General features: G+C 54.6%; 52 protein-coding genes, 3 tRNA genes, 1 pseudogene and 2 riboswitches (1 of these 58 running past the window's edge). Of the genes and pseudogenes, 48 read left to right on the forward strand and 8 right to left on the reverse strand.

The window, feature by feature from the left end; genetic code table 11:
- The first annotated feature begins 150 nt into the window (after window positions 1–150).
- The 24 genes from ACE99V_RS11820 (at window position 151) to ACE99V_RS11935 (ending at window position 26,147) form a co-directional block, all read left to right on the forward strand.
- Window positions 151–233 (forward strand) — tRNA-Leu (locus tag ACE99V_RS11820).
- A gap of 53 nt (window positions 234–286) precedes the next feature.
- Window positions 287–362 (forward strand) — tRNA-Gly (locus tag ACE99V_RS11825).
- A 166-nt stretch (window positions 363–528) separates the two neighbouring features.
- Window positions 529–605: transfer RNA gene (locus tag ACE99V_RS11830), tRNA-Arg, on the forward strand.
- A 198-nt stretch (window positions 606–803) separates the two neighbouring features.
- Window positions 804–1,757 carry an AAA family ATPase gene (locus tag ACE99V_RS11835; protein ID WP_400491294.1) on the forward strand — a complete coding sequence of 318 codons (954 nt, stop codon included), beginning with the start codon at window positions 804–806 and terminating at the stop codon, window positions 1,755–1,757.
- A gap of 15 nt (window positions 1,758–1,772) precedes the next feature.
- The gene (locus ACE99V_RS11840) at window positions 1,773–2,981 is read left to right on the forward strand and encodes a DUF58 domain-containing protein (RefSeq protein ID WP_400491295.1); all 1,209 of its coding nucleotides are present in this window, start codon (window positions 1,773–1,775) and stop codon (window positions 2,979–2,981) included.
- A gap of 13 nt (window positions 2,982–2,994) precedes the next feature.
- A complete protein-coding gene (locus tag ACE99V_RS11845) occupies window positions 2,995–5,223 on the forward strand; it encodes a DUF4129 domain-containing transglutaminase family protein (protein ID WP_400491296.1) in 2,229 nt (742 codons plus the stop codon).
- Window positions 5,224–5,244: 21 nt separating this feature from the next.
- A riboswitch (purine riboswitch) is annotated at window positions 5,245–5,346 on the forward strand.
- A 248-nt stretch (window positions 5,347–5,594) separates the two neighbouring features.
- Window positions 5,595–7,133 carry a glutamine-hydrolyzing GMP synthase gene (gene guaA, locus ACE99V_RS11850; protein WP_400491297.1) on the forward strand — a complete coding sequence of 513 codons (1,539 nt, stop codon included), beginning with the start codon at window positions 5,595–5,597 and terminating at the stop codon, window positions 7,131–7,133.
- Window positions 7,134–7,229: 96 nt separating this feature from the next.
- Window positions 7,230–7,331, forward strand: a riboswitch (purine riboswitch).
- A gap of 116 nt (window positions 7,332–7,447) precedes the next feature.
- Window positions 7,448–8,818 (forward strand): NCS2 family permease, encoded by a 1,371-nt coding sequence (locus ACE99V_RS11855; protein ID WP_400491298.1) that lies wholly within the window; start codon window positions 7,448–7,450, stop codon window positions 8,816–8,818.
- A gap of 117 nt (window positions 8,819–8,935) precedes the next feature.
- Window positions 8,936–10,444 (forward strand): M1 family metallopeptidase, encoded by a 1,509-nt coding sequence (locus ACE99V_RS11860; RefSeq protein WP_400491299.1) that lies wholly within the window; start codon window positions 8,936–8,938, stop codon window positions 10,442–10,444.
- A 21-nt stretch (window positions 10,445–10,465) separates the two neighbouring features.
- Window positions 10,466–12,013, forward strand: coding sequence for a M1 family metallopeptidase (locus ACE99V_RS11865; RefSeq protein ID WP_400491300.1), 1,548 nt, complete (start codon window positions 10,466–10,468; stop codon window positions 12,011–12,013).
- Between the two features lie 182 nt (window positions 12,014–12,195).
- Window positions 12,196–12,684, forward strand: coding sequence for a 5-(carboxyamino)imidazole ribonucleotide mutase (purE, locus tag ACE99V_RS11870; RefSeq protein ID WP_400491301.1), 489 nt, complete (start codon window positions 12,196–12,198; stop codon window positions 12,682–12,684).
- Window positions 12,681–13,835: a 5-(carboxyamino)imidazole ribonucleotide synthase gene (purK, locus tag ACE99V_RS11875; RefSeq protein WP_400491302.1), complete on the forward strand. Its 1,155-nt coding sequence runs from the start codon at window positions 12,681–12,683 to the stop codon at window positions 13,833–13,835. Before purE ends, purK begins: the two co-directional genes overlap by 4 nt.
- 2 nt (window positions 13,836–13,837) lie before the next feature.
- The gene (purB, locus tag ACE99V_RS11880; protein ID WP_400491303.1) at window positions 13,838–15,136 is read left to right on the forward strand and encodes an adenylosuccinate lyase; all 1,299 of its coding nucleotides are present in this window, start codon (window positions 13,838–13,840) and stop codon (window positions 15,134–15,136) included.
- Between the two features lie 320 nt (window positions 15,137–15,456).
- Window positions 15,457–15,933, forward strand: coding sequence for an Lrp/AsnC family transcriptional regulator (locus tag ACE99V_RS11885; RefSeq protein WP_400491304.1), 477 nt, complete (start codon window positions 15,457–15,459; stop codon window positions 15,931–15,933).
- 41 nt (window positions 15,934–15,974) lie between these two features.
- Window positions 15,975–17,519: an ABC transporter substrate-binding protein gene (locus tag ACE99V_RS11890; protein ID WP_400491305.1), complete on the forward strand. Its 1,545-nt coding sequence runs from the start codon at window positions 15,975–15,977 to the stop codon at window positions 17,517–17,519.
- Between the two features lie 38 nt (window positions 17,520–17,557).
- Window positions 17,558–18,514: an ABC transporter permease gene (locus tag ACE99V_RS11895; RefSeq protein WP_400491306.1), complete on the forward strand. Its 957-nt coding sequence runs from the start codon at window positions 17,558–17,560 to the stop codon at window positions 18,512–18,514.
- Entirely contained in the window at window positions 18,514–19,344 is an 831-nt protein-coding gene (locus ACE99V_RS11900; RefSeq protein WP_400491307.1) for an ABC transporter permease, read from the forward strand. The genes ACE99V_RS11895 and ACE99V_RS11900 overlap by 1 nt, the downstream gene beginning before the upstream one ends.
- 16 nt (window positions 19,345–19,360) lie before the next feature.
- Window positions 19,361–20,338 carry an ABC transporter ATP-binding protein gene (locus ACE99V_RS11905; RefSeq protein ID WP_400491308.1) on the forward strand — a complete coding sequence of 326 codons (978 nt, stop codon included), beginning with the start codon at window positions 19,361–19,363 and terminating at the stop codon, window positions 20,336–20,338.
- On the forward strand, window positions 20,335–21,309 hold the full coding sequence (locus ACE99V_RS11910) for an ABC transporter ATP-binding protein (RefSeq protein ID WP_400491309.1): 975 nt from the start codon (window positions 20,335–20,337) through the stop codon (window positions 21,307–21,309). The genes ACE99V_RS11905 and ACE99V_RS11910 overlap by 4 nt, the downstream gene beginning before the upstream one ends.
- A gap of 33 nt (window positions 21,310–21,342) precedes the next feature.
- Window positions 21,343–21,924 (forward strand): chromate transporter, encoded by a 582-nt coding sequence (locus tag ACE99V_RS11915; RefSeq protein WP_400491310.1) that lies wholly within the window; start codon window positions 21,343–21,345, stop codon window positions 21,922–21,924.
- Window positions 21,921–22,451: a chromate transporter gene (locus ACE99V_RS11920; protein ID WP_400491311.1), complete on the forward strand. Its 531-nt coding sequence runs from the start codon at window positions 21,921–21,923 to the stop codon at window positions 22,449–22,451. Before ACE99V_RS11915 ends, ACE99V_RS11920 begins: the two co-directional genes overlap by 4 nt.
- A gap of 31 nt (window positions 22,452–22,482) precedes the next feature.
- Window positions 22,483–24,093, forward strand: coding sequence for a gamma-glutamyltransferase family protein (locus ACE99V_RS11925; protein ID WP_400491312.1), 1,611 nt, complete (start codon window positions 22,483–22,485; stop codon window positions 24,091–24,093).
- A gap of 74 nt (window positions 24,094–24,167) precedes the next feature.
- Window positions 24,168–25,283 (forward strand): RCC1 domain-containing protein, encoded by a 1,116-nt coding sequence (locus ACE99V_RS11930; protein ID WP_400491313.1) that lies wholly within the window; start codon window positions 24,168–24,170, stop codon window positions 25,281–25,283.
- A 78-nt stretch (window positions 25,284–25,361) separates the two neighbouring features.
- Window positions 25,362–26,147 carry a DUF169 domain-containing protein gene (locus tag ACE99V_RS11935; protein WP_400491314.1) on the forward strand — a complete coding sequence of 262 codons (786 nt, stop codon included), beginning with the start codon at window positions 25,362–25,364 and terminating at the stop codon, window positions 26,145–26,147.
- Window positions 26,148–26,223: 76 nt separating this feature from the next.
- Here the strand turns inward: ACE99V_RS11935 and ACE99V_RS11940 are convergent, their stop codons facing one another.
- The 3 genes from ACE99V_RS11940 to ACE99V_RS11950 all read right to left on the reverse strand — a co-directional run bounded on the left by ACE99V_RS11940 (window position 26,224) and on the right by ACE99V_RS11950 (window position 29,757).
- On the reverse strand, window positions 26,224–27,339 hold the full coding sequence (locus tag ACE99V_RS11940; protein ID WP_400491315.1) for an aminopeptidase: 1,116 nt from the start codon (window positions 27,337–27,339) through the stop codon (window positions 26,224–26,226).
- Between the two features lie 47 nt (window positions 27,340–27,386).
- Window positions 27,387–28,586: an iron-containing alcohol dehydrogenase gene (locus tag ACE99V_RS11945; RefSeq protein ID WP_400491316.1), complete on the reverse strand. Its 1,200-nt coding sequence runs from the start codon at window positions 28,584–28,586 to the stop codon at window positions 27,387–27,389.
- 76 nt (window positions 28,587–28,662) lie between these two features.
- Complete coding sequence (locus ACE99V_RS11950) at window positions 28,663–29,757, reverse strand: methyl-accepting chemotaxis protein (protein WP_400491317.1); 1,095 nt, start codon at window positions 29,755–29,757, stop codon at window positions 28,663–28,665.
- A gap of 256 nt (window positions 29,758–30,013) precedes the next feature.
- On the opposite strand from ACE99V_RS11950, the gene purC reads away from it, so the two are divergent.
- The 7 genes from purC to purN are packed head-to-tail and all read left to right on the forward strand — an operon-like array spanning window position 30,014 to window position 36,969.
- A complete protein-coding gene (gene purC, locus ACE99V_RS11955) occupies window positions 30,014–30,724 on the forward strand; it encodes a phosphoribosylaminoimidazolesuccinocarboxamide synthase (RefSeq protein ID WP_400491318.1) in 711 nt (236 codons plus the stop codon).
- 3 nt (window positions 30,725–30,727) lie between these two features.
- Window positions 30,728–30,976, forward strand: a complete 249-nt coding sequence (gene purS, locus ACE99V_RS11960) for a phosphoribosylformylglycinamidine synthase subunit PurS (protein ID WP_400491319.1) — start codon at window positions 30,728–30,730, stop codon at window positions 30,974–30,976.
- A gap of 2 nt (window positions 30,977–30,978) precedes the next feature.
- Window positions 30,979–31,671: a phosphoribosylformylglycinamidine synthase subunit PurQ gene (gene purQ / locus ACE99V_RS11965; RefSeq protein ID WP_400491320.1), complete on the forward strand. Its 693-nt coding sequence runs from the start codon at window positions 30,979–30,981 to the stop codon at window positions 31,669–31,671.
- The gene (gene purL / locus ACE99V_RS11970) at window positions 31,652–33,895 is read left to right on the forward strand and encodes a phosphoribosylformylglycinamidine synthase subunit PurL (RefSeq protein WP_400491321.1); all 2,244 of its coding nucleotides are present in this window, start codon (window positions 31,652–31,654) and stop codon (window positions 33,893–33,895) included. The genes purQ and purL overlap by 20 nt, the downstream gene beginning before the upstream one ends.
- The gene (purF, locus tag ACE99V_RS11975) at window positions 33,880–35,301 is read left to right on the forward strand and encodes an amidophosphoribosyltransferase (protein ID WP_400491322.1); all 1,422 of its coding nucleotides are present in this window, start codon (window positions 33,880–33,882) and stop codon (window positions 35,299–35,301) included. The genes purL and purF overlap by 16 nt, the downstream gene beginning before the upstream one ends.
- A 13-nt stretch (window positions 35,302–35,314) precedes the next feature.
- Entirely contained in the window at window positions 35,315–36,352 is a 1,038-nt protein-coding gene (gene purM / locus ACE99V_RS11980; protein WP_400491323.1) for a phosphoribosylformylglycinamidine cyclo-ligase, read from the forward strand.
- Window positions 36,352–36,969 carry a phosphoribosylglycinamide formyltransferase gene (gene purN, locus ACE99V_RS11985; RefSeq protein ID WP_400491350.1) on the forward strand — a complete coding sequence of 206 codons (618 nt, stop codon included), beginning with the start codon at window positions 36,352–36,354 and terminating at the stop codon, window positions 36,967–36,969. The genes purM and purN overlap by 1 nt, the downstream gene beginning before the upstream one ends.
- Window positions 36,970–37,047: 78 nt before the next feature.
- Here the strand turns inward: purN and ACE99V_RS11990 are convergent, their stop codons facing one another.
- Window positions 37,048–37,659 carry an SIMPL domain-containing protein gene (locus tag ACE99V_RS11990; RefSeq protein WP_400491324.1) on the reverse strand — a complete coding sequence of 204 codons (612 nt, stop codon included), beginning with the start codon at window positions 37,657–37,659 and terminating at the stop codon, window positions 37,048–37,050.
- A gap of 214 nt (window positions 37,660–37,873) precedes the next feature.
- On the opposite strand from ACE99V_RS11990, the gene ACE99V_RS11995 reads away from it, so the two are divergent.
- From ACE99V_RS11995 to purD, 3 genes are all read left to right on the forward strand, one after another.
- Window positions 37,874–38,242, forward strand: a complete 369-nt coding sequence (locus ACE99V_RS11995; RefSeq protein ID WP_400491325.1) for a hypothetical protein — start codon at window positions 37,874–37,876, stop codon at window positions 38,240–38,242.
- A gap of 146 nt (window positions 38,243–38,388) precedes the next feature.
- The gene (purH, locus tag ACE99V_RS12000; RefSeq protein ID WP_400491326.1) at window positions 38,389–39,936 is read left to right on the forward strand and encodes a bifunctional phosphoribosylaminoimidazolecarboxamide formyltransferase/IMP cyclohydrolase; all 1,548 of its coding nucleotides are present in this window, start codon (window positions 38,389–38,391) and stop codon (window positions 39,934–39,936) included.
- Window positions 39,937–40,010: 74 nt separating this feature from the next.
- Window positions 40,011–41,282 (forward strand): phosphoribosylamine--glycine ligase, encoded by a 1,272-nt coding sequence (gene purD, locus ACE99V_RS12005; protein ID WP_400491327.1) that lies wholly within the window; start codon window positions 40,011–40,013, stop codon window positions 41,280–41,282.
- A 43-nt stretch (window positions 41,283–41,325) separates the two neighbouring features.
- Here purD and ACE99V_RS12010 read toward each other — a convergent pair whose 3' ends face one another.
- Window positions 41,326–41,460: an EYxxD motif small membrane protein gene (locus ACE99V_RS12010; RefSeq protein ID WP_400491328.1), complete on the reverse strand. Its 135-nt coding sequence runs from the start codon at window positions 41,458–41,460 to the stop codon at window positions 41,326–41,328.
- Between the two features lie 11 nt (window positions 41,461–41,471).
- Window positions 41,472–41,843, reverse strand: a complete 372-nt coding sequence (locus ACE99V_RS12015; protein WP_400491329.1) for a YgaP family membrane protein — start codon at window positions 41,841–41,843, stop codon at window positions 41,472–41,474.
- Window positions 41,844–42,027: 184 nt separating this feature from the next.
- Between ACE99V_RS12015 and ACE99V_RS12020 the strand changes: the two genes are divergently transcribed.
- The 6 genes from ACE99V_RS12020 to ACE99V_RS12045 all read left to right on the forward strand — a co-directional run bounded on the left by ACE99V_RS12020 (window position 42,028) and on the right by ACE99V_RS12045 (window position 49,206).
- The gene (locus ACE99V_RS12020; protein WP_400491330.1) at window positions 42,028–43,800 is read left to right on the forward strand and encodes an adenine deaminase C-terminal domain-containing protein; all 1,773 of its coding nucleotides are present in this window, start codon (window positions 42,028–42,030) and stop codon (window positions 43,798–43,800) included.
- 273 nt (window positions 43,801–44,073) lie between these two features.
- Entirely contained in the window at window positions 44,074–45,315 is a 1,242-nt protein-coding gene (locus ACE99V_RS12025; protein ID WP_400491331.1) for a branched-chain amino acid ABC transporter substrate-binding protein, read from the forward strand.
- A 132-nt stretch (window positions 45,316–45,447) separates the two neighbouring features.
- Window positions 45,448–46,401 carry a branched-chain amino acid ABC transporter permease gene (locus tag ACE99V_RS12030; protein WP_400491351.1) on the forward strand — a complete coding sequence of 318 codons (954 nt, stop codon included), beginning with the start codon at window positions 45,448–45,450 and terminating at the stop codon, window positions 46,399–46,401.
- Window positions 46,402–46,411: 10 nt separating this feature from the next.
- Complete coding sequence (locus tag ACE99V_RS12035) at window positions 46,412–47,686, forward strand: branched-chain amino acid ABC transporter permease (protein WP_400491332.1); 1,275 nt, start codon at window positions 46,412–46,414, stop codon at window positions 47,684–47,686.
- Window positions 47,687–47,705: 19 nt separating this feature from the next.
- Window positions 47,706–48,482 (forward strand): ABC transporter ATP-binding protein, encoded by a 777-nt coding sequence (locus tag ACE99V_RS12040; protein ID WP_400491333.1) that lies wholly within the window; start codon window positions 47,706–47,708, stop codon window positions 48,480–48,482.
- Between the two features lie 16 nt (window positions 48,483–48,498).
- Window positions 48,499–49,206, forward strand: a complete 708-nt coding sequence (locus ACE99V_RS12045; RefSeq protein ID WP_400491334.1) for an ABC transporter ATP-binding protein — start codon at window positions 48,499–48,501, stop codon at window positions 49,204–49,206.
- 65 nt (window positions 49,207–49,271) lie between these two features.
- Here the strand turns inward: ACE99V_RS12045 and ACE99V_RS12050 are convergent.
- A pseudogene (locus tag ACE99V_RS12050) lies at window positions 49,272–49,520 on the reverse strand (amino acid permease); the annotation flags it as partial.
- A gap of 107 nt (window positions 49,521–49,627) precedes the next feature.
- Here ACE99V_RS12050 and pdxR point away from each other — a divergent pair.
- The 3 genes from pdxR to ACE99V_RS12065 are packed head-to-tail and all read left to right on the forward strand — an operon-like array spanning window position 49,628 to window position 52,060.
- On the forward strand, window positions 49,628–51,061 hold the full coding sequence (pdxR, locus tag ACE99V_RS12055) for a MocR-like pyridoxine biosynthesis transcription factor PdxR (RefSeq protein ID WP_400491335.1): 1,434 nt from the start codon (window positions 49,628–49,630) through the stop codon (window positions 51,059–51,061).
- Between the two features lie 11 nt (window positions 51,062–51,072).
- A complete protein-coding gene (locus tag ACE99V_RS12060) occupies window positions 51,073–51,756 on the forward strand; it encodes an AzlC family ABC transporter permease (RefSeq protein WP_400491336.1) in 684 nt (227 codons plus the stop codon).
- Complete coding sequence (locus tag ACE99V_RS12065) at window positions 51,746–52,060, forward strand: AzlD domain-containing protein (protein WP_400491337.1); 315 nt, start codon at window positions 51,746–51,748, stop codon at window positions 52,058–52,060. Before ACE99V_RS12060 ends, ACE99V_RS12065 begins: the two co-directional genes overlap by 11 nt.
- 52 nt (window positions 52,061–52,112) lie before the next feature.
- Here the strand turns inward: ACE99V_RS12065 and ACE99V_RS12070 are convergent, their stop codons facing one another.
- Window positions 52,113–52,871 (reverse strand): IclR family transcriptional regulator, encoded by a 759-nt coding sequence (locus ACE99V_RS12070; RefSeq protein ID WP_400491338.1) that lies wholly within the window; start codon window positions 52,869–52,871, stop codon window positions 52,113–52,115.
- A gap of 183 nt (window positions 52,872–53,054) precedes the next feature.
- Between ACE99V_RS12070 and ACE99V_RS12075 the strand changes: the two genes are divergently transcribed.
- The 5 genes in view from ACE99V_RS12075 to ACE99V_RS12095 are tightly spaced (at most 21 nt apart) and all read left to right on the forward strand, a layout consistent with a single transcriptional unit that may run on beyond the window.
- Window positions 53,055–54,182: an ABC transporter substrate-binding protein gene (locus ACE99V_RS12075; RefSeq protein ID WP_400491339.1), complete on the forward strand. Its 1,128-nt coding sequence runs from the start codon at window positions 53,055–53,057 to the stop codon at window positions 54,180–54,182.
- Between the two features lie 9 nt (window positions 54,183–54,191).
- Entirely contained in the window at window positions 54,192–55,295 is a 1,104-nt protein-coding gene (locus ACE99V_RS12080; protein WP_400491340.1) for an ABC transporter ATP-binding protein, read from the forward strand.
- Window positions 55,292–56,137 carry an ABC transporter permease gene (locus tag ACE99V_RS12085; RefSeq protein WP_400491341.1) on the forward strand — a complete coding sequence of 282 codons (846 nt, stop codon included), beginning with the start codon at window positions 55,292–55,294 and terminating at the stop codon, window positions 56,135–56,137. The genes ACE99V_RS12080 and ACE99V_RS12085 overlap by 4 nt, the downstream gene beginning before the upstream one ends.
- Entirely contained in the window at window positions 56,134–56,934 is an 801-nt protein-coding gene (locus ACE99V_RS12090; RefSeq protein ID WP_400491342.1) for an ABC transporter permease, read from the forward strand. The genes ACE99V_RS12085 and ACE99V_RS12090 overlap by 4 nt, the downstream gene beginning before the upstream one ends.
- Before the next feature lie 21 nt (window positions 56,935–56,955).
- Window positions 56,956–57,671 carry the 5' portion of a M20 family metallopeptidase gene (locus ACE99V_RS12095; protein ID WP_400491343.1) on the forward strand. 415 nt of this gene lie beyond the right edge of the window, so the window shows 716 of its 1,131 coding nt (coding positions 1–716); the start codon lies at window positions 56,956–56,958; its stop codon lies beyond the right edge, outside the window.

Genomic DNA, 57,671 nt, shown 5'->3' on the forward strand with positions numbered 1-57,671 from the left:
AGCCATTAGCTCAGTTGGTAGAGCATCTGACTTTTAATCAGAGGGTCGAAGGTTCGAGTCCTTCATGGCTCACCAGTACTATACCCCAAAAAGTGACGAAACGCTTCGATGTTTATGCCGAGTACTTTTCGGGGAACCCAAATGAATCATGCGGGTGTGGCGGAATTGGCAGACGCACCAGATTTAGGTTCTGGCGGGCAACCGTGGGGGTTCAAGTCCCTCCACCCGCACCATAGCAGTACGCAAGGTTTGCGTAAACACGGCAAGCCTTTTGTCATGTGCAAATGCGGACGTAGCTCAATTGGTAGAGCGTCGCCTTGCCAAGGCGAAGGTCGCGGGTTCGAGACCCGTCGTCCGCTCCAGAATGACTTTTTCAGCCGGGTCTTTCACCCGTTCCGGGTTCACCCTCGCTGATGAATCAAGGGAGTAAAACTCGGGTACTGCAGATCTGGCTTCCCAAGCAGCAAATGCGAGGAGGTTGCGCCAGTGGAAGCGAGACCTGTCGTTCGCTGCATTTATTATGAATACGTGCCCTTAGCTCAGCCGGATAGAGCGTTTGACTACGAATCAAAAGGTCGGGAGTTCGAATCTCTCAGGGCACGCCATCATTTATATCGAACCGTAGAGTGGGAGCCGTCCTGCTCTTTTTTTATATGCAACTTGTTTTAATTTTACAAATATTAATTAATTTTTTCTTGTATCCGTCTTTTTGATACATTACCTTAGGAGTAGACTCATTTTTCCATACTTGTAAGAATTGAAGTGCCAGCATTGAAAATCGTTGGATTGGGAGTTGTATCGTCATGAGTTTGATTAAATTGGATCACCCTCATCAGGCCATTGAACGTTTGATTGGAAATATTGAGAAGGTCCTGATTGGTAAACGTAATATTATTGAATTAAGTGTCGTTTCCATACTCGCAAAAGGTCACGTCCTGCTTGAAGACGTTCCCGGCGTGGGAAAAACCATGCTTGTCCGGGCTTTGGCAAAATCCATCGGGGGAAACTTCAAGCGCATTCAATTCACCCCTGATCTGCTGCCGACCGATGTGACGGGGGTAGCGATTTTCAACCAAAAGTCACTGGAATTTGAATTTCGTCAGGGTCCTATTTTCGCCAATGTCATTTTGGCGGATGAGATTAACCGTACCTCTCCAAAAACACAGTCCGCGCTTTTGGAAGCGATGGAAGAGCATTCGGTAACGGTGGATGGGGTCACGTACCGTTTGGATGAACCGTTCTTCGTGATGGCGACGCAAAATCCGCTGGAGTACGAGGGGACGTTTCCGCTGCCGGAGGCGCAGCTGGACCGCTTCCTCCTGCAGCTTCATCTGGGATACCCGACATTGGAAGAAGAGGTATCCATCTTGTCCCGATTCTCCGGTGAACACCCGCTGGAGAGCCTGGAACCGGTTGTAACGGCGGAAGAGCTGAACCAGCTGCAGAAGCAAGCAGCGTCAGTAAAAGTAAGTGAAGGCATCAAGGAATACATCGTGCGACTTTGTCAAAAAACGCGCGATCACCACAATGTTTATCTGGGAGTAAGCCCACGTGGGTCGCTCGCCCTTTATCGCGCATCCCAGGCGCTGGCTTTTGTGCGCGGTAGAGATTTCGTCATTCCCGATGATGTGAAGGAACTGGTGCCGGTAACATTTTCTCACCGCATTATCTTGAAGCCGGAAGCGCGCTTGGAGGGTGCGACGATCGATCGCCTGATTGCGGGAATCTTGTCGGAGACGCGTGTACCGGTTAACTAAGGGCGGTGATCCTGCATGAAACAACAAAAATACGGCAAGTCCAAAATGGCGGTCTTGCTGATTGTCACCTATGTATTTGCAAAATTCCAGGGCGGGTTCGCCAGCTGGTTTCTGTTTTACAGCAGCCTCACCTTTTTCTTTTATGAGCTGCTCGCCTACTCTCTCATGTTTGCCACGCTGCAGGTATCCCGGGATATTGACCGGAACCGGTTGCAGGACGGGGAGGAGTTAGTCGTTACGGTCCGGCTGAAGCGCAGGTTTTGGTTTCCGCTGGGATGGAACATGGTTGTGGAGCCGCTGCCAGATCGCTTGGCCGGGTTGTACGAGCCGCATCGGCAGTTGATTTTTCCCTGGTTTAAGCGGGAAGTGGAATTCCGTTACGTCATTCCTGCCCTGCCGCGGGGGTATTATCAATTAAAAGAGTGCTTCGTCAGCGGTGGCGACTTTTTTGGCTTCATCGAGCGGACCAAGACGTTCGCTTTGCGCAATGATTTCCTCGTCTACCCTTCTGCCAAGCAAATTACGCATTGGCCGGCGGGTGACGGCAACTTTAGCGGAACCGTTCACGTGTCTCACCGGTATTCGGACGATGTAGCTGCCGTGCGGGGCGTGCGTGATTACCACCGCGGAGACAGGCTGAGCCAGATTCACTGGCGGGCCTCTGCGCGTGGGCTCGGGCTGAAAACCAAGGAGTTTGAACATCAAGCTGTCAATCAGGTGCTTTTTTTCCTGGACGTGGAGAAAGAACATTACGCGGGGGAGCATCCGCAGCTGTTTGAGATGGCGGTAAAGCTGACCGCGAGTCTGGTTACGTATACGAGCCGCAGCCATTACCATTACGGATTTGTTTGCAAACAGCAGGAGCGCATTTCCATTCCGCCTGCCCATTCCCAGTCCCACTTTTTCCGGGTGTTTGATCAGTTGGCCAGGGTTATGCCGGAGGGAAAAGATTCGTTTGCGCGCATCATTGGGCGGGAGGCGTTGGAATATCCGCAAGGTGTCACGTTGGCCGTCATTACGCCCAGTCTAAACAAAAAGGTCGTTGCCCAACTGGCGGATCTGGCGCAGAAAGGGAGAAATGTACACTTGTTCTGGGTTCATTCCGACCCGACGGTGAAGCAAGAGCAAAAGCAGGCACTTCAGCTGCTCGCAGCCAACAAAGTGGTGTGCCGAAGCATTCACCTGCGGGAATATGACGAACTTCAGCGGATTGGAGGTGCGTAAGGTGGGCGTTCACATGTGGAAATTACCAAAGGGATTGGAGTGGCTGGCGGCACTGTTCCTTTTTCTGATGCTGCGAGAATGGATGCTTCCGTTAAAGGAGTTGACCGATACCGGGAACCTGACCCATTTCTACTACATCGCCGCCGGCGTACTTCTGCTTGACCTGGTTGTCAGATGGCGGTGGCTGACGTTTCCGATCAAAGTGGCTGCTGTTCTCTGGCTCCTGTATTCCCAATTCTTTGTGACACCGTTTTTCGATACGGAGTGGATCAAAGAGATTTACTTGCGTATCATGCACGATTTCCCGTTGATTTTGCAGCAGAATTGGACAGAGATGTCACCCATCTCCCGCAACGGGCTGTTCTATCTGTTGCTGGTTACCCTGGTTTCCCTGCTTACTTACCTGGTGCTGGAGCAGCGGCAGGGATTGTGGTTTGTCTTTCTCACCGAGCTGTACCTGGCGATTCTGGACACCTTTATGCCGTATGAAGCAGACGGCGCCATTATCAGAACGTTGGCGATCGGCTTTCTTTTGCTGGCCGTGACCCATCTGAACGCGATGCAAAAAGTTGCGTCCGTTGCCGGCAAAGGGCAGTTAACCGTATGGAATTCCCTGATTGCCCCCATGCTCATCATTTCATTGACGGTGGGCATTGCCTACGCGGCGCCGAAAAAGGCAGCCAGTTGGCCTGATCCCATCGCCTTTCTAACCGGCAAGGAAACCGGCGCGGGGACCAGCTATATGAAAAAAGTGGGCTACGACAACAACGACGATCGTTTGGGCGGCCCTTTCATCCAGGACGATACGCTCGTGTTCATTGCTCTTACCAACGAGAAGACGTACTGGCGAGGAGATTCCAAGGATCTCTACACCGGTGTAGGCTGGCAAAAGGGCTCCCGGGAGTATGAACCGATTCTGGAACCAAACCAATATCAGTGGGGGAACATCCTGTACCGCAACATGGAGATGAAACAGGTGACAGCTTCCCTTGAATTTAAAGGGGGAGAGCCGTTTTCCACCATTTTTTATCCGGGGCAGATCAAAAAACTGACCCATTACACGCCGCAAAACGCGACACTCGTGTATGACAAACAAAATCAGCAGTTGGAGGTACGGGACGGAAAAATCAACCTGATTCAGTCTCAGGCCAATCAAAAGCAGACCATCACTGTTCCCAACACGATGCTGATGAAGCTGTACAACTACCGCCTCGAAGCGGAGGTGCCGGTCGTCAGCGAAAAGGCGTTGACCAATGCGGGAACAGAGTATCCGGAAGAGATTAAAAAGATGTATTTGCAGCTTCCAAAGAACTTGCCGCCGCGCGTGAGGGAGCTGGCCCAGTCCGTAACCAAAGACGCAGCGACGCCGTATCAAAAAGTGCGGGCGGTGGAAAACTTCCTGCGCAGCAGCGGTCAGTACAAGTACGAAACGAAAGACGTTCCGGTTCCCAAGCAGGGGCAGGACTTTGTCGACCATTTCCTGTTTGAAAGTTTCCGCGGCTATTGCGATCACTTCTCGTCGTCCATGGCAGTGATGCTTCGCAGCGTCGGTATTCCAACCAGATGGGTGAAAGGATTTGCTCCGGGAACGCGGACCGGCGATGACGGAAACGGCCGGGAAATCGTCGAGGTGCGCAACAAGGACGCCCACTCCTGGGTGGAAGTGTACTTCCCGGGATATGGCTGGATTCCGTTTGAAGCAACCAGCTCCTTTATTTCTCCTGTCCGTGTCAACTACGACTTAAACACGGTTGAGCAGCAGCAGCCGACGGCGGTTCCCAACCTCGGCCAGCAAAACTCGCCGGATCGCGGCGACGGCCGTTTGGACGAACTGGAGGGCGAAGATGGCAATACCAGCCGCGGCTTTGCCATTCCATGGGAAGTGTGGGCGATGATCCCCGTACTGTTGGCTGCCGGCTCGGCTATCGTTTGGAAACGCAGGCGATCGCTGACGGTGTGGTGGATTCACCGGCAGATGAGCACACAGCAAGACAGCCGCTATGCGGAGAAATACAAACTCCTTTTGCGCCTGTTTGAAAACGTATTTACAAACCGTCACCAAGGCGAAACACTGCGTGAGTACGTCAACCGGCTGACCATCTCTGGAGACAAACGGCAGGATCTGTGGTATCTGACACAGTTGTACGAGCGGGTGCACTACGGGTACAAGGACATGGAAGAAAAAGCGAAAACCATTGCCAATAAAATGATTGAACAGCTGTCTCAACAACTGAAACCTTGAACATTTATCCGCAGTCTGCTAGAATGTCAAATCAATGGGACTCGTATAATCTCAGGAATAAGGCCTGAAAGTTTCTACCGCTCGACCGTAAATTGGGCGACTACGAGGAGAGGACTTCGGATAACTGTACGATTGTACAAAACTGGGACTCTTCCTCCGATTACCACATCCGGAGGAGACGTTCCGGTTTTTTTTACAGTATCAGAAAGTGGAAACTTCAAGAGTCACTTCCTGATACTGCGAGAAAAGCATCCTCTAACGAAGAACCAGCTTCTTCGTAAGGACTTCGCTTGGGAGCTTTTCTGTTAGTCCGAGGCCTGGGTGGGAACTTCCGGTGAACAAACTAGCGTTCGTAACGCAAGGAGGATTACATGGACAAGCCAATGGAAATGGTCGTCGTACTTGACTTCGGCGGCCAATACAATCAGTTGATCGCACGCCGTGTCCGCGATTTGGGCGTGTACAGCGAACTGTTGCCGTACAACACACCGATCGAGACCATCAAGGCACTGCAGCCAAAAGGGATTATTTTCTCCGGCGGACCTGCCAGTGTGTATGAGGAAGGTGCACCGCACGTAGACCCGGCGATTTTTGATTTGAATGTGCCGATTCTTGGTATCTGCTACGGGATGCAGCTGATGACTCACCTCTTGTCCGGGAAAGTAGAGCGCGCAGGGGTCCGCGAATACGGAAAAGCGGAATTGCGTCTGCAGGAGCCACACAGTTTGTACGAGAAGTGGGGCAGCAACGAGGTTGTTTGGATGAGCCACTCCGACAAGGTGGTTGAATTGCCGGCCGGTTTCCGCGTCGATGCGGTCAGCGATGCCTGCCCGGTAGCGGCGATCAGCCATCCGGAACGCAACCTTTACGGTGTTCAGTTCCATCCGGAAGTGCGTCACACGGAAAAAGGAAACGAGTTCATCGCCAACTTTTTGTTCAATATCTGCGGTTGCTCGGGCAACTGGAGCATGACTTCATTCATCGAGGATGAGATTGTTCGCATTCGCGAAACCGTCGGTGACAAAAAAGTGCTGTGCGCCCTAAGCGGCGGCGTTGATTCTTCCGTCGTGGCGGCGCTGATTCACAAGGCGATTGGCGACCAGCTGACCTGCATGTTCGTGGATCACGGCCTGCTGCGCAAAGGGGAAGCAGAAAGCGTCATGGAGACCTTTGCAAACAAATTCTCCATGAAAGTGATCAAGATCGACGCTCGAGAACGTTTTCTGAACAAGCTGAAAGGCGTGACCGATCCGGAACAGAAGCGCAAAATCATCGGCAACGAGTTTATCTATGTGTTTGATGAAGAAGCGGCCAAACTGACCGATATGGATTTCCTGGCACAGGGGACGCTGTACACCGACATCGTGGAAAGCGGAACGGCAACTGCTCATACCATCAAATCCCACCACAACGTCGGCGGATTGCCAAAAGATATGAAATTCAAGCTGATTGAACCGCTGAAAACCCTGTTCAAGGACGAGGTTCGGAAACTAGGTTCGGAACTTGGCCTTCCTGACGAAATCGTATGGCGTCAACCATTCCCGGGACCAGGTCTGGGCATTCGGGTATTAGGAGAAGTAACCGAAGACAAACTGAAAATTGTTCGGGAATCGGACGCCATCCTGCGCGAAGAGATCGCCAAGGCCGGATTGGACCGTGAAATCTGGCAGTACTTTACGGCGTTGCCTGACATGAAGAGCGTCGGCGTCATGGGCGACGTGCGTACCTACTCCTATACCGTAGGCATCCGCGCGGTTACCTCCATTGACGGCATGACAGCCGACTGGGCGCGTATTCCGTGGGACGTGCTGGAAAAGATCTCGACGCGGATCGTCAACGAAGTGGAAAACGTAAACCGCGTCGTGTACGACATTACGTCAAAACCGCCGGCTACCATCGAGTGGGAGTAAATTCTCCTTTTCACGTATATTAATCGACAAAAAAACATTAATGTTCGTATTTTCCGTTGACATTCGACGTTTATCCTGTTACACTCTTCGATGTGAACAGGATAAATGAAAAGGGTTCGTATAATCCTGGGGATATGGCTCAGGAGTTTCTACAAGGTCACCGTAAACGACCTGGCTACGAACGAAACGCCAACGGGATGCGTAACATGCATTTATATTTTTTCCTGCCCGGATGTGTTTTGTTTGGAGTCGAGGTGTTTGCTGACCTCGACCTTTTTCTTTGTCCGCAAACATTTTCTGGGGGGAAACGTACGGTGCGTAATTATTTTGAGTTCGACAAACTTGGCACCAACTATCGCCGCGAGATCATCGCCGGCATCACCACATTTTTGGCCATGGCGTACATTCTGGCTGTCAATCCTTTCATGCTGAGCGGTGCCGATCTCCCGCCGGAAGTAAAAGCCAATTATCCGGAATTCGGAGCCGTTTTCACGGCAACTGCACTGGCTGCAGCCATCGGAACGCTCTTGATGGCTTTTATCGGTAAGCTGCCGATTGCGCAAGCGCCGGGCATGGGTCTTAATGCTTTCTTTACCTTTACCGTCGTATTGACCATGCAAATTCCCTGGCAGCAAGCGCTGGCCGGAGTCTTTATCTCCTGCACGATCTTCCTGCTGCTGTCGTTGACTGGCATTCGCGAAGCAATCGTCAACTCGATTCCGCAAGGTCTCAAATACGCCGTTTCGGCGGGGATTGGCCTGTTTATCGCCTTCATCGGTTTGAAAAACGCCGGCATTATCATTGCCAACCCGGCGACATTCGTCTCTCTCGGCCACCTTTCCTTCCACGAAGGTATGAAGCCGGAAGAGATTCTTGCTGCGAAAAACGCACTGCTCGCTGTTTTTGGTCTGGTTTTGACCGCTGCCTTGATGTCCCGCAAGATCAATGCGGCCATCTTCATCGGGATGGCGGCAACCGCTGTGGTCGGCATGATTTTTGGACTTGTTACCATGCCGGAAAAAATCGTTTCCGCACCGCCGAGCCTGGCTCCTACGTTTGGTGCAGCGTTCCAGTACCTGGGTGATTTCAACACGCTGTTCAGCATGAAAATGCTGATTGTCGTCTTTACGTTCCTGTTCGTCGACTTCTTTGACGCGACAGGCACCCTGCTGGGTGTGGCGAACCAAGCGGGCCTGCTGAAAGACGGGAAGCTGCCGCGTCCGGGACGCGCACTTGCTTCTGACGCGATTGCTGGTATGGCAGGTGCTGTACTGGGGACGTCCACAACCACGAGCTACATCGAGTCTGCAGCGGGTGTAGCGGCAGGCGGTCGAAGCGGTTTCGCCTCCGTCGTGACCGGCATTCTGTTTCTGCTGGCCCTGTTCTTCTCGCCGGTTCTGTCTGTGGTAACACCAGCTGTAACCGCTCCGGCACTGGTGATTGTAGGGGTGCTGATGGCGTCCCACATGGCACAGATCGCGTGGAGTGAGATTGATGAAGCGCTTCCGGCGTTTCTGACCGTATTGATGATGCCGCTCACCTTCAGCATTGCTTCTGGGATCGCTGCCGGCTTTATCGTGTACCCGATCACCAAGCTGTTAAAAGGCAAAGGTCGCGAAGTTCATCCGGTGATGTACGTACTCTTCTTCGTCTTCCTGGCGTACTTCACCTGGCTGCGCGAATAGAATAAACCTGAAAGCCGCTCTCTTGCTGACAAGAGGGCGGCTTTGTTTGTATGACCGGAAACTTTGGAGGAAAACATTAGCAAAAAGCTGTAAGATGAGAGAAAAGGGGGCGATGGGTTGAGGAACCGAATGATCATGCCGGCGCTGGTATTGGCTTTGATTGGCACAAGCACAGCCGGACTCGCGGAGGTACAGGCAGCTGAACCGGGCCCCAAAGCGGTTTACGCCGCAAACCTCACCATAGAGCCGTTGCAACACCACATCGCGGGCCATGTGCAGATTCAATTCTGGCCGAAAGTTCGGGATCGGGCGTACGTTCATCTGTACCCGTATGCGTTTGCCGAAGGGGAGGGCCAAAAAGGTATCGTCTGGGATGAACTTTTAGGCAAGAGAGCGACACCTGGCACGTATCATATTACCAAGCTGCTTGTACAGGGCAAACCCGTTGAGGGAAAACGGACGGGAACCGTGCTGGAAGTGCCGCTGGATACGGCGGACAAGCCGAAGGAGAGCGGCCCTGTCAGGCTGGACATGGAGTTTGAACAGGTGTTGCCCCGCAACCAGGCCAGAATGTCGTACGACGAGCACGCGATCTGGCTGGGCAACTGGCTGCCGGTTCTCGCGGTACACGACGAGGGAGGGTGGCACCTCGACCCGTACGTCCCGATGGGTGATCCGTTTTACAGCGAGACGGCTGATTACCGGCTCCAGGTTACGCTTCCGCCGGGTTATCAGCTGGCCAGCACCGGGATTGATCATCAAGCTTCCTCCACGCAAACGCCGGATGGCAAGCGGCGAAGCTTCTTTCTGCAGGCTGACAACGTCAGGGACTTTGCGCTTGTCGTCCTGGATGAAAGCTATCGTCTGATGGAGACGAAGAGCAACGAAACGGCGGTCAGAACCTGGTGGCGTTCCGGGGACAACTTGAATCAAGTCATGCAGCTGCATGACGCTGCCGTCCGGTCGCTCGACTATTTTCACCGGACGTATGGGGCGTACCCTTACTCCGAGTATGATGTCGTTCGCACGGGCGGCCGTTTTGACGGGATGGAGTATCCCGGTCTCGTGTTTGTAGACGGAAGCCACTTTGCTGCGGAAAATTCCGTTTCTACTGCGGTGGTTGTTCATGAGACAGCCCATCAGTGGTTTTACGGACTGGTGGGCAACGATCAAATCGGGGAAGCGTGGCTTGACGAGGGATTGACCGAATATGCGGCGCTCTCCTTTTTGCAAAAGGCCTATCCAAAGCTCGCGGAAGACCGCATCCAGCGGCGGCGGCTTCGGGGGATTGTCCCGGCTGACAGCTACGCGGTAGAAGGATTGCGGCCGTGGCAGCCCATCCAGTATTTCCCTGATTGGTTGAGCTACAGTGATCTGGTCTACTCCAGAGGCGTCAGCATGCTGTGGACACTGAGAGAGGCTTGGGGAGAAGCGCAGGTGGACCAGGTGCTGAAAAGCTACGTGGGCAAGCATCGGTTCGGGGTGGCGACCGCAAGTGAACTGATTGCGGCGTTTTCAGAGGTGGCAGGTGAAGACGCGACGCCGTACTTTGACTTCTGGATGAAGCTCGACAAGGCGCAAGAGGCAAAAGCAAAGGCGTGGCTTGCGCGGCGGGGAAAACGGTAAACCCGGAGTGGGGGGACGAGGATGAAGCGGTGGGGGTTGGCATTGGCTGCAGTGCTTGTGTTATCCGGGCTGTTGGTGTGGGGGCAGCCTTCGTGGACGGAGTCTCCGGGTTATTCCGTCTTTCCGGAAGAGATTCCCGCCCCGGTCACGTACCGGGCCGATGTTCACATCGAGCCGCAAAAGCGACTGGTAACGGGAACCTTCGTAGCCCGCTTCGTTCCACAAGATTCAAAAGCCTATTTTCATCTTTACCCGAACGTGTTTCGCCATTCCGATCAATTACGGGGCGAGAACTGGGAAGAGGTGCTGGGGACGCGGAGATTGCCCGGTGAAATACGCATCCGCGCCGTAAAGCTGGAGGGTCGGGATGTATCGGCAGCTCTGCACGGAGACAGCGGGACGATCCTGGAGGTACCGATACCTTCTATAGCTCGGCGCAAACAGGTCGAAACGGAAATCGAGTTTGACCTGCGAGTTCCCTACAACAGCGGGCGGCTGTCCTACAACGACAACGCCATCTGGCTGGGCAACTGGCTGCCGATCCTGGCTGTGAAAGAGCAGCAAGGATGGCGGCTGGATCCGTATACTCCCATGGGCGATCCGTTTTACAGTGAAATGGCCAACTACCACGTCAGGGTAAGTCTTCCAGAAGGGTACTATCTGGCGACGAGCGGAACGGAAAGCCAGGCCGTGGTAACTCAGACACGGCCGGCAAGGCAGACCTTTTATGAAATAGATGCGAGTAATGTTCGGGATTTTGCCATGGTCATCATGGACGACACCTATCGCAGTACACAGACTGAGGTAGGGAAGTCGGTTGTTCGCACCTGGTGGCAGGAAGGTGACGATCCTGAGGTTGTTGAGCGACTGCATGATGTGGCGGTTCAGTCGATCCGTTATTATGGCAAAGAGTTTGGCAAATATCCGTACCGGGAATACGATGTGGTCAAGACAGGCGGCTTTTTTGGCGGGATGGAGTATCCGAGTATCGTGTTCATCCAGGGAGATTTTTTTAACAGCCGGCCTGAAATCGGGGCAGCCGTCGTAGCGCATGAAACAGCCCATCAGTGGTTCTACGGGCTGGTCGGCAGCGACGAAGTGCGGGAAGCGTGGGTGGATGAGAGCTTGACCGACTATGCGACGATGGCGTTTTTGCAGCAGTACGATGGCCGGCTTGCACAGGGGTACATCGAGCGGAGGCTTACAGCAGGGAAAGCCGCAAAGAAATATGCAGGCCGCGGGATTGGGGCCTGGCAGCCGGTAACGAAATTCCCTGACTGGAGCAGCTACAGCGACCTCGTTTATTCCCGAGGGGCAGCGATGCTTTGGCAGCTGCGGGAGGCATGGGGAGAGAAACGCGTTCACCAGGCGCTGCGGCGGTATTTCAACGAAAACCAGTACGGTTTGGCAACCGGAGCGGATGTGGTCGAAGCATTTTCCCGGGAGGCCGGTGCCGATGCGGAACCGTACTTTGATTACTGGCTGCGATTGGAGCTGGAGAAGGAAAAGCAAGCCAGTCAATGGGTGGAAAAGGGTAAAAGGCGAATATTAATAATAAAACCAAAATAAATCGTTCGGATACGAGGTTGACAGGCAAACTTTTTCCTTGTTACACTAAACGTGCATAGATGATTGGGATGATTTCCGTATAGAACAAACCCAGGCGGCAGATTCGGCAACCCTTTGCAAGGTGCCGGAAACCGGTTGGGTTTTCTCATGGATTTTTTAACAGAGAGGGGCAGTTGCGTAATATGGTCGGACCCTTGGTAGGCGTCATTATGGGCAGCACATCCGATTGGGAGACGATGAAGGAAGCGTGTCAGATTCTGGATGAACTGCAGGTGCCGTACGAGAAAAAGGTCGTCTCTGCACACCGTACGCCTGATCTGATGTTCAGGTATGCCGAAAGCGCCAAAAGCAGAGGACTGGAAGTGATCATCGCCGGAGCGGGAGGAGCAGCCCACCTGCCTGGGATGGTGGCAGCCAAAACGGAACTGCCGGTTATCGGTGTACCGGTGAAATCGTCCAATCTGAACGGATTGGATTCGCTTCTGTCGATTGTGCAAATGCCGGGCGGAGTACCGGTCGCGACTGTGGCCATCGGCAAGGCCGGCGCCGTCAACGCAGGTCTCTTGGCCGCGCAAATTCTCGGCCTTAAATACCCGGACATTCAGGAGCGCTTTGTTGCCAGACGAGAAGCCATACGTCAAAAAGTGCTAAAGGACAGTGAACTCTCATGACGAGCATGAAGGACAAGCAGATCAGGCCGGGAGCGACGATCGGCATCCTCGGCGGCGGACAGTTGGGGCGGATGATCGCACTCGCTGGCCGGGCGATGGGTTATCGTTTCGTCACGATGGACCCCACAGAAGACGCACCGTGCGGTCAGGTGGCTGACCGGCAGATCGTCGCCCGTTACGAAGATGTGGACGCTGCCATACAGCTGGCCGAGGTCAGCGACGTGATCAGCTATGAATTTGAAAACGTGGACGCGCAGGTGGCGGAGGTGCTGGAAAGCCGTTCGTTTGTTCCGCAGGGCAGCCGATTGCTGCGGATTACACAGAACCGCATCTATGAAAAAACAGCGATCCGGGAGCTTGGGATACCGGTCGCTCCGTTCCGCGTCATTGGCAGTTTGGAGGAGCTGGAAGCAGCGGTCGATGAACTGGGTCTGCCCGCCGTGATGAAAACCGCCACTGGCGGGTACGACGGAAAGGGACAGTGGGTGCTGAGAAAAAGTGAGGAGCTCGGCGAAGCGTACGAGACGATGGTGAAGGCGGGTACTGAGCTGATCGTGGAAAAGTTTATTCCCTTCCAAACGGAGCTCTCCGTGATCGCCGCTCGCAGTCTCTCGGGCGAGCTGGTAACCTTTCCGGCTGCAGAGAACATCCACCGGGACAATATCCTGCACCTGTCCATTGTACCGGCGCGGGTATCGACCGACATCCAGCAGAAAGCAGAGCAGATTGCCCGTGAGATCGCAGAGAAACTGGACGTGGTCGGTTTGATCGCCGTCGAGATGTTTCTTGCCGCAAACGGGGAACTCTATGTAAACGAACTGGCTCCCCGTCCCCACAACTCGGGACACTACACCATGGACGCCTGCGTCACGTCCCAATTTGAACAGCACGTGCGGGCCGTCTGCAACCTGCCGTTGGGTTCGACCCAGCTGTTGACGCCTGTCGTAATGGTGAATATACTAGGTGAGCATCTGCAGCCCGTACTGAATCGTATCGACCGCCTGCCACGCACTGCGAAGCTGCATTTGTACGGCAAGCACGAAAGCAAGGAGAAGCGGAAAATGGGGCATTTGAACGTCGTCGCCCCATCGGTGGAAGAGGCGTTGGAGCAGATTGACCACCTGGAAATATGGAAAAAAGTGGAGGTTTGACCATGATTGAACGTTATTCCCGACCTGAAATGCGAGCCATTTGGACGGAAGAAAACAAATTCAAGGCGTGGCTGGAAGTAGAGATTCTCGCCTGTGAAGCCTGGTCCAAACTGGGTGTCATTCCGGAAGAAGACGTAAAAAAGCTGCGGGAAAACGCCAGCTTTGACATCAAGCGCATCTACGAAATCGAAGAAGAGACCCGCCACGACGTCGTTGCGTTTACCCGTGCCGTGTCGGAAACGCTGGGCGAAGAGAAGAAGTGGGTACACTACGGCCTGACGTCCACCGACGTGGTGGATACCGCCCTTTCCTACCTGTTGCTCCAGGCCAACGAAATTCTGGAAAAAGACATCGAGGATTTCATCGCCATCCTCGCCGACAAGGCGCGGGAACACAAAGATACCGTCTGCATGGGACGCACCCACGGCGTACACGCGGAGCCGACTACGTTCGGTCTGAAGCTGGCCCTCTGGCATGAAGAGATGAAACGCAACCTGGCCCGTTTCCGCGCAGCGAAACAGGAGGTGGCTGTGGGCAAAATCTCCGGGGCGGTCGGAACCTATGCCAATATCGATCCGTTTGTGGAGCAGTATGTATGCGAAAAGCTGGGATTGACCGCTGCGCCTATCTCCACGCAGACCCTGCAGCGTGACCGACATGCAGAGTACATGGCGACGCTTGCGCTCATCGCGACTTCGCTGGACAAGTTTGCAACAGAAATCCGCGCTCTGCAAAAGAGCGAAATACGCGAGGTGGAGGAGCCATTCGCCAAGGGGCAAAAAGGTTCGTCTGCCATGCCGCACAAACGCAATCCGATCGGCTGTGAAAACATCTCCGGCCTCTCCCGCGTGCTCCGCGGCCACATGCTGTCTGCGTATGAGAACGTACCGCTCTGGCACGAGCGCGACATTTCCCACTCCTCCGTGGAGCGGGTGATTCTGCCGGATGCGACCCAGCTGTTGAACTACATGCTGCGCCGCTTCATGAACATCGTGAAGAACCTCACCGTCTTCCCGGAAAACATGAAGCGCAACATGGACCGCACGTTTGGCCTGATCTATTCCCAGCAGGTCATGCTGAAGCTGATTGAAAAAGGCATGAGCCGCGAACAGGCCTACGATACGGTGCAACCCCGGGCGATGCAGGCGTGGGAAGAACAGCGTTCCTTCCGCTCCATTCTCGAGGAGGACAAAACGGTTGCTGCCACCCTCACCAAGGAAGAGCTGGATGACTGCTTCGATTACCGTTATCATCTGAAGCATGTCGATACCATCTTCCAGCGGTTAGGACTGCTCTCATAACCTAGACGCTTTCGTTCATTTAGAACGAAAGCGTTTTTCATTTGTGTATAAGAATTTATAAATTTGGACATTCCATACAGCCGCTAGAAAAGTGTTCGGGGCCCCGCCCGGCGAAGCGTTAGCTAATGCCGGTGGGTTTTCTTGTTCAAGGCTTTCAGCAAAAGATTCTTTACTAGTATAAACTTTAAGAATACTCTTGCGGATGGGCGAAATTCGTATTATATTATGAAAAAAGTATTCAAATTCGTCCTAATTTCCAAAAATAATACCGTATTAAGTTCTAAATTCCGAAATTTGGGACGAATGAAGGAAGGTGAATTATGGAGGACAAATTCCAGCGTTCACGTCATTACGAACTGGACGAACTTGATTACGGGATTGCCCGTGCGCTGCAGGACAACGCCCGGCTCCCGTTTACGCAAATCGCAAAGGACCTGGGTGTCACGGAAAAAACCGTCCGGATGCGGGTACAGCAGATGCAGGAATCAGGTGTCCTCAGTCTTGTCGCCATCGTCAACCCTGTGAAGGCGGGCTTGGCTGTTCAAACCAAAATTCAAATTGCGACGGAAGCGGCCAAGCTGGACGACGTCGTAGCCGATCTCATGAAGATCGAGGAAGTGCGGCTCATTGAGTTAACGACAGGCGACTATCAGTTGTTGATTCAGGTGTTTCATCGCAACTATGAAGAACTGTCGGAGTTTCTGATGCACAAGCTACATCGCATCAGAGGAATCAGTAAGGTAAACGTCATTCATGAGCTGAAAGTGTTGAAATCCCGTTTCAAATTTATCCGTTGAAACGTGATGCCATAAATTTTTTGAAGAGAGAAGGGGATGACATGATATCCAAGAAAATGCACAAGACCTTGATTGCCGCTTTGCTGGGAACCGTGTTGATGGCAGCCGGTTGCGGCGGGGGTGGCGGACAAGCAGGAACAGCACCGACAGGCACTGCGGCGAAGAGCGTGATCAACATCGGTCTGAAGGCAGATCCGCCCAGCCTGGATCCAAACCGCTCCACGGCGCTGGTTGATCGCATGGTTCACAACAGCATTTACGACAAGCTGTTCGACCTGGACGCAAGCGGCAAGATCGTGCCGATGCTGGCCACCTCGTACGAAGTGTCTGCTGACGGCAAGACCTACACGCTGAAACTGAGGGAAGGCGTCAAATTCCACGACGGAACGGACTTTAATGCGGAAGCGGTGAAGTTCAACTTTGAACGCAACGCGAAAGACGAAAAGTCGAAGCGAAGAGGGGAATTGAAGTACGTCGAGTCGGTTACCGTTGTCGACCCGACCACAGTGAAAATCCAGTTGAAGCAGCCATTTGCCCCGTTTATCTCCATCCTGACCGACCGTTCCGGCATGATGGTATCTCCGGCGGCTGTGAAACAGTATGGAGAAGATTATCTCAACCATCCTGTCGGCACGGGACCGTACGTGTTTGTTGAACACGTGAAGGGTGACCATGTCACGCTGAAGAAAAACGAAAACTACTGGAACGGGCCGGTAAAAACGGAGGAACTCAACTTCAAGGTATTTACCAACGGCACGGCCAAGGTACAGAACCTGCGCTCCGGCATGCTGGACATCATCGACGAAGTGCCGGTCAAAGAGATTCCCGCGATCCAAGGTGACTCCAACCTGACCCTGGTGGCAGAACCTGGCATGGGTTATCAAGGCATTTACCTTAACCACAGCAAGCCTCCGTTTGATAACCAGTATCTGCGTATGGCCGTTGACCGCGCGATTGACCGGGAAGCCGTCGTAAAAGTCCTGTTCAACGGTTACGCTTTGCCCGGCAACTCTCCGTTCGCTCCAGGCAGTCTTGCCTACGGCGATTCCGACAAACCGAAAAAACCGGATGCAGCCGAAATCAAGGAACTGTTGGCCAAAGGCGGAAAGCCGAACGGGTTCACTTTCAAGATGCAGATCAGCACATCGCCGGAAAACGAGCAGTTTGGCGCTGTGATCCAGAACATGCTGAAGCAGTACAACATCAATGTAGAGCTTGAAAAGCTGGAGTTCGGGACGATGATCGAAAACGGGGACAACGGCAATTTCGAAGCGCTGCAGCTCGGATGGTCCGGTCGTCCAGACCCCGACCAAAACTTCTATGATTTCGTCGTGACGGACATGCCGAACAACGACGGTCGTATCTCGATCCCGACGCTGGACGAGCTGGCTGCCAAAGCCCGTACGGAACTGGACGAAACGAAGCGCAAAGCCTACTATGACGAGGCGATGAAAATCATGCATGACCAGGCAGCGTACAGCTATATCTACCATCAGTACAACCTGTTTGCCATGAGCAAGAAAATCAGCGGCTTTACTTATGTGGCGGACGGAATTATCCGCACGGCGACACTGCAAAAACAGTAAAGCTCTGAAAATACGGAAAAGAATGAGGGGGATTTGTCATGATGTTCGTGGTAAGGCGCCTGTTACTGACAATTCCAATCCTCCTGCTGGTGTCGATTATGACATTCTCCTTGATTCACATGATCCCGGGCGATCCAGCCCGGGTCATTTTAGGACAGGAGGCGACACCGGAAGCGTACCAGGCGCTCAGGGAGGAGCTGGGTCTGAATAAGCCGATCGTCGTGCAGTACTTCAGCTGGCTGGGGAAAGTGCTGCAGGGCGATCTGGGATTGTCCATTACCGACCGGGTGCCGGTCAGCGACCTGATCCTTCAGAGGCTGCCCGCCACCGTGGAATTGACTGTCGGCACATTTCTTGTCGCCTTTTTGATCGCCTTTCCAGCCGGCATTTTGGCTGCGGTGAGGAGGGGAACCTGGATCGATTATGCCAGCACCTTCACAGCTCTGGGGGGCATGAGCATCCCTAGCTTCTGGCTTGCCATGATGATGATCATTTTCTTCGCGGTGGAGAATCAGTGGCTGCCTTCCTCCGGCTATGTACCGTTCAGTGAAAACCCGACGCAAAATATTCTGGCCATGATTCTGCCTTGTCTGGCGACGGGACTGCGTGAGTCGGCCGTGCTGATGCGCATGCTGCGCTCTTCCCTGTTGGAAGTGGTCAATATGGATTTCGTCCGTACCGCCAAGGCAAAAGGGCTCAACGAGGTGCGCACCATTCTCGGTCACGCGCTGCGCAACGCGTTAATACCGGTAGTGACCACCTCCGGCTTGATGATTGCCGGACTGTTGGGCGGTTTGGTCATTACGGAATCGATCTTTTCCATTCCCGGATTTGGCCGTTTGATTGTCGAGTCCGTCTTTAAGCGGGACTACGTTACTGTACAGGGGGCCATCCTGGTCTCGGCAGCACTCGTGGTCGTCGTCAATCTGATCGTGGACCTGCTGTACGCCGTCATCGACCCGCGAATTAAAGCGGGGAAGGGGGCTGAGGGATAATGAAAACCTTTCGAAAATTTTTACGCAACGGTCTCGGATTGCTTGGTGCGCTCATCATTGTTTCGTTGATTATCGTAGCCGTTTTTGCGGAGCAGATCGCTCCGTTTGATCCGAACGCGCAAAACTACGACAAGATCCTGATGAAGCCAAACAGCGAACACCTCTTCGGTACGGATGATCTGGGACGCGATATTTTTTCCAGGGTCGTGTACGGCGCAAGAATTTCCATTCAGGCGGCCCTGATTTCCGTCGGCATCGCGATGTTGATCGGTGTTCCCATCGGACTTTTTTCCGGCTACTACCGGGGTTTTTGGGACGAGTGGATCGTCATGCGCAGCGTTGACGCCATGCAGGCGTTTCCCTTCCTGATTCTCGCCTTGGCGATCTCGGCTGTGCTGGGCTCCGGATTCGGCAATGCCATGCTGGCCATCGGAATCGGCTTTTCTCCGGCATTTGTGCGCATCACGAGAGGACAGGTGCTGGCGCTTCGGAACATGGAGTACATCCATGCCGCCAAATCGGTTGGGGTAAAGGACATACGGATTATCTTCCGCCACATTTTGCCGAATGCCCTCAACCCGATTATCATCCAGGGGACGCTGGCGATGGCAGCCGGTATTCTGGCGGAAGCGTCGCTCTCCTATCTGGGATTGGGAGTGCAGCCGCCTACGCCGTCTTGGGGAAGCATGCTCAATCAGGCGCAGACGCTGATGTCCGTCGCACCATACGCTACGTTCTATCCCGGACTGGCGATCTTTTTGGTCGTACTCGGATTTAATTTGCTGGGAGACGGGCTTCAACAGGTTCTTGATCCGCGAGTACGCAAATAGATAAGGAGTGGAGAACATGACGACCATCTTGGAGATCGAACAGCTGCGAACGCGGTTTAAAACGGATCATGGCATCGTCAACGTCGTCGATGGCGTCGATTTTGTCATTCACGCGGGCGAGACGCTCGGGGTCGTAGGGGAGTCGGGATGCGGCAAGAGCGTCACCAGTCTCTCCATCATGAGGCTGCTCCCCCCGAACGGCTCCACCGAGGGCACGATCCGATTCAACGGAAAAAATCTCCTGGCTTTGTCGGAGAGTGAGATGCAGTCCGTACGGGGCAACGAAATCTCGATGATTTTTCAGGAGCCGATGACCTCTCTCAATCCGCTTCACACGGTCGGCAAACAGATTGAGGAAGCGATCATGCTGCATTGGGATGTGAGCAAGGCGGAGGCCAAAGAGCGGGCCATTGCGATGTTAAAGGCGGTGGGGATGCCGCGTGCGGAAGAGATTTACGGCGAGTATCCGCATCAGCTCTCAGGGGGAATGCGTCAGCGCGTGATGATTGCCATGGCGATGGCCTGTGATCCCAAGCTGATCATCGCCGATGAGCCGACGACGGCATTGGACGTGACGATCCAGGCGCAGATTCTCGACCTGATGCGGACGTTGAAGGAGAAGACGGGAACGGCGATCATGCTCATCACACACGATTTGGGCGTAGTTGCGGAGATGTGTGATCGCGTCATCGTGATGTACGCCGGCCAAGTGGTGGAAGAAACGGACGTGGAGACCTTGTTTGAGGAACCCAAACATCCGTACACGATCGGCTTGATGAATTCCATCCCTGATCTGGATGAAGAGCGGGAGTATCTGGAGACGATCCCCGGAGCGGTTCCGCTGCCTCACCAGATGCCCAAAGGTTGTCGATTTGCGCCGCGCTGTTCCCTGGCGAAGCCGATATGTCACGAGCAGCCGCCTGACCTGTTGAAACTTGATGACGGGCATAAATGCCGCTGCTGGCTGTATGCGGAAGGGGGCGAGAAAAGATGAAGCCGTTGTTGGAAATAAAGGGGCTGGAAAAGCACTTTCCCATCAAGTCGGGATTCTTCAAAAAGACAACAGGATACGTGAAAGCGGTGGACGGCATTGACTTGACGGTGTACCCCGGTGAGACGCTGGGAATCGTGGGTGAATCCGGCTGCGGCAAGTCTACCACCGGACGGACCATCCTTCGCCTGTTGGAGCCGACGGCCGGGGAGGTCTGGTTTGACGGCAAGGATTTGGCGAAGCTCTCCAACGAAGAGATGCGACGGATGCGCAAGGACGTGCAGATGATCTTTCAGGATCCGTACGCTTCGCTTAATCCGCGGATGACAATCAGGCAGATTCTGCTGGAGTCACTGGAAGTGCACGGCATCGGGACGGCTGAGGAGCGAAAGCGTACCGTGGAAGAGATCATCGAGGTGGTCGGACTGCGAAAAGAACATCTCGACCGTCATCCTCATGACTTCTCCGGCGGGCAGCGGCAGCGCATCGGAATTGCCCGCGCTCTGGTGCTGAAGCCAAAGCTGGTGATCGCCGACGAACCGGTGTCGGCGCTTGACGTGTCGATTCAGTCGCAGATATTGAATCTGTTGAAAGATTTGAAGAAAGAGTTTAACCTGACGCTGGTGTTCATCTCCCACGATCTGTCGGTTGTCAAGCATCTTTGTGACCGGGTGGCTGTGATGTATCTGGGCAGAGTGGTGGAGATTGCCGACAAAAAGACATTGTTTGAAAATCCAAGTCATCCATATACCCGGGCACTTCTGTCAGCTGTTCCGGTGGCCAAACCGAAGCAGAAGCGGGAGCGCGTCATCCTGCAGGGCGATTTGCCGAGTCCTGCCAATCCGCCCAGCGGCTGCACATTCCATCCCCGCTGCCCGCACGTTACCGATCTCTGTAAAACGCAATCACCTCGTCTTCAGGAGATCGGGGGAGGACAGGCTGTTTCCTGCCATCTTGTTCAGATGGGCGGGTAACGCAACCAATCACGGCGTATCGGAGGCTGCAGCATGATTTATTGGCAATTGTTTCTCGCATTTTTTCGCATCGGGATTTTTGGATACGGGGGCGGTCCTACGATGATCCCCCTGTTTTACACGGAATGCGTGAAGAAGTACAAGTGGGTGACGGAGGAGGAATTCACCGACAACCTGGCATTGGGCAATGCGCTTCCCGGTCCGATCGCCACCAAGATGGCAGCTTACGTGGGATACAGGGTAAAAGGCTGGAGCGGCGCTCTGGTTGCCAACTGCGCCGTTGTCCTGCCTGTCGTCCTGTTGATGATCGGCCTGCTTCAAGTCATCTATCAGTGGAAGGACGTGCCTGCTGTCCGAAGCATGATTCAGGCGATTCAGCCGGTGATTGCCGTCATGACGGCTGTGCTTACCTGGGAGTTTTTGCAAAAGGGCTGGAAGGACGCCAAGCGCAAAAATGGCGTCGTTGCCATGCTGGTCTTGTCGCTCGCAGCCTTGCTCCTGCTTGATCTGCATCCCGGCATCCTGGTTGGGATTGCGCTGGCGGCATCATTTGGATACGCCACCTGGATGGTAAAGAGACAAAAATCGAAAAACGACAAGGAGGGGGCAGCATGATCTACCTGCAGCTGTTCTGGGCGTTTTTCGTTTCCAACATTCTCGGGTACGGAGGCGGCCCCGCCAGCATTCCGCTCATTCAGAACGAAGTGGTGAATCACTACCAGTGGCTAACGGTAAACGAGTTTGGGGAAATCCTGGCGGTAGCTAATGCGCTGCCCAGTCCGATCGCGACCAAGCTGGCAGGTTATATCGGCTATGAGGTTGCAGGAGTGACAGGAGCGGCGGTTGGTCTTCTGGCAACAGTCGCGCCGACGGCCATCGCGATGATCGTGCTGATGAACTTTATGGGTCTGTTTAAGAGCGCCCCGCAGGTGAAGGCCATGACCCAATCCGTTCGTCCCATCGTCACCGTGCTGCTCGGCACCATGACCTTCGAATTCTTTCTCGGTGCAGTAGAAGGCATCGGCTGGATGCATACGGCGATCCTGGCTGCAGCCGCTTTCTTCCTGCTGGAAAAATGGAAAATCCACCCCGCTTTCGTCATCGCCGCTTCCATGGGATACGGCATCGTCTTCATTCGCTGATAAAAAACCATTTTGAAACGGAGGAACGGAAATGACACAGTTTGACGCAATGGAATACCCCTACGCATCCCGCCGCATGACGACGTTTGCCAAGAACGGCATGGTTGCAACCTCTCAGCCATTGGCGGCTCAGGCTGGCCTCGATATCCTGAAAAAGGGAGGAAACGCCATTGATGCCGCGATCGCTACCGCAGCCTGCCTGACGGTGGTGGAGCCAACCTCCAATGGCATTGGAGGAGATGCGTTTGCCCTGGTCTGGGCGAAGGGGAAGCTGCATGGTCTCAACGCCAGCGGACCTTCGCCGCAGAGCATCTCCATTGAGGCGGTAAAGGCAAAGGGATATGAGACCATGCCGAAGTACGGATGGATTCCCGTGACGGTGCCAGGAGTGCCGGCAGCATGGGCGGAGTTGTCCAGACGATTTGGCAAACTTCCGCTGACAGAAGTGTTGCAGCCTGCCATCGAGTATGCACAGAACGGTTACCCCGTTTCTCCGACTTTGGGATATTTTTGGGACATCGCCTACAAAAAGTTCAAACAGAACTGCACGTCGGAAGAGTTTGAGCATTGGTTCTCCACCTTTGCTCCCGATGGCCGGGCTCCCAAAGTGGGCGAGATCTGGAAATCGCCTGCACACGCTGAAACCTTGCGCAGCATAGCGGAGACGGAAGCGGAGAGCTTCTACCAAGGGGAGCTTGCAGACAAAATCGACGCCTTTTCCAGACAGTGCGGGGGTTTTCTGCGCAAGGAAGACCTGGCAGCCTACAAGCCGGAGTGGGTAGATCCAATCTCCGTCAATTACAGGGGATACGACGTATGGGAAATTCCGCCGAACGGGCAGGGCCTGGTAGCGCTGATGGCGCTGAATATCCTGAAAGGCTGCACCTTTGCCGCCAAGGATACGCTCGATACGTACCACAAGCAAATCGAAGCGATGAAGCTGGCGTTCGTGGACGGACTCAAGTACATCACCCAGCGGGACAAGATGAAGGTAACGGTGGAACAGCTTCTCTCCGAGGAGCATGCTCAAAAACGCCGCAGCCTGATCGGCGAGGAAGCGCTATTGCCTGAGCCGGTGGAGCTGGCGCGCAGCGGGACCGTCTATCTGGCAACGGCCGACAGCGAAGGAAACATGGTGTCGTTCATCCAGAGCAACTACATGGGCTTCGGCTCCGGCATCGTCGTCCCAGGCACAGGCATTGCCCTGCAAAACCGCGGAAACAACTTCTCGCTTGACCCGGCGCACGACAACCGGTTGGAGCCGGGCAAAAAGACGTACCACACGATTATTCCAGGATTTTTGACCAAGGACGGCCAGCCGGTTGGTCCGTTCGGCGTCATGGGCGGATTCATGCAGCCGCAGGGGCACGTGCAGGTGATTATGAACACGATTGATTTTCACCTGAACCCGCAGGCGGCGCTGGACGCCCCGCGCTGGCAGTGGACAGAAGGAAAAACGGTGGAAGTGGAAAGCCATTTTCCGGAACATCTCGCTCTGGCGCTGGAACGCAAGGGACATCAAATCAAGTGGGGGATGGGACCGGGCGGTTTCGGCCGCGGACAAATTATTTGGCGGGATGAACAAGGCGTACTGATCGGCGGTACGGACATGCGGACCGACGGCTGCGTGGCGGCCTGGTAACATTTGAAACAAAGGGAACTCCTTTCGCGTCTTTACATGTGCAAGGCAAGCAGACCGCGAAAGGAGTCCTTTTTATGTTCAAACAGACTGCAGCCTCCCTCCTGACTGGCCTGCTGTTGTTGACCGGGTGCATCGACACATCCGCAGCGCATGCGCCAGTCACTCTCCTGCAGAGCAAAAACGTCCTTGCCTCGCTACAAGCGATGGAAGTGTGGAAAGGGAAAACCTATTCATTGAAAAACGGGAAGGTTTACGCGAGGACATCGACCATTCCTCTGAGTATCCCGGCCAAGGTAACCCGCATGGCCGGCGGGGACGAGTTTATGGTTTTCCAAACGGAAGACAAGCGCGTGTTCTTCATGGGCGTCTTGTACGACAGCTACTTTGCGTATGCAGGACGGAAACCGAAGTTTTCCTCGATGAAGCCGACCGCTTTTCCGCTGAAAGGAATTGAAAAGATGTTTGTCGGCCGAAACGAGCTGTTTATGATTACCACCAACAAGGATCTGTACGTCATGGGTGCCAATGACCTCGGCCAACTGGGGTTATCGGATACGAGATTCGCAGCCAGGCCGACGAAGGTACTCGGCGGCGTGCGGGAGGCAGCCACCAACTCCAACGACAGTGTCGTCGTGGCCGAGGACGGTATCTATGTCACCGGGTCCAATGTAAATTTTGACGAGCCGGTGAGGGGCGTATTTCGCAAAGTCGGTCCTTCCGAGAAAGACCAACGGGTGTTCACGGTTGACTATTCCTTTTACCTGCCGACCGCAACAGGCGGCTCCATCATCGGATGGGGAGGGCCGGCAAACCTTCGCCCGTTGACCGATCCTGCCTATCACAATGCGGTTGCGTTTAAACACACGCCCTACACCGACTTTTTGATCAAGGCAAACGGCGAGGTGTGGGTGCGTTACGGCTACAAGGCAGTCGGGCAGTACGGAAACGATACGAAGGTGTGGCCGTGGGAAGGCTTGCTCTACAGCGGCTATGAATTGTTGGGGACAGGAGCGCACGACGCTTCGATCGCCGGAACGACGATGTACCTGTTTGGAGGGAAGGGCGCGACAGCCAAGCCGTATCCGTCCAGGCAAGCGCTGATTGACAAGGTAAAGCAGAACAACAAGCATATGAAGTCACTTGTGTTTGACGCGAAGCGGGGGATTTTTACCTTTCATGAGCTTCAATGATCCATTCTAAAAAAGGACTTTTCGGCAAAAGTGCAGAAAGATTCACACATTTCTTTTTGCACAAGGAGGGGGAAGTTCGTGAACGCCCAACAGCTCAACGAAGCGATTCAAAAGTTTGTCCGACCCGGTACCTTTCCCGTCGGCATCAAGATCGTGAAAGAGCTGGAGAAACTGCCGCCAAAGGCCAAACGGCCCAAACAGGATCTTCAGATTGAGATCACCATTTGTCAGGCAGTCGGTTTTTCCCGCCGGTACGGCTGGACCATCGCCATGAACGGCGAGGATCTCTCCTGTCCGATCGCGCAGGTGGCGTTTGGATATGAGCCGGAGCTGCCCTACTACACGGAGGGAAGTCTGGTTTGCGGCATGTACACGGAAACGATGGAAGCGGGCGTCAAAAGCGAACAGGACGTGCCCAAGCTCCCGCAGGAGGAAAGCGGCTACTACGTTTCGTTTCCCCTGGAGCGGGCTCCGTTTGATCCGGATGTCGTGGTGGTTTACGGCAATTCCGCACAGGTGATGAGGCTGACGGCAGGCATGCTGTACAAGCGGGGCGGTTCCATTCCGTCCACGTTTTCAAGCCGCGCCGATTGCGCTGACATCGCTATCAAACCGCTTTTAACCGGTGAACCGCAAGTGATCCTCCCCTGTTACGGCGACCGCCTGTTTGCCCAGACCCAGGACGATGAAATGGCATTCAGCTTTCATTTCTCAGACGCAAAGGAACTGGCGGAGGGGCTTATGGGGACGCAAAAAGGCGGGGTACGCTATCCCATCCCGACCTTCCTTCGGTATCAGGCGGAGTTTCCCCGGTCGTATCAAAAACTGACGGAGCTGTTTAAGAGCCCGGGCGACTTAAGCTAACGCTCGTGAGCGAAAAAAGCCGATTACACCGTTTGCGGGTGTGATCGGCTTTTGCTTTTAGGATGCGAGTGGATGTTTACATGAGGTTTTCCGGGTTCAGGCCATCCAGCTCCGGCAGAACGAAACGGCCGTCTTTGCGGATCAGTACGTCGTCGAACCAGATCTCGCCGCCGCCGTACTCCGGACGCTGGATTTGGACCATGTCCCAGTGAATGGAGGAGCGGTTGCCGTTGTCGGCGATGTCATACGCGTTGCCCGGCGTGAAGTGGAAGCTGCCGGCGATTTTCTCGTCGAACAGGATGTCCTGCATCGGATGCAGGATGTGCGGATTGAAGCCGATGGCAAATTCGCCGATGTAGCGGGCGCCTTCGTCCGTGTCGAGGATTTCGTTCAGCACTTTGGTGTTGCTGCTGGTTGCTTCCACAATTTTACCGTTTTTAAAGGTAAGCTGTACGTCGGTAAAAGACGTGCTGTGGTAGTTGGTCGGCGCGTTGAAGTAGATGGTGCCTTCTACGGAATCGCGTACCGGAGAGGTGTATACTTCGCCGTCAGGGATGTTGCGCTTGCCGTCGCACTTGATGGCCGGAATGCCCTTGATCGAGAAGGTAAGTTCTGTTTTTGGACCGATAATGCGCACACGGTCGGTACGCTCCATCAGCTCCTTCAATGGATCCATCGCTCTGGACATTTTTGCGTAGTCCAGATTGCAGACGGAGAAGTAGAAGTCCTCAAAGCCCTCCAGGCTCATGTTGGAGAGCTGAGCCATTGCCTTGTTCGGATAACGGAGAACCACCCAGCGCTTTTTCGGAATGCGCTCCCCGAAGTGGACAGTTTTGTAGAAGATGCGGGAGTAGAGTCCCATCTTTTCTTCCGGGATGTCGGAGTATTCGTTGATGTTTTCAAAAGCGCGTACGGCTATGTAGGCGTCGACGTCTTCCATTCGGGACAGCTCGTGCTTGGCCATCAATGCCATGTGCTCTTCACTGGTGCCTTGAATCAAGGCACGCATGATTTCCTGATCCTTGATCGTCACCAGCGGCAGTGCGCCGACAGCAAACGCTTCGCGAACAAGGGCACGAACCAGAGGTACCTGCATGCCGATGTTTTCGATCAGCACCTTTTCCCCTTTTTGCAGGTTAAGCGAGTAGCGTATCAGTTTGCTCGCCAGTTCGTTAATCCGTGGATCTGCCATGGTATGGAACCCTCCATAGATAAAAATTTTTTTACTTATCTCACAGTTTAATGGCAAGCTTCATAGATCGCAAGGATTTCGTTCTCATAGAGTGGACGGGAACTGGTCAGGCAGTCCGCGCCTCTGCCGCCGATGCGAATGGACTCGCGCGCCATCGGCAAGAGGCTGTCTCTCGTGATGCCAAAGTCCGAGAGGCGCTGCGTGATCCCCATGGAACGATACCAGTTCGAAACCGCCTCAATGGTTGCGCGGGCAGCTCCCAGGTCGTCCTCATCCGTTACGCCAAAACAGTTGCGTCCCATTCGGGCCAGCCGTTCCGGACGATCCTGCAAAATAATCTGCTCAAAGTAAGGAAGGGACAAGATGGCAAGGCCGCGGCCATGCGGAATATCGTACCAGCCGCTCAGCGTATGTTCCATCCCGTGCAGGGGGTAGCCGGCTCCCCGTCCTCCCAACGTAAACGGGCTGATTGCCAACGTGCTCGCCCACATCAGTGTGGAGCGGGCTTCTTCGTTTTCCGGTTCGTTGATGGCGATACGGGAAAACTGCGCGACCAATCGAATGAGGGTTTCCGTAAAACCGTCCTGCACATGTGTGCCCTCCGCGCTGATCAGGTATGCCTCAAACAGATGGGAGAAGATGTCGGCGCAAGCTTCCGCCGTCACGTGAGGCGGAACGGTGTATGTAAGTGACGGGTCAAGAACGGCAAGTTTGGGAATCAGGCCGGGCCCGTTGATTGACGATTTTTCGTGCGTCTCCCAGTGGGTAAGCACGCTGATGCCGTTCGCTTCCGAGCCGGTAGCGGCGACGGTGGGTACCGCGACGATCGGCAGTGCCTGCTGAACCGGAACCAGGTCTTTTCCCGTGCCGCTGGGATTGCCGCGCATGTAGTCGTAGATGGGACGGCCGGAGAGTGCAGCAGCAGCAATCGCTTTGGAAGCGTCCATCACGGAACCTCCGCCCAATGCGATGATGAAGTCGCAGCCATTTTCCCGGGCAAGGGCGGCGCCGGCATCCACGGTCGTAGTACGGGGATTTGGCTCCACCCTGTCAAACAGCACAAAAGGAACCTCTTCCCCGGCAAGCAGCGAGCAGACGCGATCCAGCAGCCCTGTCCGTTTGGCTGAAGACCCTCCGGTTACCAACAATGCTTTTGTGCCGATCGTTTTCGCTTCCCTGCCGATGCGGGCCAGTTCACCAACGCCGAACAAGACGCGGGTGGGAAACAGCACCTCAAAAGGAAACATTCGTGATCCCTGCCTTTTTCGTTAGTATAGGTACAACCATAGTGTAACACAAGAAAAGCTCCCCCCGGGGGAGCTTCTATGCCACTTGAAACTTGCTGCTCATTTCGCCCAGACGGGTAGAGAGTCGGAGCAGCTCATCCGCCAACTCCCGCGACCGTTCGATTGATTTCAGCTGATGCTTTGAGGTCTCCAACATTTCTTCCGTACTGCTCTGCGTCTCCTGGGAGACAGCCACGAACATTTCCAGGGTGGTGTCCACTTCGTCCAACCCGCTGGAAATATCGGACAGACCTGCGGAGACGATCTCCATTTCATCGTTCGTTTTTTCAATTGCCTGGCGAAGCTTGCAAAAGGCCTGTTCCGTTTCGGCTATTTTATCGAGGCTCTGTTGCAGCTGTCCGCTGGCCTGTTTCGACTCTGCGCTGACCGATTCTGTTTCCGTCTGTATGGATTCGATCAGCTTGGCAATTTCCACCGTGGCTGACTCCGATTCACCAGCCAGCTTGGCCACCTCGTCAGCGACGACGGCAAAGCCTCTGCCGTATTCTCCCGCCCGGGCTGCTTCAATAGAAGCGTTCAACGCCAGCAGCTTGGTTTGCTTGGCAATGTTTTTGATTACATCCACGACGACACTGATCGTTTGCGAATGACCTTTTAATTGGCTCATGCGCTCGTCGAGCTGTGTATAGGTTCCAGAAAAGCGGCGGATCATGGAGGTCAGCTCGTCAATTCGTTCCTGGCCATAATGCGCCACTTGTTCCATATTTTCGCTTGCCTGGGTGACGGAGGAGATGCGTGCGAAGAGCTCGTCCATCGCTTCCTTCATGCGTTGAAATGCGGCATTGGCCGTTTCTGTAGAGCAGGCGGTCTGCTCCACGCCTTTGTTTACGGTGTCGAGTCGAACGGCCAGCTGGGAGGTATGCTCGCCCGCCTGGTTGGATGCCAGCTGGATCTGGTGTCCGCTGCGGTTCAACTCGTCAATCATGTACTGGATTTCCCTGATCATCGTTGACATCTGCTCGATCATGAAGTTGAAGCTGTCGGAAATCGAACGGATTTCCGGCCCCTCATGCTGCAGGTCGGATCGCTCGGTAAGGTCACCGGAGCTTACCTTTTGCATGCCTTGAATCAGCTTGCGGAAGGGAGAAGTGATCCCCCGGACGACGATCATGGGAAAATCCTCCTAGTACGATCCGTTCATTATCCATTTCATTCTAGCGATCAATTGTAAAGCTAGTATGTAGGCGAAGTTAACGAATGTTTAAGAGTATGCATGTGCAGAGGAACCAGCAAATTACGAACGTTTGTCGATCAAGTATTGGATAGATTTTGTTGAAAAGTACGTATATTTATGTTTTAATTGCATTGTAATGTTCGTATATAGACTTAAAAAGCTATCTTTTTCAGGTGGGAAGGGGACTGTGTAAGTGGAAAAACGGGAACAACTCTATGAAGGAAAGGCGAAGAGGATTTATCGTACTTCTGTTCCGGATCAATACTGGGTTGAATACAAGGACGACGCCACTGCCTTTAACGGAGAGAAGAAAGGGAAAATTGTCGGCAAAGGTGAGCTGAACAACCGCATCACCTCCATTTTTTTCACCCTGCTGAAGGAGAAGGGAATCGACAATCACTTCATTGAAATGCTCTCGTCCAACGAACAGCTGGTTCGCAAAGTGGAGATCATCCCGCTCGAAGTTGTCGTCCGCAATATCGCAGCCGGTTCCCTGGCGAAGCGACTGGGTATGGAGGAAGGAACGGTCCTTCCGCAGCCGGTTGTGGAATTCTACTACAAAGACGATAAGCTCGGCGACCCGTTGGTAAACCATTCCCATATCAAAGTGCTCGGTATCGCAAACGCTGCCGAGGTGGCTCGCTTGGAGCAGCTCGGTCTGCAGATCAATGAGATTTTGCAAGCCTACCTGCGCGAGCGCAATGTCCTTTTGGTCGATTTTAAACTGGAGTTTGGCCGCTCATCTGACAGAGAGATTCTCCTCGCCGATGAAATATCGCCGGATACTTGCCGGTTCTGGGACGCACGGACCAAGGAGAAGCTGGACAAAGACCGCTTTCGCCGCGATCTGGGCAATGTCGAAGAAGCTTATCAGGAAATACTCAGACGTTTGGGAGGAGAATGAATCATGCTGAAAGCTGTTGTATACGTAACGCTGCGCGAAAGTGTTCTGGACCCGCAGGGACACGCTGTAAAAGGCGCTCTTCACACTCTTGGCTTTGACGAAGTAAAAGAAGTGCGCATCGGCAAGTACATGGAAGTTTCATTGAATACAGGCGACCGCGCACAGGCGGAAGAACGCGTCCGCGACATGTGTGAAAAGCTGCTGGCCAACACCGTGATCGAAGACTACCGCTTTGAGATTCTGGAGGGATAAGCATGCGAGCAGCCGTCATTGTCTTTCCCGGTTCCAACGCCGATATCGATCTGTATAACGCCGTCGAAGATGTGATGCAGGTACCGGTTGACTACGTCTGGCACGGAGAAACGGATCTGTCCCGCTACGACGTGATCCTCCTGCCGGGCGGATTTTCCTACGGGGATTACCTGCGCTGCGGGGCGGTAGCCCGGTTCTCTCCCGTGATGGAACAGGTGGTGAAAGCGGCGGAAGAAGGCAAATGGGTGATGGGGATCTGCAACGGCTTCCAGATCCTGACGGAAGCCGGCCTGCTGCCCGGGGCGCTCTTGCGCAACCGCTCGCTAAAATTCCGCTGCACGCTTTCCAAGCTGCGTGTGGCCAACAACGACACCGCTTTTACCCGCGATTACGAGGCAGGCGAAGTCATCGAGATTCCGATTGCGCACGGCGAAGGAAACTACTTCTGCGACAAAGAGACACTGGCCAAGCTGAAAGCCAACAACCAGATCGTATTCCGCTATGAAGGAGAGAATCCGAACGGTTCGATCGACGACATCGCCGGCATTTGCAACGAACGAGGCAACGTGCTGGGCATGATGCCCCATCCGGAGCGCGCTGTGCATGAATGGATGAGTTCCGCAGACGGACGCCGCATGTTCACCTCGATTTTAAAGAGCTGGGAGGAACGAAACCGTGTCAACGATCACGCATAAAGAACCAACAGCTGAACAGATTGCCGAGCAGCGTATCTATAGAGAAATGGGGTTGACCGACGACGAGTATCAGCGCGTCGTTGACATCCTCGGCCGCAAGCCGAACTGGACGGAAACCGGACTGTACAGCGTGATGTGGTCCGAGCACTGCTCCTACAAAAACTCCAAACCAGTACTGCGCCGCTTCCCGACGACAGGCCCGCGCGTTTTGCAGGGACCGGGTGAAGGGGCGGGGATCGTCGACATCGGCGACAACCAGGCTGTCGTGTTCAAAATCGAGAGCCACAATCACCCGTCTGCAATTGAGCCATACCAGGGCGCGGCGACAGGTGTGGGCGGCATCATCCGCGACGTCTTCTCCATGGGCGCCCGACCAATCGCTCTGTTGAACTCCCTGCGCTTCGGCGAACTGACGACACCGCGCGTGAAGTACCTGTTTGAAAATGTCGTGGCAGGAATCGCCGGTTACGGCAACTGTATCGGGATCCCGACCGTGGGCGGTGAAGTGAACTTCGACCCGACCTACGAAGGCAATCCGCTGGTGAACGCGATGTGCGTGGGCCTCATCGACCACGACAAGATTCAAAAAGGAGTTGCGTCCGGTATCGGCAACCCGGTCATTTATGTAGGGGCGAGCACCGGTCGCGACGGTATTCACGGCGCTACCTTTGCCTCCGAAGAACTGAACGAAGATTCCGAGAAAAAACGTCCCGCCGTGCAAGTGGGTGACCCGTTTATGGAAAAACTGCTGTTGGAAGCGTGTCTGGAACTGATTGACACCGGCATCGTCGTCGGTATTCAGGACATGGGAGCCGCCGGTCTTACCTGCTCCAGCGCGGAGATGGCCTCCAAGGCGGGCAACGGCATCGAGATGAACCTCGACCTGGTGCCGCAGCGCGAAGCGGGCATGTCGGCGTACGAAATGATGCTCTCCGAGTCCCAGGAGCGCATGCTGGTCGTGGTGGAAAAAGGCAAGGAAGATCAGGCAATCGCGCTGTTCGACAAATGGGGGCTGGCTTCCGCTGTAGTAGGCAAAGTAACCGATGACGGCATGCTGCGCCTCCTGCATCGCGGTGAAATGGCAGCCAACGTGCCGGTGCAAACGCTGGCGGATGACGCTCCGGTCTACCATCGCCCCTCCGCTGTACCAGCGTACTATGAAGCAAACGCTAACGTCGATCCGATAGCTGCCATCAGCGAGCCTGCCGACTTGAACGAAACGCTGAAGGCTGTCCTGTCTCAACCGACTGTGGCAAGCAAGGCATGGGTATACGAGCAATACGACCACATCGTACGCGCCGGCACCGCAGTCAAACCTGGTTCCGACGCTGCGGTGGTCATGATTCGCGGCACACGCAAGGCGCTGGCGATGAGCACAGACTGCAACGGCCGCTACGTTTACCTTGACCCGAAAGTGGGCGGCGCCATTGCCGTTGCCGAAGCGGCTCGCAACGTGGTTTGCTCCGGTGCGGAACCGTTGGCCATCACCGACTGCCTCAACTTCGGCAGCCCGGAAAAGCCGGAAGTGTTCTGGCAGTTTGAAAATGCGGTAGACGGCATGAGCGAAGCTTGTCTCGCCCTAAACGCGCCGGTGATCGGCGGTAACGTATCGTTCTACAACGAACGCAGCGGTGACGCGATCTATCCGACTCCAACTGTCGGAATGGTCGGTCTCATCACCGATGTGGATCACATCACCACCCAGTACTTTAAAGGGGAAGGCGACATCATCATCCTGCTCGGCGAGACATTCGCAGAACTGGGCGGCAGTGAATACCAGAAGCTGGTGACCGGCAGCATTTCCGGACGTCCGCCGCAGCTAAATCTTAAAAAGGAAGCGGCCCTGCAGCAGCTTGTGCTGAAAGCCATTCGTCAGGGTTTGGTGCGATCCGCGCACGATCTGTCCGAAGGCGGTCTTGGCGTGGCGCTGGCAGAAAGCTGCTTCGGTCAGGAGATGGGGGCAACCGTTGAGCTTGCAACTGAACTTCGCACCGACATAGCGCTGTTCAGCGAGTCGCAGTCCCGCATCCTGCTGAGCGTAAAAGCAGCGGATGCAGAAGCGGTCTTGGCGCTGGCAAATGAGCTGGGTGTACCGGCTCAGGCGATTGGAACGACCGGCGGGAACCGTTTGGTGGTGAAGGTTAACGGAGGAGAAGCCATCAACGCGCCGCTTTCCGACTTGAAAGCCGCTTGGAAGGATGCGATTCCATGTTTGATCGGATGATCTGGGATAAACTGAACGAAGAATGCGGCGTATTCGGCATCTACAACCACAAGGACGCGTCCCAGTTGACCTATCTGGGATTGCACGCCTTGCAGCATCGCGGTCAGGAGAGCGCAGGCATCTGCGCCTCCGACGGCGAGAAGTGGTATAAGCACCGCGGCATGGGTCTTGTATCGGAAGCGTTTGGCAGAGGAGATCTGGAGAAGTTTCGCGGCCACATTGCCATCGGCCATACCCGTTACACCACTGCCGGCTCCAGCAAGATCGAGAACGCGCAGCCGCTTTTCTTTCGCTACGCTCACGGCAGCATGGCTGTCGCTCACAACGGCAATCTGGTGAACGCCAGCGTCCTTAGAAAGGAGCTCGAAGCGAAAGGCTCCATTTTCCAGACAACCAGCGATACGGAAGTCATTGCCCACTTGATCGCCCGGGCGAAGAGCCGTGATCTGGCGGAGGCGGTGAAGGAAGCGCTGCAGCACATCAAAGGGGCGTACGCCCTGCTCGTGATGAACGAGCGCCAGCTGGTGATCACGCTCGATCCCAACGGACTGCGCCCGCTTTCCCTGGGACGTCTGGGAGACGCGATCTGCGTGGCTTCGGAGACTTGTGCCTTTGACATCATTGGCGCAGAGTACTGGCGTGACGTACAGCCGGGCGAGCTGATCGTCATTGACGCAGACGGCATTTTTGAAAGGAAACACTCCGAAAACACGCAGCGCTCCATTTGCACCTTTGAGTACATCTACTTCGCCCGTCCTGACAGCGACATTGACGGGATCAACGTTCATATGGCCCGCAAGCGTCTGGGCAAACAGCTGGCCCTGGAAGCGCCGATTGAGGCGGACGTGGTCACGGGAGTACCTGACTCCAGCATTTCCGCGGCAATCGGGTTTGCGGAAGCGACCGGCATTCCATACGAAATCGGCCTGATCAAAAACCGATATGTCGGCCGTACGTTTATCCAGCCGACGCAGGAGCTGCGCGAACGCGCCGTACACCTGAAGCTGTCCGCCGTGCGCAAGGTAGTGGATGGCAAACGCGTCGTGATGATCGACGACTCGATTGTCCGCGGCACCACCAGCAACCGCATTGTGCGCATGCTGCGCGAGGCGGGGGCAAAGGAAGTGCATGTACGCGTAAGTTCGCCGCCGGTCAAGAACCCGTGCTTCTACGGCATCGACACGTCGACGCGGGACGAACTGATCGCCTCCACCAAGACGGTGGAAGAAATTCGCCGCATTATCGGTGCGGATTCGCTCGCCTTTTTGTCCATAGAAGGGATGCTGGAAGCAATCGGCCGCGCCGACACCGCTCCAAACAAGGGGCACTGCCTGGCTTGCTTCACCGGCCAGTATCCGACGGAAATCGAATTTGAGGCAGCACTGCCGGCCTATAAGTGCGAGTAGGAGGGGAGTAATCATGAGCGAAGCATACAAACAAGCAGGCGTCGACATCGAAGCGGGGAACGAAGCGGTTGAGCGCATGAAAAAACACGTGAAGCGCACGTTCCGCCCCGAGGTGTTGACCGATCTCGGCGGATTTGGCGCCCTGTTTCGCCTGGATACCAGCAAGTATCAAAAGCCGGTGCTCGTCTCCGGTACGGATGGTGTCGGCACCAAGCTGAAGCTGGCATTTGCCATGGACAAACACGACACCATCGGGATTGACGCGGTGGCCATGTGCGTCAACGACGTCGTGGTGCAGGGGGCGGAACCGCTCTTTTTCCTCGACTATCTCGCATGTGACAAGGTCATACCGGAAAAGATCGAGGCGATTGTCAAGGGGATCGCGGCCGGCTGCTCGCAGGCCGGCTGCTCGCTGATCGGCGGTGAGACCGCGGAAATGCCGGGCATGTACGCTGATGGAGAGTACGACATCGCCGGTTTTACCGTCGGCGTGGCCGATGAAAGCAAGCTGATCACCGGAGCCAGTGTCGCTCCCGGCGACGTGCTGATCGGTATCGCTTCCAGCGGCGTTCACAGCAATGGCTTTTCGCTCGTGCGCAAAGTGCTGCTGGCGGATCGCGGCATGGAGCTTGATCAGCATGTAGAGGCACTTGGCAAAACGCTTGGCGAAGAACTGCTGACCCCAACCAAAATCTACGTCAAACCGATTCTGTCCCTTCTTGAGTCCCATGAAATCAAGGCGATGGCTCACATCACCGGAGGCGGCTTCACGGAGAACATCCCGCGTGTGCTGCCGGAAGGGACACAGGCCGTTATCGACATGGGAACGTGGCCGGTCCTCCCGATCTTCACGCTGGTACAGGAGCAGGGCGGGCTTGCTGCTTCCGACATGTACCGGACGTTTAACATGGGGATCGGCATGGTGCTGGTTGTGAAGCAGGATGATGCCGTTGGCGTGATCGAGAAGCTGCAGGAGCTGGGAGAACAGCCGTACCTGATCGGCCAGATCCAGGCTGGCGAACGAAAGGTCGTATACAACGGGGTGAAATGATGAAACGCATAGCGGTATTCGCCTCGGGCAGCGGTTCCAATTTTGAGGCAATCGTAGAGGCGACACGCGTCGGTCGTCTTGTCGATACGGAGGTAGCATTGCTGGTCTGCGACAAACCCGGTGCCCAAGTGCTGGAGCGGTCTGACCGTCTGGGGATCGAAGCGTTTGTGTTCGATCCGAAGGACTATCCCGACAAAGCCGCCTTTGAAAAAGAAATCGCAGCGCAGTTGCAGCAGCGTGACGTTTCTTTGGTCGTGCTGGCCGGCTACATGCGGCTTTTGGGTTCGGTCATGCTGTCTGCCTTCGAGGGACAGATCATCAACCTGCATCCGTCTCTTCTGCCCGCATTCCCGGGTAGGGACGCCATTGGACAGGCGCTGACCTACGGAGTGAAAGTGACGGGCGTTACCGTTCACTTCGTTGATTCGGGGCTGGACACCGGGCCCATCATTGCGCAGGTGCCTGTGCCGGTGGAAGAGGGCGATACGGCGGAAAGCCTCGGTGCCCGTATCCATCAGGTGGAACACGGGCTGCTCGTAGACGTGATCGGGCGGGTTCTTTCCGGTCGTGTTACACTCGAGGGGCGCATTGTTCATCTATTACAGGCAAAAAGCTGACACTTGATCGTGCCAGCTTTTGAGCTTGTTGAGAAACTGCCACGACAGCCACTTTCTCGAGACCCTGCAAAGCTGCATTTAATGGTAATGATACTTCGCCGTAAGCCGAGCAACGATGGTTACCTCTCCCGGTTGAATCGGAGTGGGTGTTTCGCGCGCAGTTTGATACAGGATTGGCTGGGGAAAAGGTTGCGTGACTTCTTGAATCTCGAGAGGAACTTCCATTAAAGCAACTCCCATCGTTTGGGCAAGAGTTTCCGCTTTTCGGAGGCTGTTGTGCAAGGCGAGGGACAGAGCCTGATTATAGAAAACTTCCGGCGCTGAAACCGTTAGCTGTATGTTTGACACGTAGTTTGCTCCCTGAGCGACCGCTGTGTCAACGATCTTTCCGGAGGAAGCAACCTCATCCGTCGTCACCTGGAGAAGATGTGTCACTTTGTAACCGCGAAAGACCTGCTTCCCGTCGACGTAATCATATTGCGGTTCCATCCTGAATTCAGATGTTTTGATGTTCTCCCTTTGCACTCCGGACATGATCAGGGAATGAACGATACTCGTGATCTTCTCGCTATTTTCTTTTTGAGCATCACTTAGAGTATTCCTTTCGGTAATGACTCCGAGTGTGATGATCGCGCGATCGGGTGTCACAGCGACCTTTCCTTCTCCCGAAACTGTAATCAACAAAAACACCTCTATGCTGTCCAGATGTAGTTTCTACTAGATGTATGCCGGTAGGCTCATGTACGTGTTTCCCGAGCGAAATGCCGGAGCGTATTTGCTCCAAGCAGGACAAGGCTTTTTCTCGACCAGCATCCTGTGCGCGATTGCTGGTTGTTGGTGCAAACCTTTTTTCTTGCCCCAACATAGAGTAGAAGGAAGGCGGAAAAAGGGAGGTTACTCCACCATGAGCGGTGATTTGATTTCCGATTTGCTTGACAAGCTGAGCAAAAAGACAGGCAGGGAGTGGACGTTGGCCGACATCATGCGCCTGGCGGAAAAGCTGCCGGAGGACGGCAGCAGGGACATTGACAAGGTGTTGAACGAGCTGGCCGACATGGGATTGGAAGTTCCGGAGGACACCAAACAGAAAGTGAAGCAGAAGGTGGAAGATGGCCAGCCGTTGTCGCTTGATGATTTGGACAGCATCCAACCCAAGCAGGTGAAGGGCAGCGGCAGCCGGAAGTCTGTTAAGGCATCCGGCCCAAAAAAGAAGCAGCCTTCTCTTTGGGAGCAGCTGAGACAACTGTCTGGAAGAAAAAGAAAAAAGAGGTAGGGAGTACTGACAGCCGGGCATCCGTGGATGTGTTGGCTGTTTTTGTTTGGGTGAAAAACTTGATCATACCGTACAATTATGTTTTAATTAGTTTGCAATGTTCGTGTTTTGGTCTACTTTTTTCAAAAAAGTCAGGAGGTTCTAACGTGAGTGTGAAAAAAGCGCTTATTAGCGTTTCCGACAAGACAGGGCTGATTCCGTTTGCACGCCGTTTGGCTGCCGCCGGCGTAGAAATGATCTCCACGGGAGGAACGGCAACCATGCTGAAGGAAGCGGGGATTCCCGTCATCAGCATCTCAGAGGTGACCGGATTTCCGGAAATTTTGGACGGACGCGTCAAAACGCTGCACCCGAACATCCACAGCGGACTCTTGGCTGTACGCGACAACGAGGCCCATCAGCAGCAGCTGAGCGAGTTGAACATCGAGCCCATCGATTTGGTTGTCGTCAATCTTTATCCTTTTAAACAGACGATTGCGAAGCCGGACGTAACCTTCGCAGAAGCGATCGAAAATATTGATATCGGCGGTCCCGCCATGCTCCGCGCAGCCGCCAAAAACCATCAGTTTGTCACCGTAGTGGTCGATTCTGCCGACTATGAAGCAGTGGCCAACGAGATCGAAACGAATGGCGATACCACGCTGGAGACTCGCCGCCGCTTGGCCGCCAAGGTATTCCGTCACACGGCCGCCTATGACGCGCTTATCTCGCGCTATCTCAGCGAACAGGTAGGGGAGCTGATGCCAGAAAGCTTTACCGTCACATACGAAAAGGCGCAGGACCTGCGCTACGGGGAAAATCCTCACCAACGCGCGGCCTTTTACCGGGAGCCGCTTGCTGTAGAAGCAAGCATCGCTTACGCCGAACAGCTCCACGGCAAAGAGCTTTCCTACAATAACATCAATGATGCAGACGCCGCCCTGGCGATCGTGCAGGAATTCTCCGAACCGGCCGTCGTAGCGGTCAAGCACTCCAATCCGTGCGGAGTTGGCATTGGCGAGGATATTTTTGAGGCGTATAAAAAGGCATACGAAGCAGATCCCGTCTCCATCTTCGGGGGAATTGTTGCCGCCAACCGCACCATCGACAAGGAAACGGCTCTGATGATGAAAGAAACCTTCCTGGAGATCATTCTGGCTCCTGACTTTACAGATGAGGCACTAGCGGTCCTTAAGGAAAAGAAAAACCTGCGCCTGCTCCGCATTCCGATGGGCGACGCCCAGGCGACTGCAAAGAACGCGTTCCGTATCGCACCTGTGGTGGGCGGCGCCCTGGTACAGGACTACGATCTCAAACAGCTCGGGGATGACGAGATCCAGGTGGTAACCGAACGCCAGCCAAGCGCGGAAGAACTGGCGCAGCTCAAGTTCGCCTGGAAAGTGGTGAAACACGTCAAGTCCAACGCCATTGTGCTGGCCAAGGACAACATGACCATCGGCGTAGGTGCAGGCCAAATGAATCGCGTCGGAGCAGCCAACATCGCGATTGAACAAGCCGGGGAAAAAGCGAAGGGGGCCGTGCTCGCTTCCGACGCCTTTTTCCCAATGCCGGACACGGTAGAAGCGGCGGCAAAGGCAGGGATCACGGCGATCATTCAGCCGGGCGGCTCCGTTCGCGATCAGGATTCCATCGACGCTTGCAACCGCTGCGGAATAGCCATGATCTTTACCGGAACCCGTCATTTCAAACACTAAAATACCCACCGAACGACAGCTAACGCGCCTGTTCGGCGGGGCCCAATAGCACACATCATCAGGAGGTAGTGCGGATGAACGTATTCGTAATCGGCAGCGGAGGCCGTGAGCATGCCATCGTTTGGAAGCTGGCGCAAAGCCCGAAAGTAAAGAAAATCTACTGTGCCCCTGGCAACGGCGGTACGGCCGAGCTGGCTCAAAACGTACCAATTCCGATCGATGACTTTGCCGCGCTGGCCCAGTTCGTCAAAGACGAGGGGATCGACCTGACAGTGGTGGGGCCGGAAGAGCCGCTTTTGGCCGGTATTGTCGATTTCTTTTCCCAACGCAGCCTGCCGATTTTCGGACCATCGGCGACTGCCGCCAAAATCGAGGGAAGCAAGTGCTTTGCCAAAAATCTGATGACGCGCTACAACATTCCGACCGCGCGCTACGAGTCGTTTATCGATTATCCGTCTGCTCTCGCCTACGTACGAGAGCAGGGAGCACCGATCGTCGTAAAAGCGGACGGCCTGGCTGCCGGGAAAGGCGTGGTCGTGGCGGAAACGCTGGAAGAGGCGGAAGAGGCGCTGTACCACATCATGCAGGAAGGCGCATTCGGTCAGGCGGGGGCGCGTGTCGTGATCGAAGAGTGCATGCGCGGAGAGGAGCTGACGCTGCTGTCGTTCGTGGACGGTGAAACAGTGAAGCCGATGATTACCTCGCAGGATCACAAGCGCGTTTTTGACGGAGACAAAGGGCCGAATACCGGCGGCATGGGCACCTATGCCCCTGTGCCGCACATGTCTGCCGAGCTTGTGGAAGAAATCGTGGAGAAGATTGTCAAGCCGATCGCAAAAGGGATGGCGCAAGACGGTATCCCGTTTAAAGGCGTCCTTTACACGGGGCTGATGATTACAGCGGAAGGGCCGAAAGTAGTGGAGTTTAACGCCCGTTTCGGAGACCCGGAAACACAAGTGGTCCTGCCGCTTTTGGAGACGGATTTGGTCGATATATTTGTGGCTACGGTAAACGGCGAACTGGCTGACGTAGACGTCAAGTGGAAAGAGGGAAGTGCCGTTTGCGTCGTGATGGCAGCTCCTGGCTACCCCGGTGATTATCCGAAAGGACAGCCGATTTCCGGGCTGGATCAACTCCAGCAGGGTGCCACTGTATTCCACGCCGGAACGAAGCGGACGGAAGAAGGCATCGTTACCAGCGGAGGACGCGTGCTGGGTGTCACCGGTACGGGAAAAACTCTTGCCGAGGCTCGCGAAGCTGCTTATGCGAGCGTCCGCTCCATTCATTTTGACGGTGCCCATTATCGCCGTGATATCGCCGACAAGGCTTTCCGACACACGAAATAACCGCAAACAAGACTGTCAGCCGAAAAAAAGGGAGATCTCCTGCCTATTGGCGGTATCTCCCTTTCTTTTTGCCTGAAATGTAGATGAAATATGCCATCGCGCCGACTGTTCCGATGGCGAGCAGCAATACAAAGGCATTGTGGGAAAACCACTCATACCAGGGCGTTCCGTACGCCATTGCTCCACCTCCTAGGAGTACGTAGGATACAAGTGCTCATCTCGGCTGTACGAATCAGAAGGCTCGCCCGGTTTTGCCGGTGACGCCTGTTTACCTGCCTGCTTTGGTTGTTGCGCCGCTTGTCTCCCCGCCTCCATCATTCCTTCCGCCATATTGCCCATCATTGCGTTTACGCCTGCCTTCGTGACCGTGTTGGATCCGAAGGCATACAGCATCGGGCAAAAACGGGTAATCCCTTCCGCCACTTTCATGGCAGACATCGTCATTAAAAACCAGGGTGCACGGCGAGGTTTTCGGCTCATTTTGCCGATCCCGTAAGCCAATCCCAACAACCCAAGGGTAATTCGAATGGTCGCGTCGACGGTTCCGACGTTTTTTCGCATAGGCTTGCCTCCTGTAGTAGAGGGTAATCTAATCCTGTTTGGTAGTGTGTACCGAACTGGACAAAACAGCCGAGGAAAATCTTGCTAGATCTCGTTCCAAGTGAAAGGAGGTAGGGTACGGTGCAGCGAAGCATATAGGGAATGTGACTGAGCGTTCGCTAGAAACACGATGGGAGAGGGTAGGATGATGCGTGTACGTCCCGTAACGGAAGAAGCCTTCCGCCGGCTTGTCCGGACCGCCAAGCGGCAGGCTCCGGCCAGCATGTGGCTGAAAGGAGGCAATGTATTAAACGTCTACACGAAGGAATGGCAGCAGGTTCATATCGTCACATCGGGCGAGCGAATCGCTTATGTGGGTGAAAAGGAACCCGTTGTAGACGAAGGCACAGACATCCTCGATGCCGAGGGGTATTATCTGGTCCCCGGGTATATCGAGCCTCATGCACACCCCTTTCAATGGTACAATCCCGCAACGCTGGCTGATTTTGCCTTGCAGACGGGAACGACGACGATGATCTCCGATACGTTGTTTCTCAACAGTCTTTTGCCCCCTGAGGAAGTAGCCGACATCATGGAAAAACTGCAGGCGCATCCCGTAAAACAGTTTTTTTGGGCGCGTCTGGACCCGCAAATTCGAGGACAGGCGGAAGATGCCGCATACAGCAGGCAGGGCGTGGCGCAAATGGTGGCGAACCCGTTGGTCATTCAGGGGGGAGAGCTTACCGATTGGCAAGGAGTGTTGACGGAAGACGAAACGATTTTATTCGGCCTCAAGTACGTTCGCGATGTGGGCAAACGAATGGAAGGGCATCATCCCGGCGCCTCCGTGGAGACACTGAACATTGCCGCAGCGGCGGGGATTACCGCTTGCCATGAGAGCATCACGGCCGAAGAGGTGATCAACCGGTTGCGCCTCGGTATGTATGCCACCCTGCGCCATTCCTCCATCCGTCCCGATCTCCCGGAGCTGGTGAGCGGGCTTGTCCAGAGGGGAGTGCCGTGGTCGTCCCGCATGATGCTCACCTCCGACGGCAGCACACCGCCGATGATGCGTCACGGGTTTACCGACTACATTCTCCGCGTCGCGATGGAATCGGGCATGCCGCCTCTCGAAGCGTACGTCATGGCTACCTTGAATCCGGCAGTCTACTACGGACTTGACGGAGAGATCGGGGGAATCGCACCCGGCCGAGTCGCCGATGTGCTGTTCCTGACCAGTCCCGAAGAACCGACGCCAAAGCTGGTGATCGCCAACGGGCGAAGGGCAGTCAGAGAGGGTCAATTGCTTGAACCAACCGTTGAATTGAACTGGTCGGCGTACGGTTTTCCGCAGGTAAACCATATGCTGGACGGTCCGGTCAACCCGCAATGGTTCCGAATCCCGCATGAAGGAAAGGCGGTACCTGTTCTGGAAATGACAAACGCCGTCATTACCAAACTGAAGTGGGAAGAGCTGCCCGCTGACGAAGAGGGGTACGTTACGGTCGAGCAGGATCCGGAGCTTTCCTTTCTTTTCTGTCTGGATCCCCGCCAGAAGCGGCTGACGCAGGCAGTTGTCCGCGGATTCGGACAGATGATCGAGGGGATGGCCAGCACCTACACAGCGTCTGCCGACTGGTTGATTATCGGCCGCGATCCGAAGGCAATGACCAGGGCGCTCGAGCGGGTCATCAGGAATGGGGGCGGTATCGCGCTGGCGGAACAGGGGGGAATCTCAATGGAAATACCTCTGCCGCTCGCCGGCAAGCTGACGGACCGACCTATGGGCGAGATCATCGCAAAAGCGGAAGAGTTTGTAGAACAAATGCGGCAGAAAGGACATCGACATCTCGATCCGATTTATTCCTTGCTCTTCTTCACCGCTACGCATCTGCCGTTTGTGCGTCTGACCGGCGAAGGTCTGTACGACGTGAAGCAGGGAACGATCATTCTTCCCTCTCGAAAATGTGATGGATAAACAACGCTTTACACTGGTGAATCATTGATATAGTTATTTGATTTCAATTTCATCAAAAAAATGGCTCTATCATGCTGGAGTAATATGTTTTTGCAAAAAATATTTTTTTCTCTTGTAAATTTTCTAATTTATTTTACAATTAAAAAAGAGCCAATCCCCATCTGACATGGAGGCCAATTTTGGCAGCCGCTCTCACAGTCGCAACCAGAAAAAACAAGTAGAAGGATTGGATTCAGAAAAATAAAGATTGATTAAAAGGGGGATTCAATTCGTATGAAGAAACGCACTCAACTCGGTTTCTTATCCGCAGCGCTGGCAGCGAGCGTTGCACTGACTGGTTGCGCAGGCTCCAACAATGCCGGCGGCAGCAATGCCAGCGGCGGAGGCTCCACTCCAGCCCCGGCTCAGCAAGGCGGCTCCAGCGGGGGAGCGGCAGACGGCGGCAAGATCTTAATTGCTACCCAAACCCCACTCTCCGGCAACCAATCCTCTCTGGGGGATGCGATTAAGACAGGTGCCGAGTACGCATTGAACCAGAGAAAAGAGGAATTCAAAGCGCTGGGCTTCGACGTGCAGCTCTTCCCGCAGGATGATCAGGCTGACCCGAAAATCGGCGTGTCCAATGCGGAAATGCTGATCTCCAACCCGGATGTACTGGGCGTTGTCGGTCACCTCAACTCTGGTGTAGCCATCCCGTCTTCCGTAAAATATGAAGAAGGCAAACTCGTGATGGTATCCCCGGCCAATACCGCAGTGAAACTGACGGAAGAAGGCAAGAAAACCGTTCACCGCATCTGCGCGCGCGACGACTCGCAAGGACCGAAAGCGGCGATGTACGCGAAAAATACGCTGGGCGTGAAGACTGCGTTCCTCATTCACGACAAGACAGCGTACGGCCAAGGTTTGGCTGATCAGGTAAAGTTGCAGTTTGAAAAAGACGGTGTGCAACTTCTCGGCTACGAGGGCATTACGCAAGGCGAGAAGGACTACAGCGCAGTACTTAACCAGGTAACAGCGAAAAACCCTGACATCATCTTCTTCGGCGGACTCTATCCGGAAGGCGGCATCCTGATCAAGCAAGCCCGTGAAAAAGGCTACAAGGGTTATTTTATGGGTGGCGACGGTTTGGACTCTTCTGATATGATAAAAATTGCAGGCCCTGCAGTAGAAGGCGTTGTGTTCACTTCCGTAGCGGGTGACGTCACGCAAACCGAAGAAGGCAAGAAATGGGCTGAAGAATACAAGAAAGCCACGAATAAACCGCTCGAAACCTACTCCGTATACGGTTTCGACTCCATGAACGTCGTACTGAACGGCGTGCTGGAAGCCATCAAAGCGAACGGCGGCAAAAAACCATCCCGTGAACAGGTTCTCGAAGCTGTTCACAAGACCAAGGACTTCCAAGGTCAATTTACAAAAGTTACCTTCGACGACAAAGGTGACAACACCAACGCAGACGTATTCATCTACAAGTACGAAAAAGACAAATCTGTATTCGTAGGGAAGGCACAATAATTCTTCTCAGCCTAGACGTACCTCACTAGCCTCATCCACCCTAGGGGCGGCACGCAGGTGTTCGCCCCTTTTTCTTGGGTGGCACCGAATACAGAAAATTATTAAGTTTATGAAGGAATGAGGGATCAACGCATGCTGCTCGGCATTTTACCTCAGGTATTGGTTGACGGTTTAACACTCGGATTTATGTACGCTGTCGTCGCACTCGGCTACACCATGGTTTACGGTATTCTTGAATTCATCAACTTCGCCCACGGAGAGATTTTCATGGTGGGTGCCTTTGTAGGAACAGAAGTCCTGCTCATCTCTGACGCACTCGGCGCACTGGAAGGCATGAATCCGTTTGTCGCCCTGTTCCTGATGCTTCTGTTTGCGATGGGTATTACCGGGGCGCTTGGCGTCGGAATCGAACGCATAGCCTATCGGCCGCTTCGCAGCGCACCCCGCCTTGTTCCGCTGATCTCTGCCATCGGTGTATCATTCCTGCTGCAAGACCTGGTTCGTTTTACAGAAGCGATTGCTCGCAATGAATTTTATTTGAATAGTCCGATTTTGTTTACAGGTTCTGTTTCCTTGGGTGGCATAGCAACCATTCCGGTAAAAGGTCTGATTGTGATTGTCCTTGCGATCGTGATGATGATAGCCTTGACGCTGTTCGTGAACAAAACAAAATGGGGAATTGCCATGCGTGCCGTAGCGCAGGATCAAACCACGGCTTCGCTGATGACCATAAATGTAGACAAAGTGATCATGCTTACCTTTCTGATCGGCTCCAGCCTGGGCGGAGCCACCGGCGTACTGTTTGCGCAAAACTACGGAACCATTGACCCGTACATTGGATTTATTCTCGGCTTAAAAGCATTTACCGCTGCCGTACTGGGCGGGATTGGCAACCTCCGCGGCGCGATGGTGGGCGGTGTGCTGCTCGGTCTGTTGGAGTCCCTCTCCGGCGCGTACATGGGTCCGCTGACTGGCGGCGCATTTGGTGCCGAGTACAAGGACGTATTTGCGTTCAGTATTTTAATTCTCGTGCTTCTGTTCAAACCGGAAGGTCTGTTTGGCGAAGCCGTGAAAGAGAAAGTGTAGGTGAGAGCAAGTGGCTAAATTCGTAACCGGTTCGTTCAAGGGTGTTCCGCTTCTCTTTACCCTGATTTGGATTGCCGTATTTGCTTCAGCGTTGCATTTTATGGACAAGTCCGTAATGGCGTTTCTCGGAATCTTGTCTTCCATTATCGTCATCTACTATACCAACACGACGAAGAAGATTCAGATGCTGCTGGGAGCGGCAGTGCTGCTTTTGATCATTCCGCTCGTTGCCGGTGACAACCGCTACTACATGGAAGTGGCGTCGCAGGTTGGGATCTACGTAGCCATGGCATTGGGACTCAACATTGTAGTAGGCTTCGCCGGCTTGTTGGACCTTGGATACGTGGCATTCTTCGCTGCCGGTGCTTACGCGTACGCCATCTTCTCTACCTCGCAGGCCAACGAATTTATCGCGGGCAACCTGTTCCCTTTGAGCGGTGAATGGTTTTGGCCGTTCCTGATTGTCGGGTTGATCGTCGCTGCGATTTTCGGGATTTTGCTGGGTCTGCCTGTTCTCCGTGTAAAAGGTGACTACCTGGCCATCGTTACCCTTGGTTTTGGCGAGATTATTCGGATTATTTTTAACAACCTGGATAAGCCCGTAAACATTACCAACGGGCCGCAAGGGATCACTCCGATTCCGTCGCCGGAGCTGTTCGGTCTCAAAATGGGCACACCGTTCTACTTCTACTTTATTACGCTGATTGTCATCGCCTTCATCGTCTTAGCCAACATCCGCTTCGAGCACTCCCGTCTGGGACGCGCGTGGATCGCGGTGCGCGAGGATGAACTGGCTGCCCAATCGATGGGGATTTCGCTCCTGAACACCAAGCTGGCGGCGTTTGCGACCGGTGCTTCCTTTGCCGGAGTGGTCGGTGTGATCTTTGCGGCCAAGCAGACATTTATCGACCCGACGTCTTTTACGCTGATGGAGTCCATCGGGATTCTGGTCATGGTGATTCTGGGCGGCAGCGGCAGCATCCCGGGTGTTGTCCTGGGAGCGGCGTTTGTCACCGTGCTTCAGGTGCAGCTGTTGAAGGAGTTCTCCAACTTCCTGCACACCCTGCAGCAATCCGGCATCATCAACCTGCCGAACCAATTGGACCCTTCCAAGTTCCAACGCCTGATTTTCGGAATTATGCTGATTCTCGTCGCGCTCTACCGTCCGAACGGTCTGATTCCGGCGAAGCGCAAGAAAAACGATATCGACGCCATCAAGGGCAGCGCCTATGCCAAGGAAAAACTGGGTATCCTCGGCAAGCTACCGCAAGGCAAGCAGTCGTAGCGGACAAGGAGGGAATAGAATGGCACTATTGGAAGCAAACGGCCTGACGAAGCGGTTCGGCGGACTCGTCGCCAACCAGGACGTCACCGTGAAGATCGATAAGGGAACGATTACAGCCGTCATTGGTCCGAACGGCGCCGGGAAAACCACGTTTTTCAACATGATTACAGGCTTCTATGAACCGGATGAGGGAGAGATTCTCCTGAACGGGAAAAGCATCAAGGGACTTCGTCCGGATCAAATCGCCGCGTACGGCATCACCCGGACCTTTCAAAACATTCGCCTGTTCAAAGAGATGACGGCTTTGGAAAACGTGATGGTCGGTGTTCACAGCCGCCTGTCCGCAGGGATTTTGGGTATCCTGTTCAATACCAAGCGGGTGCGTGAGGAAGAGGAACGCGCACGTGTGGAAGCGTACCAGCTGATGGAGTACGTCGGTATTTCCCACGTCGCGAACGAAGCGGCCGGAAGCCTGCCGTACGGCTTGCAGCGCCGCCTGGAAATCGCCCGCGCATTGGCCACCAATCCGCAGATCATTTTGCTTGACGAGCCGGCTGCAGGGATGAACCCGCGGGAGACGCTTGAGATGACCGACTTTATCCGCCGTTTGAAAAAAGAGCTGGATTTGACCATCATTTTGATTGAACACGACATGAAGCTCGTCATGGGCTTGAGCGAATACATCCACGTGCTGGACTACGGACGCAAAATTGCCGAGGGGACTCCGGAGCAGATCCGCAACAACCCGAACGTGATCGAAGCGTACCTCGGCAAGAGCGCGACGGAAGTGTCGTAAGAGGGGGGAACGAGACATGGCACTGCTGGAACTGCAAAACGTACACACCTATTACGGCGGTATTCACGCACTGAAAGGTTTAAGCATCCGGGTCGAGGAGGGTGAGGTCGTCACCTTGATCGGCTCCAACGGGGCAGGCAAGTCGACGACGTTGAAAACCATTTGCGGACAGACACGCGCCCGCGAAGGGAAAGTCTTTTTCAACGGCCAAGACATCACCGGAATGCGCACGCACGATATTGCGCAGCTGGGAATCGCCCACGTGCCGGAAGGGCGCCGCATCTTTCCGAAACTGACCGTGCGGGAGAATCTGGAGATGGGGGCCTTTTCCGTGACCGACAAGGCGCTCGTTGAAGAGGGGATCGAGCGGGCCTTCCGCTACTTCCCGCGCTTGAAAGAGCGGATGAATCAAAAGGGCGGCACGATGTCCGGGGGCGAACAGCAGATGTTGGCCATCGCCCGCGGATTGATGATGAAGCCGAAGATTCTGATGCTGGACGAGCCGTCCATGGGTCTCGCTCCGATTCTGGTGGAGCTGATCTTTGACATCGTGACCGAGCTCAATCGCGAAGGCATGACGATTCTTTTGGTAGAGCAAAACGCCAACCAGGCGCTCTCCGTTGCCAACCGCGGCTACGTTATTCAAACCGGTGAGATCATTCTTCAGGATGATGCCCGGACGCTGTTGGCCAATCCGCAAGTGCGGGAAGCCTACCTGGCCTAATCTGTGGACAAGAACCGATGGAACTCAAACGAGTCCATCGGTTTTTTGCTGCAGCGCCACCTGACGCCAAGGGTGGGGCCATACGCCATTTTGACAAAGGTAGCTGCTCCACCTGCGTCAGGATAGGCACGGGACATGGCGGCGAAGGAGTAAGCCAGAGGAAAGCTTAACAAAATCACCAGCAGCCAGGCAAGCAAGGAAGCGGGTCCGGCGACGTTGGCCGTGCTGCCGGAGAGAAACAGGACACCGGATCCGAGGATGGCCGCCACGTAGAGGGAGGTGCAGTGGGACAATCCGATGGAGCGTTGGTTCAAGGCAATCTCTCCTTTCTGCAGGAATCTTCTGTTATGATAGAAAAAACTGACCCTTTTCGAAAGGGACAGAATTTCTGAATGCGTAGTGGTCAGATGGAGGGAAGGCAGTGGATATCAGTCCGCGCTTGGACGAAGGGGCAGAGCAGCCTTTATATATGCAGTTGTACCATTATTTTCGCGAGGAGATACAGACGGGGCGGCTTCCGTCTGCCACACGACTGCCATCCGTTCGGGATTTGTGCCGCTTTCTGCAGCTGAGCAAAACAACGGTAGAGTCGGCGTACCATCAGCTGATGGCGGAAGGATACATTGAAAGCCGGGAGAGGAGCGGTTTCTATGTGGTGGAGATGGACTCGGAACTGACGGCCTCTCCTGCTGCGCCCACCTCCCCTCTCCTGTCAGCCGGGGAGGGCTTGAAAAAGGAAACGATCCGTTACGATTTCCACCCGGCCAGAGTGGAGGCGGAACACTTTCCCTTTGATCTGTGGCGCAAGTACACCAATCAATGCTTCCGTGCGGAGCACAAGGAGATCATTCACTATGGAGACCGTCAGGGGGAGCCGGAACTGCGGGAACAGCTGGCCTCCTATCTGCGGAGGGCGCGCGGTGTCAACTGCACCGCGGATCAAATTGTGCTGGCGGCCGGTACCCAGTTGATTATCAACCTGCTTTGTCAAATGATCGGAGTCGACGGGCGCCCCGTCGCGATGGAAGAGCCGGGGTACAATGGAGTTCGCTCCGTGTTTGTGCATCTCGGGTATGCGCTTCGTCCCATTCCCCTGGAAGATGACGGTATCGATGTAGAAGCATTGGCATCAAGTGACGCGCGGCTTGTCTACATTACGCCGTCCCATCAGGATCCGTCGGGGGCTGTGATGCCGTTCGCCAAACGGATGAGACTGCTGCAATGGGCGGCGAAAGCGAACGGGCTCATCATCGAAGACGATTATGACGGCGAGTTTCGCTACCACGGCAAACCGATTCCTTCCCTGCAGGGCATGGATACCCACGGAAACGTCGTCTATATTGGCACGTTTTCCAAGTCGCTGCTCCCCGCCATTCGCATCAGTTACATGGTGCTGCCTCCGGGGCTGCTCGCCATTTTTCACGGTCGCTTTTCCACGTACGATCAGAGTGTGTCCCCGATTCACCAAAAGGTGCTGGCTCTGTTCATGAAAAACGGAGAATGGGAGCGGCACATCCGCAAGATGCGTACGATCTACCAGAAAAAACACGATGTCATGCTTCATGCGCTGCGGGCGGTGATGGGACAGCATGTGCAGGTCAGAGGGCAGGATGCGGGTTTGTCCGTGACGCTGGAAGTGAACAGCCGGCTGTCAGCGGATGAGCTTGCGCAGGAGGCGGAGCGGGCCGGAATTCGCGTCTATCCGACGACCGGGAAATGGCTGCATCCGCCGCAAAACCGTCCGCCTGCTTTTCAGCTGGGCTTCGGCGGTTTGACGGTTGAGCAGATCGAGGAGGGGATCCGGCAGCTGTACCGGTGTTGGAAGCCTTTCCTCGAAAAGAAGGCCGGGACGTAGGAGGGAGAAATTTGTCGTCGACGTATGTGTTGTTCGCAAAAGGGATGAAACAAATTGTGCCGGTAGCCGCTGCCGGGGTTGTGGACGGGTTGGTGTTCGGCATTTTGGCCAGACAGGCTGGACTGGGCGTTGCGGAAGCGATGTTATTTTCCCTGCTCGTGAATGCGGGATCGTCGCAGTTTGCGGCCGTGGGACTGATTTCGCAAGGGATCGTCGGGTGGCCGATTCTGGTGTCCACCTTCCTTTTGAACGCGCGTCAACTGCTGTACGGGTTGTCGCTTGGTCCGCATTTTCGCGAGACGTCTCCGTGGAAGCTTTCGCTCATGGCGGCGACCTTGAATGATGAAACCTATGCGTTAAAAGCGACATACCTGTCGTCGGGAGAACGACCGAGCCTTGCCTTTTTTGCAGGGGCCAGCGTCACCGACTACCTGATCTGGAACGCAAGCACATTGGCCGGAGCGCTGTTTGGCGCCGTATTTACCGAACCGGAGAGATTTGGTCTGGACTTTGCGTTTACCGCCACCTTTCTCGGGTTTCTTGCGGTGAATCTGCTTTCGTCGTTTCACGTCAAAGTGGGCCTGTGTTCGGCCGCCGTTGCCTGTCTGGGGTTTTGGCTGGGGGGAGCGACAGCCGCAGTGATTGCAGGAACGTTGACAGCGGTTGGGATGGGAGCGTTGTCTGATGAACACTAGCGTCGTATGGTACATCATCGGGATGGCGGTCATCACCTATCTCACTCGTTTTCCCATGCTGCTGATCAGCTCTCGCTGGGAGATTCCTCAGTGGTTGCGCAGGGGGCTGGCGATGGTGCCGGTAGGAGTGTTCAGTTCGCTCACGATTCCGCCGGTTCTGTTTCACACAAGGGAAGGGGCCTGGAGTCCCGAATACCTGATCGCGGGTACAGCCTCGCTGGTTGTGGGCCTGTGGAAAAAGCAGATCGTTCTCTCCTTGCTGACAGGTGTGGCGGTGGTGGCAGCATGGCGCATGTTTTTGTGAATAAAAAGACCCTCTGCATGGCGGATAAACGCTGCGGCAGAGGGTTTTGACGTTACGGCCGGTACCCCAGTTTTTGAGACATTTCCCGGGCCGTCTTCAGCAGGTGCTGCAAGATTGATTCCTGCTGCAGAAGAACGCGGTCGGATGGACCAATGACGCTGATGGCCGCCGTAACTTGTCCGGTGGAATCAAAGATGGGGGCAGCCATACCTGTCACGCCCACGTTGCGCCGATTGGAGCTGATCTCGTAGCCACGAGCCTTGATTTCTCGCAGGTTTTCCCGAATCTCTTCGGCACTTGTAAAAGAGTGTGGCGTGTAAGACCGAATCTCGGCATGAGCCAGAATTTCTTCTTGAAACGATTCCGGTTGATAAGCGAGCAGTACCCGTGAACCCGTAGTAGCATAGGGAGGAAAACGCCTGTAGTTCTCTACATTGAAGCGAATGGGGAGTGGAGAATCTACCTTGGCTACGTAAATGGCGTCTTTCTTGTCGAGCACACAAAGCACGACCAATTCCTGAGTGGAGGAGACCAAATCGTGCATGTGCGGCAGTGAAAAGTCAACGATATCGTGGTTTTTAATGACTTTCGTGCCTAGCTCAAGCAACGTGTACCCCAATGTGTACTGCTTCGTCTCTTCATTTTTGCGAATAAAGCCCTCCGCTTCCAAGGTGACCAGCAGCTTGTGAACGGCCCCTTTGGACAATTGAAGCCGCTTGCTCACCTCAGTGACGCCCATTTCGCGCGGAGAGTCCAGGAACAGCTTGAGCAGCCGGCAGCTGTTACGAACGGAAGAAAGAACGTGATCCATACCAGAAACTCCTTCAGAGGTATTTGATGGAGAATACTCTCAGTCTATCAAAAATGCTGTCTTTCGAAAAACGAAAAAGTTGAATAGTCAGTATCTTTATGCTAGTATAACACTAGTGTTCCCGAATGGCAAACAACGTTCTCTATTCGTGAACAATGATCATCAATTGGGGGTTGAACAAAAGTGAAAAAGAAAGCGTTATCCATTCTGTCAGTCATTGCATTGACCGGATCTCTGCTGGCCGGTTGCGGTACGTCCGCGCCGCAGTCGTCCGCTCCGCAAAAGAGCGAACCTGCTCCCGCAGGCGGAAATCAACCTGCTGCCCAGGCTCAACTGGAGGACACTTTGGTGGTTGCCGGGAATGGGGCGACGGTTGAAAAGCTGATGAAAGATCACATCTTCAAAAAGTTTAACGAAAAATATCCCAACGTGAAGCTCACGTATGTGTCGGGTGTCTCCACGGAGATCGTGGCCAAGGTAAAGGCGCAGAAAAATTCGCCGCAGATCGACGTGACCATCATCGAAGGCGGAGAGCAGGAAAAAGGCCGTCAGGAAGGGCTGTGGGAGACCATTACCGAGGCAGACGTGCCGAACATGGCCAAAGTGCCAGCCGACCTCAAGATACGAGACGACAGCGGGGTAACCGTCAACTTTACTCCGATGGGGATTTCCTACAATGCTGAACTGGTGAAAGAAAAGAATCTGCCGGTGCCGAAGTCGTGGAATGACCTGGCCAAACCGGAACTAAAGGGCTACATTACCATGACCGATATCGCCAGCAACTTCGGCCGCTCTGCCACCATCATGCTGGCCTATGCCAACGGAGGCTCCGAGAAAAACATCGACCCTGGCTTTGAAAAGCTGAAAACGATTGCCAGCTACATGCCGACCTTTGCCAAGAGCGCTGCTCAGCTGCAGCAGAACCTGCAAAGCAAAAGCGCAGCCTATACCACCTGGACAATGGCACGCAGCCTGACCCAGAAGAAAGCTGGTTTGCCGCTTGAGTTCGTCTTCCCGGAAGAAGGAGCCAACGTCGTGCCGAACGTGGCCACATTGGTAAAAAACGCCAAGCATCCGGAAGCAGCCAAAGCTTTCATTGATTTCCTGTTGACCGAAGAAGTGCAAACCATGTACGCCGCCGAGCTGTACTACAATCCGGCCGTAGACGTAAAACTGCCGGATGATTTGGCGAAGCAACTTGAATTTGACCGCAGTAAAGTGGTGATCTTCGATTACGACGTCGTAGGTAACAAAACAGCGGAATGGCTGGATCGCTTTAACCGGGAAATTGCTCCAAACGTAGGAAAGTAGGTGTCCATCTTGGGTAAGAACATCGATGTTGAGTTGCGAAACATCAAGAAGACCTTCCAAAGCAACGTGGTGGTGCAAAATTTCAACCTGCAGGTCGAGCAAGGAGAGTTTATCTCCTTTCTCGGCCCGTCCGGGTGCGGAAAAACGACCACACTCAACATGATTGCCGGCTTTTTGGAGCCCGACGAAGGGGATCTCTTCATCAAGGGGCAGCGCATGAACGGCGTGCCTCCGTACAAGCGGGAATTGGGAATGGTGTTTCAAACCTATTCACTCTTTCCGCACATGACCGTGGCCGAAAATGTGGCCTATGGACTGAAGCTGCGCAAGGTAGGCAAAGCAGAGGCGCAGGAGCGGGTCAAACGGGTATTGGACCTGGTCAAGCTGCCCAATGTGTCTGATCGCTACCCGAAGCAGCTGTCTGGTGGACAGCGGCAGCGGATCGCCATTGCCCGCGCTTTGGTCATAGAGCCATCGCTCTTGCTCTTGGACGAACCGCTCAGCAACCTGGACGCCAAGCTTCGCGAAGAACTGAGGGACGAACTGAAACGACTGCATCAGGAGATCGGCGTAACCACCATCTTTGTTACCCACGACCAGGAGGAAGCGCTGTCGCTGTCCGATCGCATCGTTGTATTGAACCACGGGTTTGTGGAGCAGATCGGAAAACCGTTGGAGATCTACAACCGTCCGGCATCGGAATTTGTTCATACCTTTATCGGCAAGACCAACAGGCTGAGCGGGGAAGTAGTGGAGCAGGACGGTTCGCGTCTCTTGATAAAAACGGACACTGGTCTTTTGATCAGAGCAGGTCGCCAGGAACGCTCCTTTGTCCAGCGGGAAAAGGTAAAGGTGTTTATCCGCCCGGAAAAGATCAAGATCGCCCCGGCTGTCACCGGACAAGGAGGCGAGAATCAGGCAAGCGGCGAAATCGTCATGACCTCATTCCTGGGGGCGTTTTCCGAATGTGAAATTCATGCAGGGAAACTCTCCTTGTCGGCGAAGGTGCAAATGGCGGACAGCAGCATTAACCTGGAACCCGGACGAGCCGTTTCTTGCAGCTGGGACGAAGCAGACGTACTGGTTCTGCCGACAGAGAGGGATGGCCGATGAACGGTAGACGGTTGGCCATTCTCCTGTTGACGGCGCCGGGCATGATCGTCCTGTTGGGAGTGTTTCTGATCCCGATGCTGCTTATGCTGCTGTTGAGCTTTCAGGACGATCTGGAACAGTTCACCTTGCAAAATTACCTGTTGTTTATTCAGGATCCGTTTTATCTGGATATTCTGTGGCGCAGCATTCGTGTCAGCTTGTGGACCGTTCTTCTGACGCTATTGCTGGGCTATCCTGTTGCCATGTACATGGCGCAGGCGTCCGGTCGGATGAGGGGGATTATCACGATGCTCATCCTTGCTCCGCATTTGATCAGTGTAGTCATTCGCAACTTTGGCTGGGTGGTCGTGCTCGGAAACAACGGTTGGATTAATGAGATGCTGCTCAAGCTGGGAGTTATTCAGGAACCGTTGGAGCTTCTCTACAACGAGCTGGGGGTCGTCATTGGTCTGACTGACGCATTTATCGCGTATATGGTCCTGGCGATTGCCACCAGTCTGTACGCCATTGACCCATCCTTGTCCAAGGCGGCTTCCATCCTGGGAGCTACGCGATTGCGCACGTTCGCTTCTGTCACACTCCCGCTTAGTCTTCCGGGAATCGTGGCCGGCGTCACGCTGGTTTTCAGTCTCTCGATGAGTGCGTATGTGACTCCGGCATTGATGGGGGGAACCTCTGTCAAGGTCATGCCGGTTATCGTGTATGAGCAAATCATGTCCACGCTGAACTGGCCGTTGGGCGCAGCTCTCTCCTTCCTGCTGCTGGGCAGTACGTTTGTCCTGGTGAGCCTGTTTACACGGTTGGTGGAGACGAAGCGGTACAGAGAGGTGTTTTCATCATGAAGCGGATCAACTGGTTGGGTGTCGTTACATGGATCGTATTGCTTTTGGTCAATTTGCCGTTTCTCGTGATTATTCCGACTTCATTTACGGCAGCGGGTTATCTGTCATTCCCGCCGGAAGGTTTTTCCTGGAAGTGGTATACGATGATACTGGATCGGCCGGAATTTGTCGATTCGTTCTGGTTTAGCCTGAAGCTGGCTGCAATTACCGCCGTGCTGGCCACCCTGATTGGCACGCTGGCTGCGTTTGCGTTGGCCAAGTACAAGTTCCGCGGCAGCGGTGTCCTGAATGCATTGATGCTGTCACCGCTTACGGTACCGTCGTTAATCATCGGTATCGCTGCTTTGATTTTTTTCACCCGGATTGGACTGGCGGGGACGTTTACCGGCCTGCTGCTGTCTCACATCTTGATATCCATTCCCTACGTGGTGCGTCTGGTGCTCACGGGACTCAGCACCTTTGACTTCACCCTGGAACGGGCCGGGTACATGTTGGGGGCACGTCCGGCACGGGTTTTTTGGGACGTTACCCTGCCACTTCTTCGACCGGCCATTCTCTCGGGAATGATTTTTTCCTTCTTGACTTCGTTCGACAACGTTACAGTGTCACTGTTTCTGGTCGCGCCCGATACGACGACGCTGCCGCTGGCGATCTTCAACTACATGCAGGAAACGCTGGATCCGCTGGTAGCGTCCATTTCTACCGTGGTCATCCTGATCAGTCTGGGTTTCATTTTGCTGCTGGAGAAAGTCTACGGGCTGGAGCGTTTGTTCGGACTTAACTCTCAATCACATTAAACGTAAGGACAGTGACTCTAGATGCACTCCTATATCCGAGAACAAATGAACGACTTTCTGCAGCTGCTGGAGGAGAGCGTCAACATGGATTCGCCTTCCCGGGACAAGCCGCAGGGTGACCGGATGGCGAACTGGTACGGGCAACTGTTTGAACGCCTGACGGGCGGAAAGGCGGTACGCATTCACAACGATACGTACGGCGATCAGCTTCGCTGCGAGCTGGGGAACGGGGAAAAGCAGATTCTCTTGATCGGCCATTACGACACGGTATGGCCGCTGGGAGAGGCGGAGCGGCGGCCGTTTACCATCGCGGATGGAAAGGCGTTCGGACCAGGGGTTTACGACATGAAAGCGGGTCTGCTTCAGGCGATGTTTGCTCTTCATGTCCTGCGGGAGTGGGATCGTTTCCCGAAAGACAAGCGAGTCGTGTTCTTGATCAATAGCGATGAAGAGATCGGGAGTCCGACATCCCGCCGCCTGGTGGAGGAAGAAGCTCGCCAATCATCTGCTTGTTTCGTTCTGGAACCCCCGACCGAACCGAATGGAGCACTGAAAACCTGGCGAAAGGGAAGCGCTCATTATTCCCTGACGGTGAACGGTGTCTCCGCCCATGCCGGGGTTGATCATCACAAAGGGGTTTCCGCCATTGAGGAGCTGTCCCGACAGGTACAGGCCTTGCATGCGCTCACGGACTACGAAACGGGAACCACGGTCAACGTTGGCGTGATCCGCGGCGG

The sequence above is a fragment of the Brevibacillus soli genome, assembly GCF_044759095.2.
Lineage (GTDB): Bacteria > Bacillota > Bacilli > Brevibacillales > Brevibacillaceae > JBIYSM02.

What these genes read in the sequence shown, in the direction of transcription:
- ACE99V_RS11835 (WP_400491294.1), top strand. Translation starts at nt 804, where the DNA reads ATGAGTTTGATTAAATTGGATCACCCTCATCAGGCCATTGAACGTTTG.
- ACE99V_RS11840 (WP_400491295.1), top strand. Translation starts at nt 1,773, where the DNA reads ATGAAACAACAAAAATACGGCAAGTCCAAAATGGCGGTCTTGCTGATT.
- ACE99V_RS11845 (WP_400491296.1), top strand. Translation starts at nt 2,995, where the DNA reads ATGTGGAAATTACCAAAGGGATTGGAGTGGCTGGCGGCACTGTTCCTT.
- guaA (WP_400491297.1), top strand. Translation starts at nt 5,595, where the DNA reads ATGGACAAGCCAATGGAAATGGTCGTCGTACTTGACTTCGGCGGCCAA.
- ACE99V_RS11865 (WP_400491300.1), top strand. Translation starts at nt 10,466, where the DNA reads ATGAAGCGGTGGGGGTTGGCATTGGCTGCAGTGCTTGTGTTATCCGGG.
- purE (WP_400491301.1), top strand. Translation starts at nt 12,196, where the DNA reads ATGGTCGGACCCTTGGTAGGCGTCATTATGGGCAGCACATCCGATTGG.
- purK (WP_400491302.1), top strand. Translation starts at nt 12,681, where the DNA reads ATGACGAGCATGAAGGACAAGCAGATCAGGCCGGGAGCGACGATCGGC.
- purB (WP_400491303.1), top strand. Translation starts at nt 13,838, where the DNA reads ATGATTGAACGTTATTCCCGACCTGAAATGCGAGCCATTTGGACGGAA.
- ACE99V_RS11885 (WP_400491304.1), top strand. Translation starts at nt 15,457, where the DNA reads ATGGAGGACAAATTCCAGCGTTCACGTCATTACGAACTGGACGAACTT.
- ACE99V_RS11890 (WP_400491305.1), top strand. Translation starts at nt 15,975, where the DNA reads ATGATATCCAAGAAAATGCACAAGACCTTGATTGCCGCTTTGCTGGGA.
- ACE99V_RS11895 (WP_400491306.1), top strand. Translation starts at nt 17,558, where the DNA reads ATGATGTTCGTGGTAAGGCGCCTGTTACTGACAATTCCAATCCTCCTG.
- ACE99V_RS11900 (WP_400491307.1), top strand. Translation starts at nt 18,514, where the DNA reads ATGAAAACCTTTCGAAAATTTTTACGCAACGGTCTCGGATTGCTTGGT.
- ACE99V_RS11905 (WP_400491308.1), top strand. Translation starts at nt 19,361, where the DNA reads ATGACGACCATCTTGGAGATCGAACAGCTGCGAACGCGGTTTAAAACG.
- ACE99V_RS11910 (WP_400491309.1), top strand. Translation starts at nt 20,335, where the DNA reads ATGAAGCCGTTGTTGGAAATAAAGGGGCTGGAAAAGCACTTTCCCATC.
- ACE99V_RS11915 (WP_400491310.1), top strand. Translation starts at nt 21,343, where the DNA reads ATGATTTATTGGCAATTGTTTCTCGCATTTTTTCGCATCGGGATTTTT.
- ACE99V_RS11920 (WP_400491311.1), top strand. Translation starts at nt 21,921, where the DNA reads ATGATCTACCTGCAGCTGTTCTGGGCGTTTTTCGTTTCCAACATTCTC.
- ACE99V_RS11925 (WP_400491312.1), top strand. Translation starts at nt 22,483, where the DNA reads ATGACACAGTTTGACGCAATGGAATACCCCTACGCATCCCGCCGCATG.
- ACE99V_RS11930 (WP_400491313.1), top strand. Translation starts at nt 24,168, where the DNA reads ATGTTCAAACAGACTGCAGCCTCCCTCCTGACTGGCCTGCTGTTGTTG.
- ACE99V_RS11940 (WP_400491315.1), bottom strand. Translation starts at nt 27,339, where the DNA reads ATGGCAGATCCACGGATTAACGAACTGGCGAGCAAACTGATACGCTAC.
- ACE99V_RS11945 (WP_400491316.1), bottom strand. Translation starts at nt 28,586, where the DNA reads ATGTTTCCTTTTGAGGTGCTGTTTCCCACCCGCGTCTTGTTCGGCGTT.
- ACE99V_RS11950 (WP_400491317.1), bottom strand. Translation starts at nt 29,757, where the DNA reads ATGATCGTCGTCCGGGGGATCACTTCTCCCTTCCGCAAGCTGATTCAA.
- purS (WP_400491319.1), top strand. Translation starts at nt 30,728, where the DNA reads ATGCTGAAAGCTGTTGTATACGTAACGCTGCGCGAAAGTGTTCTGGAC.
- purQ (WP_400491320.1), top strand. Translation starts at nt 30,979, where the DNA reads ATGCGAGCAGCCGTCATTGTCTTTCCCGGTTCCAACGCCGATATCGAT.
- purF (WP_400491322.1), top strand. Translation starts at nt 33,880, where the DNA reads ATGTTTGATCGGATGATCTGGGATAAACTGAACGAAGAATGCGGCGTA.
- purM (WP_400491323.1), top strand. Translation starts at nt 35,315, where the DNA reads ATGAGCGAAGCATACAAACAAGCAGGCGTCGACATCGAAGCGGGGAAC.
- purN (WP_400491350.1), top strand. Translation starts at nt 36,352, where the DNA reads ATGAAACGCATAGCGGTATTCGCCTCGGGCAGCGGTTCCAATTTTGAG.
- ACE99V_RS11995 (WP_400491325.1), top strand. Translation starts at nt 37,874, where the DNA reads ATGAGCGGTGATTTGATTTCCGATTTGCTTGACAAGCTGAGCAAAAAG.
- purD (WP_400491327.1), top strand. Translation starts at nt 40,011, where the DNA reads ATGAACGTATTCGTAATCGGCAGCGGAGGCCGTGAGCATGCCATCGTT.
- ACE99V_RS12010 (WP_400491328.1), bottom strand. Translation starts at nt 41,460, where the DNA reads ATGGCGTACGGAACGCCCTGGTATGAGTGGTTTTCCCACAATGCCTTT.
- ACE99V_RS12015 (WP_400491329.1), bottom strand. Translation starts at nt 41,843, where the DNA reads ATGCGAAAAAACGTCGGAACCGTCGACGCGACCATTCGAATTACCCTT.
- ACE99V_RS12020 (WP_400491330.1), top strand. Translation starts at nt 42,028, where the DNA reads ATGATGCGTGTACGTCCCGTAACGGAAGAAGCCTTCCGCCGGCTTGTC.
- ACE99V_RS12025 (WP_400491331.1), top strand. Translation starts at nt 44,074, where the DNA reads ATGAAGAAACGCACTCAACTCGGTTTCTTATCCGCAGCGCTGGCAGCG.
- ACE99V_RS12030 (WP_400491351.1), top strand. Translation starts at nt 45,448, where the DNA reads ATGCTGCTCGGCATTTTACCTCAGGTATTGGTTGACGGTTTAACACTC.
- ACE99V_RS12040 (WP_400491333.1), top strand. Translation starts at nt 47,706, where the DNA reads ATGGCACTATTGGAAGCAAACGGCCTGACGAAGCGGTTCGGCGGACTC.
- ACE99V_RS12045 (WP_400491334.1), top strand. Translation starts at nt 48,499, where the DNA reads ATGGCACTGCTGGAACTGCAAAACGTACACACCTATTACGGCGGTATT.
- ACE99V_RS12065 (WP_400491337.1), top strand. Translation starts at nt 51,746, where the DNA reads ATGAACACTAGCGTCGTATGGTACATCATCGGGATGGCGGTCATCACC.
- ACE99V_RS12070 (WP_400491338.1), bottom strand. Translation starts at nt 52,871, where the DNA reads ATGGATCACGTTCTTTCTTCCGTTCGTAACAGCTGCCGGCTGCTCAAG.
- ACE99V_RS12085 (WP_400491341.1), top strand. Translation starts at nt 55,292, where the DNA reads ATGAACGGTAGACGGTTGGCCATTCTCCTGTTGACGGCGCCGGGCATG.
- ACE99V_RS12090 (WP_400491342.1), top strand. Translation starts at nt 56,134, where the DNA reads ATGAAGCGGATCAACTGGTTGGGTGTCGTTACATGGATCGTATTGCTT.